Origin of the sequence: Pseudomonas sp. DR208 (genome assembly GCF_019823005.1) — a bacterium.
GTDB lineage: Bacteria > Pseudomonadota > Gammaproteobacteria > Pseudomonadales > Pseudomonadaceae > Aquipseudomonas > Aquipseudomonas extremorientalis.
Genome location: NZ_CP081944.1, coordinates 169663 through 227333, shown reverse-complemented (window position 1 = coordinate 227333; position 57671 = coordinate 169663). Strand labels below are relative to the sequence as shown.

General features: G+C 59.9%; 46 protein-coding genes (2 of these 46 only partly in view). 29 read left to right on the top strand and 17 right to left on the bottom strand.

What is annotated here, in order from left to right; translation table 11 throughout:
* From glyQ to K5K89_RS00975, 4 genes are all read left to right on the top strand, one after another.
* Positions 1 to 501: the 3' portion of a glycine--tRNA ligase subunit alpha gene (glyQ, locus tag K5K89_RS00990; RefSeq protein ID WP_003187265.1), read on the top strand. 453 nt of this gene lie to the left of the window's left edge; the window shows 501 of its 954 coding nt (coding positions 454-954); its start codon lies off the left edge, out of view; its stop codon occupies positions 499 to 501.
* The gene (gene glyS / locus K5K89_RS00985) at positions 498 to 2552 is read left to right on the top strand and encodes a glycine--tRNA ligase subunit beta (protein ID WP_071490895.1); all 2055 of its coding nucleotides are present in this window, start codon (positions 498 to 500) and stop codon (positions 2550 to 2552) included. The genes glyQ and glyS overlap by 4 nt, the downstream gene beginning before the upstream one ends.
* A 2-nt stretch (positions 2553 to 2554) precedes the next feature.
* A complete protein-coding gene (gene gmhB, locus K5K89_RS00980) occupies positions 2555 to 3091 on the top strand; it encodes a D-glycero-beta-D-manno-heptose 1,7-bisphosphate 7-phosphatase (RefSeq protein WP_162276392.1) in 537 nt (178 codons plus the stop codon).
* An 82-nt stretch (positions 3092 to 3173) separates the two neighbouring features.
* Positions 3174 to 3944, top strand: coding sequence for a lysophospholipid acyltransferase family protein (locus K5K89_RS00975; protein WP_222540696.1), 771 nt, complete (start codon positions 3174 to 3176; stop codon positions 3942 to 3944).
* 182 nt (positions 3945 to 4126) lie between these two features.
* On the opposite strand, the gene K5K89_RS00970 is transcribed toward K5K89_RS00975, so the two are convergent.
* Both K5K89_RS00970 and K5K89_RS00965 read right to left on the bottom strand, forming a co-directional pair.
* Positions 4127 to 6406, bottom strand: a complete 2280-nt coding sequence (locus tag K5K89_RS00970; RefSeq protein WP_071490893.1) for a CHASE2 domain-containing protein — start codon at positions 6404 to 6406, stop codon at positions 4127 to 4129.
* Between the two features lie 3 nt (positions 6407 to 6409).
* Entirely contained in the window at positions 6410 to 7342 is a 933-nt protein-coding gene (locus K5K89_RS00965) for a FecR domain-containing protein (protein ID WP_222540695.1), read from the bottom strand.
* A gap of 287 nt (positions 7343 to 7629) precedes the next feature.
* Here K5K89_RS00965 and K5K89_RS00960 point away from each other — a divergent pair, with 287 nt between their 5' ends.
* On the top strand, positions 7630 to 8355 hold the full coding sequence (locus K5K89_RS00960) for a response regulator transcription factor (protein ID WP_071490891.1): 726 nt from the start codon (positions 7630 to 7632) through the stop codon (positions 8353 to 8355).
* A 105-nt stretch (positions 8356 to 8460) separates the two neighbouring features.
* Here K5K89_RS00960 and gyrB read toward each other — a convergent pair whose 3' ends face one another.
* The 4 genes from gyrB to dnaA are packed head-to-tail and all read right to left on the bottom strand — an operon-like array spanning position 8461 to position 14666.
* A complete protein-coding gene (gyrB, locus tag K5K89_RS00955; RefSeq protein ID WP_025854386.1) occupies positions 8461 to 10878 on the bottom strand; it encodes a DNA topoisomerase (ATP-hydrolyzing) subunit B in 2418 nt (805 codons plus the stop codon).
* A gap of 4 nt (positions 10879 to 10882) precedes the next feature.
* Positions 10883 to 11986 (bottom strand): DNA replication/repair protein RecF, encoded by a 1104-nt coding sequence (gene recF, locus K5K89_RS00950; RefSeq protein ID WP_058424369.1) that lies wholly within the window; start codon positions 11984 to 11986, stop codon positions 10883 to 10885.
* A 20-nt stretch (positions 11987 to 12006) separates the two neighbouring features.
* Entirely contained in the window at positions 12007 to 13110 is a 1104-nt protein-coding gene (dnaN, locus tag K5K89_RS00945) for a DNA polymerase III subunit beta (protein ID WP_058424368.1), read from the bottom strand.
* A gap of 38 nt (positions 13111 to 13148) precedes the next feature.
* The gene (gene dnaA / locus K5K89_RS00940) at positions 13149 to 14666 is read right to left on the bottom strand and encodes a chromosomal replication initiator protein DnaA (protein ID WP_222540694.1); all 1518 of its coding nucleotides are present in this window, start codon (positions 14664 to 14666) and stop codon (positions 13149 to 13151) included.
* 585 nt (positions 14667 to 15251) lie between these two features.
* Between dnaA and rpmH the strand changes: the two genes are divergently transcribed.
* The 5 genes from rpmH to mnmE all read left to right on the top strand — a co-directional run bounded on the left by rpmH (position 15252) and on the right by mnmE (position 19180).
* Entirely contained in the window at positions 15252 to 15386 is a 135-nt protein-coding gene (rpmH, locus tag K5K89_RS00935; protein ID WP_003213577.1) for a 50S ribosomal protein L34, read from the top strand.
* Positions 15387 to 15399: 13 nt separating this feature from the next.
* Positions 15400 to 15807 carry a ribonuclease P protein component gene (gene rnpA, locus K5K89_RS00930; RefSeq protein ID WP_020302575.1) on the top strand — a complete coding sequence of 136 codons (408 nt, stop codon included), beginning with the start codon at positions 15400 to 15402 and terminating at the stop codon, positions 15805 to 15807.
* On the top strand, positions 15800 to 16045 hold the full coding sequence (yidD, locus tag K5K89_RS00925) for a membrane protein insertion efficiency factor YidD (RefSeq protein WP_003213574.1): 246 nt from the start codon (positions 15800 to 15802) through the stop codon (positions 16043 to 16045). Before rnpA ends, yidD begins: the two co-directional genes overlap by 8 nt.
* 2 nt (positions 16046 to 16047) lie before the next feature.
* Positions 16048 to 17730 (top strand): membrane protein insertase YidC, encoded by a 1683-nt coding sequence (yidC, locus tag K5K89_RS00920; RefSeq protein ID WP_071490889.1) that lies wholly within the window; start codon positions 16048 to 16050, stop codon positions 17728 to 17730.
* A gap of 79 nt (positions 17731 to 17809) precedes the next feature.
* A complete protein-coding gene (gene mnmE, locus K5K89_RS00915; RefSeq protein WP_222540693.1) occupies positions 17810 to 19180 on the top strand; it encodes a tRNA uridine-5-carboxymethylaminomethyl(34) synthesis GTPase MnmE in 1371 nt (456 codons plus the stop codon).
* 19 nt (positions 19181 to 19199) lie between these two features.
* Here the strand turns inward: mnmE and K5K89_RS00910 are convergent, their stop codons facing one another.
* From K5K89_RS00910 to K5K89_RS00900, 3 genes are all read right to left on the bottom strand, one after another.
* Complete coding sequence (locus K5K89_RS00910; protein WP_222540692.1) at positions 19200 to 21638, bottom strand: TonB-dependent siderophore receptor; 2439 nt, start codon at positions 21636 to 21638, stop codon at positions 19200 to 19202.
* A gap of 91 nt (positions 21639 to 21729) precedes the next feature.
* A complete protein-coding gene (locus K5K89_RS00905; protein ID WP_222540691.1) occupies positions 21730 to 22674 on the bottom strand; it encodes a FecR domain-containing protein in 945 nt (314 codons plus the stop codon).
* Positions 22674 to 23180: a sigma-70 family RNA polymerase sigma factor gene (locus tag K5K89_RS00900; RefSeq protein WP_071490885.1), complete on the bottom strand. Its 507-nt coding sequence runs from the start codon at positions 23178 to 23180 to the stop codon at positions 22674 to 22676. The genes K5K89_RS00905 and K5K89_RS00900 overlap by 1 nt, the downstream gene beginning before the upstream one ends.
* Positions 23181 to 23744: 564 nt before the next feature.
* On the opposite strand from K5K89_RS00900, the gene mnmG reads away from it, so the two are divergent.
* From mnmG to glmS, 16 genes are all read left to right on the top strand, one after another.
* The gene (mnmG, locus tag K5K89_RS00895; protein ID WP_025854394.1) at positions 23745 to 25637 is read left to right on the top strand and encodes a tRNA uridine-5-carboxymethylaminomethyl(34) synthesis enzyme MnmG; all 1893 of its coding nucleotides are present in this window, start codon (positions 23745 to 23747) and stop codon (positions 25635 to 25637) included.
* Positions 25634 to 26278: a 16S rRNA (guanine(527)-N(7))-methyltransferase RsmG gene (rsmG, locus tag K5K89_RS00890; protein ID WP_071490884.1), complete on the top strand. Its 645-nt coding sequence runs from the start codon at positions 25634 to 25636 to the stop codon at positions 26276 to 26278. Before mnmG ends, rsmG begins: the two co-directional genes overlap by 4 nt.
* A gap of 18 nt (positions 26279 to 26296) precedes the next feature.
* The gene (locus K5K89_RS00885; protein ID WP_010207696.1) at positions 26297 to 27094 is read left to right on the top strand and encodes a ParA family protein; all 798 of its coding nucleotides are present in this window, start codon (positions 26297 to 26299) and stop codon (positions 27092 to 27094) included.
* Positions 27095 to 27103: 9 nt separating this feature from the next.
* A complete protein-coding gene (locus K5K89_RS00880) occupies positions 27104 to 27976 on the top strand; it encodes a ParB/RepB/Spo0J family partition protein (protein WP_016970690.1) in 873 nt (290 codons plus the stop codon).
* A 148-nt stretch (positions 27977 to 28124) separates the two neighbouring features.
* Complete coding sequence (locus tag K5K89_RS00875; RefSeq protein ID WP_222540690.1) at positions 28125 to 28532, top strand: F0F1 ATP synthase subunit I; 408 nt, start codon at positions 28125 to 28127, stop codon at positions 28530 to 28532.
* Positions 28533 to 28548: 16 nt separating this feature from the next.
* Entirely contained in the window at positions 28549 to 29418 is an 870-nt protein-coding gene (gene atpB / locus K5K89_RS00870) for a F0F1 ATP synthase subunit A (RefSeq protein ID WP_016970691.1), read from the top strand.
* A gap of 134 nt (positions 29419 to 29552) precedes the next feature.
* Positions 29553 to 29810 carry a F0F1 ATP synthase subunit C gene (gene atpE / locus K5K89_RS00865; RefSeq protein WP_002555987.1) on the top strand — a complete coding sequence of 86 codons (258 nt, stop codon included), beginning with the start codon at positions 29553 to 29555 and terminating at the stop codon, positions 29808 to 29810.
* Positions 29811 to 29868: 58 nt separating this feature from the next.
* Complete coding sequence (locus tag K5K89_RS00860; protein ID WP_071490883.1) at positions 29869 to 30339, top strand: F0F1 ATP synthase subunit B; 471 nt, start codon at positions 29869 to 29871, stop codon at positions 30337 to 30339.
* 12 nt (positions 30340 to 30351) lie between these two features.
* Positions 30352 to 30888 carry a F0F1 ATP synthase subunit delta gene (locus tag K5K89_RS00855; RefSeq protein WP_003195833.1) on the top strand — a complete coding sequence of 179 codons (537 nt, stop codon included), beginning with the start codon at positions 30352 to 30354 and terminating at the stop codon, positions 30886 to 30888.
* A 21-nt stretch (positions 30889 to 30909) separates the two neighbouring features.
* A complete protein-coding gene (gene atpA / locus K5K89_RS00850) occupies positions 30910 to 32454 on the top strand; it encodes a F0F1 ATP synthase subunit alpha (RefSeq protein ID WP_003177064.1) in 1545 nt (514 codons plus the stop codon).
* A 50-nt stretch (positions 32455 to 32504) separates the two neighbouring features.
* Complete coding sequence (gene atpG / locus K5K89_RS00845) at positions 32505 to 33365, top strand: F0F1 ATP synthase subunit gamma (protein WP_003233565.1); 861 nt, start codon at positions 32505 to 32507, stop codon at positions 33363 to 33365.
* A gap of 27 nt (positions 33366 to 33392) precedes the next feature.
* Positions 33393 to 34769, top strand: a complete 1377-nt coding sequence (atpD, locus tag K5K89_RS00840) for a F0F1 ATP synthase subunit beta (RefSeq protein ID WP_015886645.1) — start codon at positions 33393 to 33395, stop codon at positions 34767 to 34769.
* Positions 34770 to 34813: 44 nt separating this feature from the next.
* Entirely contained in the window at positions 34814 to 35230 is a 417-nt protein-coding gene (locus K5K89_RS00835; protein WP_058424358.1) for a F0F1 ATP synthase subunit epsilon, read from the top strand.
* Positions 35231 to 35353: 123 nt separating this feature from the next.
* Positions 35354 to 36721 (top strand): bifunctional UDP-N-acetylglucosamine diphosphorylase/glucosamine-1-phosphate N-acetyltransferase GlmU, encoded by a 1368-nt coding sequence (glmU, locus tag K5K89_RS00830; RefSeq protein WP_222540689.1) that lies wholly within the window; start codon positions 35354 to 35356, stop codon positions 36719 to 36721.
* A 225-nt stretch (positions 36722 to 36946) separates the two neighbouring features.
* A complete protein-coding gene (locus K5K89_RS00825; protein ID WP_058424356.1) occupies positions 36947 to 37714 on the top strand; it encodes a DeoR/GlpR family DNA-binding transcription regulator in 768 nt (255 codons plus the stop codon).
* 10 nt (positions 37715 to 37724) lie between these two features.
* Positions 37725 to 39557, top strand: a complete 1833-nt coding sequence (gene glmS / locus K5K89_RS00820) for a glutamine--fructose-6-phosphate transaminase (isomerizing) (RefSeq protein ID WP_222540688.1) — start codon at positions 37725 to 37727, stop codon at positions 39555 to 39557.
* Between the two features lie 86 nt (positions 39558 to 39643).
* Here glmS and pbpC read toward each other — a convergent pair whose 3' ends face one another.
* The 8 genes from pbpC to K5K89_RS00780 all read right to left on the bottom strand — a co-directional run bounded on the left by pbpC (position 39644) and on the right by K5K89_RS00780 (position 53621).
* Complete coding sequence (pbpC, locus tag K5K89_RS00815) at positions 39644 to 41944, bottom strand: penicillin-binding protein 1C (RefSeq protein ID WP_222540687.1); 2301 nt, start codon at positions 41942 to 41944, stop codon at positions 39644 to 39646.
* Complete coding sequence (locus tag K5K89_RS00810) at positions 41925 to 47729, bottom strand: MG2 domain-containing protein (RefSeq protein WP_222540686.1); 5805 nt, start codon at positions 47727 to 47729, stop codon at positions 41925 to 41927. Before K5K89_RS00810 ends, pbpC begins: the two co-directional genes overlap by 20 nt.
* A 210-nt stretch (positions 47730 to 47939) precedes the next feature.
* A complete protein-coding gene (locus K5K89_RS00805) occupies positions 47940 to 48872 on the bottom strand; it encodes a phosphatidate cytidylyltransferase (RefSeq protein ID WP_222540685.1) in 933 nt (310 codons plus the stop codon).
* A gap of 1 nt (position 48873) precedes the next feature.
* The gene (locus K5K89_RS00800; protein WP_071490877.1) at positions 48874 to 49494 is read right to left on the bottom strand and encodes a lysophospholipid acyltransferase family protein; all 621 of its coding nucleotides are present in this window, start codon (positions 49492 to 49494) and stop codon (positions 48874 to 48876) included.
* 9 nt (positions 49495 to 49503) lie between these two features.
* A complete protein-coding gene (locus K5K89_RS00795) occupies positions 49504 to 49947 on the bottom strand; it encodes a hypothetical protein (RefSeq protein ID WP_092241525.1) in 444 nt (147 codons plus the stop codon).
* On the bottom strand, positions 49937 to 51235 hold the full coding sequence (locus K5K89_RS00790; protein ID WP_222540684.1) for a phosphatase PAP2/dual specificity phosphatase family protein: 1299 nt from the start codon (positions 51233 to 51235) through the stop codon (positions 49937 to 49939). The genes K5K89_RS00795 and K5K89_RS00790 overlap by 11 nt, the downstream gene beginning before the upstream one ends.
* Positions 51236 to 51237: 2 nt before the next feature.
* Complete coding sequence (locus K5K89_RS00785; RefSeq protein ID WP_222540683.1) at positions 51238 to 52986, bottom strand: bifunctional alpha/beta hydrolase/class I SAM-dependent methyltransferase; 1749 nt, start codon at positions 52984 to 52986, stop codon at positions 51238 to 51240.
* Positions 52987 to 52997: 11 nt separating this feature from the next.
* Positions 52998 to 53621: a CDP-alcohol phosphatidyltransferase family protein gene (locus tag K5K89_RS00780; RefSeq protein ID WP_071490873.1), complete on the bottom strand. Its 624-nt coding sequence runs from the start codon at positions 53619 to 53621 to the stop codon at positions 52998 to 53000.
* Between the two features lie 320 nt (positions 53622 to 53941).
* Between K5K89_RS00780 and hflK (K5K89_RS00775) the strand changes: the two genes are divergently transcribed.
* The 3 genes in view from hflK (K5K89_RS00775) to hflK (K5K89_RS00765) are tightly spaced (at most 12 nt apart) and all read left to right on the top strand, a layout consistent with a single transcriptional unit that may run on beyond the window.
* On the top strand, positions 53942 to 55846 hold the full coding sequence (gene hflK / locus K5K89_RS00775; protein ID WP_222541668.1) for a protease modulator HflK: 1905 nt from the start codon (positions 53942 to 53944) through the stop codon (positions 55844 to 55846).
* A 12-nt stretch (positions 55847 to 55858) separates the two neighbouring features.
* The gene (gene hflC, locus K5K89_RS00770; RefSeq protein WP_222540682.1) at positions 55859 to 56845 is read left to right on the top strand and encodes a protease modulator HflC; all 987 of its coding nucleotides are present in this window, start codon (positions 55859 to 55861) and stop codon (positions 56843 to 56845) included.
* A protein-coding gene (gene hflK / locus K5K89_RS00765) for a protease modulator HflK (RefSeq protein WP_071490870.1) crosses the window boundary here: on the top strand, positions 56842 to 57671 show its 5' portion. It continues 205 nt past the right edge of the window; the window shows 830 of its 1035 coding nt (coding positions 1-830); its start codon is at positions 56842 to 56844; its stop codon lies off the right edge, out of view. The genes hflC and hflK (K5K89_RS00765) overlap by 4 nt, the downstream gene beginning before the upstream one ends.

The window sequence follows — 57671 nt, the reverse complement described above, 5'->3', positions numbered from 1 at the left end:
CAGGCCGGTGGTATCGAGTGCTACCCGGTGACCGGCGAGATCACCTACGGTCTCGAGCGCCTGGCCATGTACCTGCAGGGCGTGGACTCGGTCTACGACCTGGTGTGGGCTGACGGCCCGTTCGGCAAGGTCACCTACGGCGACGTGTTCCACCAGAACGAAGTGGAGCAGTCCACCTACAACTTCGAACACGCCAACGTCGACAAGCTGTTCGAACTGTTCGATTTCTACGAAAGCGAAGCCAAGCGCCTGATCGAGCTCGACCAGCCGCTGCCGTTGCCAAGCTATGAAATGGTGTTGAAGGCCTCCCATACCTTCAACCTGCTGGATGCGCGCCGTGCCATCTCGGTAACCGCGCGCCAGCAATACATCCTGCGTGTACGCACCCTGGCGCGTTCCGTCGCCCAAGCCTACCTGCTGGCTCGCGCCAAGCTGGGCTTCCCGATGGCCACCCCGGACCTGCGTGATGAAGTGTTGGCTAAGCTGGAGGCTGCACAATGAGTGTTCAAGATTTCCTGGTTGAACTGGGCACCGAAGAGCTGCCACCCAAGGCACTGAACACCCTGGCCGATGCGTTCCTGGCCGGTATCGAAAAGGGCCTGCAAACCGCCGGCCTGAAGTTCGCCGCGAAAAAAGTCTACGCCGCGCCGCGCCGCCTGGCCGTGTTGCTGACCGCACTGGAAACCCAGCAGCCGGACCGCAGCATCAACCTCGACGGCCCACCGCGCCAGGCCGCTTTCGACGCCGAAGGCAACCCGACCCAGGCTGCCCTGGGTTTCGCCAAGAAGTGTGGCGTGGAACTGAGTGAGATCGACCAGAGCGGCCCGAAACTGCGGTTCAGCCAGGTCATCACGGGCAAGCCGACCGCCAGCCTGCTGCCAACCATCGTCGAAGATTCGTTGAACGACCTGCCGATCCCCAAGCGTATGCGCTGGGGTGCACGCAAGGAAGAGTTCGTACGCCCAACCCAATGGCTGGTGATGCTGCTCGGTGACCAGGTCATCGACTGCACCATCCTCGCCCAGAAGGCCGGCCGTGACTCCCGTGGCCACCGCTTCCATCATCCGCAAGCGGTACGTATCACTTCGCCGGCCAACTACCTCAATGACCTGCGCGCTGCCTATGTGCTGGCTGATGCCAACGAGCGTCGCGAGCTGATCAGCAAGCGCACCGAAGAACTGGCCCGCCTGCAGGAGGGCACCGCCATCGTGCCGCCAAGCCTGCTCGACGAAGTGACCGCGCTGGTTGAATGGCCGGTGCCGCTGGTGTGCTCGTTCGAGGAGCGTTTCCTCGACGTGCCGCAGGAAGCCCTGATCACCACCATGCAGGACAACCAGAAGTACTTCTGCCTGCTGGACGTGGACGGTAAATTGCTGCCGCGCTTTATCACCGTGGCCAACATCGAGAGCAAGGACCCGCAGCAGATCATCGCCGGTAACGAGAAAGTCGTGCGCCCGCGCCTGACCGACGCCGAGTTCTTCTTCAAGCAAGACAAGAAACAGAAGCTGGAAGACTTCAACCTGCGCCTGCAGAACGTGGTATTCCAGGAAAAACTCGGCAGCGTCTACGACAAAGCTGTGCGGGTTTCCAAGCTGGCCGCCTACATTGCGCCGCGCATTGGTGGTGACTCCGCCTGGGCTGCCCGCGCTGGCCTGCTGTCCAAGTGCGACCTGGCCACCGAGATGGTCGGCGAGTTCCCGGAGATGCAAGGCGTAGCCGGTTACTACTACGCCCTCAACGACGGCGAGCCGGACGACGTGGCACTGGCCCTGAACGAGCAGTACATGCCGCGCGGTGCCGGCGCTGAATTGCCAAGCACCCTGACCGGTGCAGCCGTGGCCATCGCCGACAAGCTGGACACCCTGGTGGGTATCTTCGGTATCGGCATGTTGCCAACCGGCAGCAAAGACCCGTATGCCCTGCGCCGTGCGGCCCTGGGCGTGCTGCGTATCCTGATCGACAAAAAGCTGGACCTCGACCTGACCCAGGCCGTGGTGTTCGCGGTCGGCCAGTTCGGTGCCAAGGTCAAGCAGGCCGGCCTGGCCGAGCAAGTGCTGGAGTTTGTGTTCGACCGCCTGCGTGCGCGGTACGAAGACGAAGGCGTGGACGTGTCGGTGTACCTGTCGGTACGTGCCCTGCAGCCGGGTTCGGCGCTGGACTTCGACCAGCGCGTACAAGCCGTGCAGGCGTTCCGCAAACTGCCGGAAGCCGACGCCCTGGCCGCCGTGAACAAGCGTGTGTCGAACCTGCTGAGCAAGGCCGAAGGCCTGGGCAACGCTGACGTCGACCCTGGCCTGTTTGCCGATGCCAAGGAGTTCTCGCTGAACTCGGCCATCGCCAAGGCGGAAAACGCGGTGAAACCGCTGATCGCTGAGCGCAACTACGCCGAAGCATTGGCGCGCCTGGCCACCTTGCGTGAGCCGGTGGATGCGTTCTTCGAAGCGGTGATGATCAATGCCGACGATGCCGGCGTGCGGAAAAACCGCTACGCCATGCTGGCGCGCCTGCGTGGCTTGTTCGTCAACATCGCTGACATTTCGACGCTGAGCTGACCATGTTGAAACTGCTGATTCTCGATCGGGACGGGGTGATCAACTACGACTCCGACGCTTACATCAAGTCGGTGGCGGAATGGATTCCACTGCCCGGCTCCATCGAGGCCATCGCGCAGTTGAGCAAAGCCGGCTGGACGGTGGCGATCGCCACCAACCAGTCCGGAATTGCTCGCGGGTACTACGACATCGCCACCCTGGACGCCATGCACGCACGCCTGCGTGCACTGGTGGCCGAGCAGGGCGGTGAGGTGGGGCTGGTGGTGTACTGCCCCCACGGGCCGGATGAGGGCTGCAATTGCCGCAAACCCAAGCCTGGCATGTTGAAAACCATTGCAGAACATTACAAGGTGCCCTTGGCTGGGCTATGGTTCGTCGGGGACAGCCTCGGTGACCTGGAGGCGGCCAAAGCCGTCGACTCTCAGCCAGTTTTGGTCAAGACCGGGAAAGGCGAAAAGACCCAGGCGAAAAACCTGCCGGTAGGCACCTTGATTTTTGACGATCTGGCGGCCGTTGCCGCAGAACTTATCAACAACTAGCCGCCCTCGACTTCCTGACCAAGGACTGTTCGGGAGTGCGCTTTTAACAGGCGGGCGTTGTCCCGCAACGGTAAATGCCGCCATGTCGATTTTGCAGGCCATCAGAACCTTTTTCTTTTACCTGCTGTTGGGCACCAGTTCGTTTCTCTGGTGCACCCTGAGCTTTTTTATTGCGCCCTTCTTGCCGTTCAAGGCGCGCTATCGCTTCATCAACGTTTACTGGTGCCGTTGCGCGCTGTGGCTGACCAAGGTGTTCCTGAACATCCGCTTCGAGATCGGGGGCGCGGAAAATGTCCCGGACCAGCCGTGCGTGATTCTGTCGAACCACCAGAGCACTTGGGAGACGTTCTTTCTCTCGGCGTACTTCTCGCCGTTGAGCCAGGTGCTCAAGCGTGAGTTGCTGTATGTGCCGTTCTTCGGCTGGGCCATGGCCATGTTGCGTCCGATCGCCATCGACCGCGACAACCCCAAGGCAGCGCTCAAGCACGTGGCCAAGAAGGGCGATGAACTGCTCAAGGATAACGTGTGGGTACTGATCTTCCCGGAAGGGACTCGCGTGCCCTACGGCACCGTAGGCAAGTTCTCACGCGGGGGTACGGCTTTGGCAGTCAACGCCAACTTGCCCGTGCTGCCGATTGCCCATAACGCCGGCAAGTTCTGGCCAAAGACCGGATGGGCCAAGCGCGAAGGCATCATCACCGTGGTGATTGGCGAACCGATGTACGCAGAAGGTGAAGGCCCACGTGCCATTGCAGCGCTGAATGACCGCGCTCAGGCGTGGAATGAAGCGCAGCAACGGGCAATGGGTTCGCTGCCGCCAGAGCCTGTTGTGGTCGACACGCCGGTGATCTGAGCATCTGTGGATAACCTGTGTACGGTTTGTTGGCGAATTGTGCTTTTTTAATCATAACAGCCTGATTTTATTGCATATTTCCCAAGCTCATAAAATCTCGGAAAAGGTGCATAAGTTTTTTCCGCATAAAAAAACCGGTCCTTGCGACCGGTTTTTTATGCACAGCAGAAAAGTACGTTTTTTCAGTCTTCCAGCAGGGGTAGTTGCAGGCTGAACGTGGTGCCTTTGCCTACCACGCTTTCGCAACGGATATGTCCACCGTGGCGCTCGACTACCGCCTTGACCATGGTCAACCCCAACCCCAATCCTTCACTACCCTGAGCGGACTCAAAGCGCCGGTATTGGCTGAATAGCTCCGGCAAATCCTCTGCCGCAATCCCCGGCCCCTGGTCGCTGATACGGCATTCCAACCAGCCCTGCGCACTGCTGTGCCGCAACCTGACGGTGGTACCGGAAGAGGAGTATTTGATCGCGTTCTCCAGCACATTGAACAACGCACGAGTGAGCAGCGACTGGTCAGCGGAGACCATGCCCTCGTCGGCCTCATCCAGATCATGAACCAGGTGGATCCCCTTGAGCTGGGCGATCAGCGCCACCTGATCAAAGGCGTCCATCACCAACATCGCAAACAGCGTCGGCTGGAACTGGTAACCGTCAGCTTCGGCCTTCGCCAGTTGCACGAAAGATTCGGTAAGGCCCAGGGCGCGGCGAACCTGTTGTTCTATCTGGGCGAAGACTGGGGACTCGCCGTTATGCACATCCAGCAGCGCGAGGATCGCCGAGTGCGGTGCACGCAAGTCATGAGAGAGGAAACGCAACATGGTTTCGCGGTGCTGTTGCGCATCACGCTCCTTGCTCAAATCCGTCAGGCTCAACAGCCAGCCCAGTGCAACATCACCTTCGGCCGGCAGCAAGGGTGCCAATTCCATGCGCAGGCTGCGTTGATGGATGTCGCGGAACTCGACCAGCTCCAGCGCCGAGAGGGCGGGGCGCACGCCATTGTGCAGCGGCGGGTAGCCCAGGTCGGCCAATTGTTCCAGCAGGTTTTCGGTGACCAGGTCATTGCCGAACACCTCGCGGGCAATGCGGTTGGCCAGCAGGATGTTACCCATGGGGTCGGTAATCAGCGTCGCTACCGGCAGGCACTCCAGGCCATCGGCCATGAAGCGCCGCGTATCCCGCGTGCGGCTTACGGCCTGCTCCAGGGCAAAGATACGCGCTTGCAGCACGTCGCCTTTGCTGGCGGGCGCACGGCGGCGTTCGGGCAGGACTTTGGGTTCGTTATCCAGGCGCGCCAACTCCCAGCCGAAGTAGGCGAGGATCACGCTCAGGCGACGCCAGTTCCAGATCAGGTAGCTGAGCAGCAACCCAATCAGGCACGCGGCGGGCGACCACCAGTGGCCCAGGCGCAACAAGGCCCAGGCGCCGAGCAACGCAGCGATCATGCAGCCCAGGGTCATCCACAGTGCATAGCGCGGGCGATAGAGCAGCAGGCCCAGCAACAACGCCACCAGGGAGGTCGCCATCAGCGCCGCGAGCCAGCCCGGCAGGTCGACAATGCTGCGACCTTGCAGCAAGCCGTTGAGCACGTTGGCCTGGATTTCCACGCCTGCCGTTGTACCGACCGTGGAGGAGAGGGGGGTGACGAACCGATCCCCCATACCGGAAGCCGTTGAACCCACCAGGATCAGGCGGCCTCGTAGCTGCTCGGGAGGAACCTCACCGCGCAATACGCTGACGTAGGACACGCTGGGGAAATGGGTATGGGGTGCGATAAACGGGATGCGGATGGCGTGTTCACGGTGCCAGTGTTGTGCGATCGCCTGCTGCGGCTCGCCCGGCATGTCCGATAGCTCGCCGCTCATCTCATAGGCCAGCCAGGCCAGTTGCGGTGCCGTCGTCTCGGGAGGGCCTTCACGTAGATACAGGCTGCGGACCACGCCGTCGCTGTCCGCTTCGACATTGATGTGGCCCACGCCCTTGGCGCACTTATGCAACGCCAGCATCTGACCACCGGGCTGGCTATAACTTGAAGTGCCCTCACGTACCAGAGGCAGCAAGACGTTGCCTGCATTGCATACCGCTTCGGCCAAGCGTATGTCATTGGCGGGATCGCCGGGCTCACTGAAGATCACATCGAAGAGGATACCCGCCGGTTGACTGGCGCTGAGGCGGTCGATCAGGTCGGCGTGCAAGCTGCGTGGCCAGGGCCACTGGCCAAGCTTCTTCAGGCTGGCGTCATCAATGGTCACCAGCAGGATGCGCGGGTCTACAGGAAGCGGGGTAAGGCGCCGAAGGCTGTCGTACAGCGGATTATTCAACGCCAGGCCTGGGCTCAACGACAGATAGACGGTAACAGGCAGCAACAGCAACCCGATCCACAACCACTCGCGAACCAGGCCATGAAACAGGCGCTGGGCATGGGTGGGCTGGCGTTTTTCGGTCTTGCCCCAGAGCTTCATAGGTCAATGTGCCTGGGTGGTGGGTGGGTAGTAAAAGATGTCATAGACCCCGGTTTCTCCCTCCAGCCCGTTTTCATCGTAGGCCGAAAGGCGCACGTGGTAGAACGAGGCTTTGAGCCCAGTGAAGCTCATTTTCGGCGCACTGGAAAAGTTTTCCTGCTTGATGTCCATGAAGGCTTTGTCGGTAGCGACCTGTGCCCGGTATCGCTGGGCTCCGGGCAAAGGCCGGAGGTACAGGCTCCAGACCGGCGCATCGCCTTTCTGGCCGTCCTGACCCACGAGCTTCGGTGCAGCAAGTAGCTCAACCGGTTTCAGGTCTCCCTGCTTCCTGAACAGCAGACCTTGCCGGGCATCGATTTTTACCTCCTGTTCCATCGGCTGGTTTTTTGCCTCGCGGCTGACGGCAACCTGCCCGTCCAACACTTCGAGCAGCGATTGCTCTGCGTCGTTACGCACCCGGAAATGCGTGCCGCGTACGCCCAACACCCCCACGGGGGTCACGATCTGAAAACGATCATGGTCGCTGGTACGTTTGATCACATACGCTTCCGCCTGACCTTGTTCGAGTACAACCTGGGGAATCGACAGCTTGCGCTCCAGATGCAATCGAACCTGTGAACTTGCGGGCAACACCACGCGGGATCCGTCACCGAGCAACAGGCTGACAAACGCCGACGCCGAGGTCTTCACGCCTTCCTGTTCATCAATGGTCATGCCTTCCAGCAAAACGCTCGCCTGGCCCTTGGTATCAATTTTCCAGGCTTCCCCGGTGAGATGCTGAACCACCGCCGGCAGGGGTTGGGGGCGACACAGCATGTGATCATCGATATAAGGCGTGCGCGTCTTGCCAACCGCCCCTGCAGAACCGACAGCCATGATCAACAATGAGGGGAGGGCGCGGCACAGGCGGTTCGAAGAAAGGATCATGGTGCTCATCAAGATTAGGTTCCAGAAGGTATCTGACACCAGCACGCAGGAGTGTACGGCAGCGCATGCGTCGGCTGATCCTTTTCCTTATGGGCGGGAGCCGGTATCTTTCCCACATCGGTATCAAGGACTTTCAATGGGTTAATCGCACATTGATGCCAGCGTACCGAGAGATCCAAGGGGTCGACGGATCTGAACACAATTCTTCAGATTCAGAGACCGGCATCTGCGCAGTACGTGCCCATCACTAACCCGGCTGACGGCTGCCGTATTTTTCAAGAAGAAAGGACCCACCCATGCGTGTCGCAATACTGGATGACGAACCCGCGGAACTGCGACGGGTGGAACAGACACTGCGACAAATCCCCAGCACCGCCGAACAACCCTGGACTCTGCACTGCTTCGAACGCGGTGAAGACCTGCTACGCCAATTGCGCCGGGAAACCTTCGACCTGTTGATACTCGATTGGCAATTGCCGGATATCAGCGGTATTGCTCTGTTGCGCTGGACCCGTGAACACATGGAGTCGCCGCCTGCGGTCATCATGCTGACCAGCCGCGATGCAGAGAGCGATATCGTCACTGCGCTGAACAGTGGTGCCGATGATTATGTCAGCAAGCCCTTCCGTCCCAATGAACTGAAGGCGAGGGTGACGGCGGTTCTACGTCGCCACGGCCTGCAGAAATCAGCCAACCATGAAGTGCAGAGCTTCAACGACCTGACCTTTGATGATGCGGAGTTGACCGTGACCCGGGCGGGCAAACCGATCAACCTCACCGAACGCGAGTACCGTCTGGCCAGTTGCTTGTTTGCCAACCTGGCCCGACCGCTTTCCCGAGAGTATCTCTATGAGCGGTTTTGGACCCACGAAGAAATGGTGTCGTCGCGGCCGCTCGATACGCATATCTATCGACTGCGTAATAAGTTGGGACTGACCGCGGATAGGGGGTGGCAGCTGTTGACGATCTATGGGTACGGTTACCGATTGGAAAGTGTAGCGGTGCCCTCGCAACAGGGCTGAAAACCAGAATGTTCCACGTGGAGCATTCAGCAGACAGCGGATATTCACCCAATAAAAAAGGCCAACGCATAGCGTTGGCCTTTTGGGTTCAGCAGACTATCAGAATCAGAAGTCCAGGTTGGAGACCGCCAGGGCATTACTTTCAATGAAGTCACGACGAGGCTCGACCGCATCACCCATCAGGGTGTTGAAGATCTGGTCCGCGCCAATGGCGTCCTCGATGGTCACGCGCAGCATGCGACGCTGAGCAGGGTCCATGGTGGTTTCCCACAGCTGATCCGGGTTCATTTCACCCAGACCTTTGTAGCGCTGGATGGTATGGCGCTTGGTGCTTTCGGCCATCAGCCAATCGAGGGCTTCCTTGAATTCCTTGACCTGCTTCTTGCGTTCGCCACGTTGAATATAAGCGCCGTCGTCCAACAGGGTGCTCAGTTGCGCGCCCAGCGTTACTACGGTCTTGTAGTCATTGCTGCCGAAGAAGTCGCGGTTGAAGGTGACGTAGTTCGACAGGCCGTGGGAGATCAGTTCGACCTCTGGCAGCCATACGTTACGTTCACGGTCTTCACGCAGGCTGGCTTTGTACACCAGGCCGGACTTCTCGACAGTGCGCAGACGCACTTCGTACTGGGCCAGCCAATCCTGCATGTGCGCGTGGTCGCCCAGTTGCTCCAGGCTGACGGCTGGCAGGTAGATGAAGTGCTCGGTCAACTCCTGAGGGTACAGGCGCGACAGACGCTTGAGGGTCTTCATCACCATGCGGAAGTCGTTAACCAGACGCTCCAACGCTTCACCGGAGATACCCGGAGCCTCATCGTTCAAGTGCAGGCTGGCATCTTCCAGGGCCGACTGCGTCATGTACTCTTCCATGGCGTCGTCGTCTTTGATGTATTGCTCTTGCTTGCCTTTTTTGACTTTGTACAACGGCGGCTGGGCGATGTAGATGTAGCCACGCTCGATCAGCTCCGGCAACTGACGGAAGAAGAAGGTCAGCAGCAGGGTCCGGATGTGCGAACCGTCGACGTCAGCATCGGTCATGATGATGATGTTGTGGTAGCGCAGCTTATCGATGTTGTACTCGTCGCGGCCGATACCGCAGCCCAACGCTGTGATCAAGGTGCCAACTTCCTGGGAAGAAATCATCTTGTCGAAGCGCGCCTTCTCGACGTTGAGGATCTTACCCTTCAACGGCAGGATGGCCTGGGTGCGACGGTTACGACCCTGCTTGGCGGAACCGCCAGCAGAGTCACCTTCCACCAGGTACAGTTCGGAGAGGGCAGGGTCCTTCTCCTGGCAGTCAGCCAGTTTGCCCGGCAGGCCAGCGATATCCAGCGCACCTTTACGACGGGTCATCTCACGTGCTTTACGCGCCGCTTCACGGGCACGTGCAGCGTCGATCATCTTGCCAACGACCAACTTGGCTTCGTTCGGGTTCTCCAGCAGGAAGTCGGAGAAATACTTGCCCATTTCCTGTTCAACGGCAGTCTTCACTTCGGAAGACACCAGCTTGTCTTTGGTCTGGGAGCTGAACTTGGGATCCGGCACTTTCACCGAAATAATCGCGGTCAGGCCTTCACGCGCATCATCACCGGTGGTGGCGACTTTGTGCTTCTTGGCCAGGCCTTCGGCCTCGATATAGGTATTCAGGTTACGCGTCAGTGCGGAACGGAAACCCACCAGGTGAGTACCGCCGTCGCGCTGAGGAATGTTGTTGGTGAAGCACAACAGGTTCTCGTTGAAACTGTCGTTCCACTGAAGGGCGATTTCCACGCCAATGCCGTCTTCACGCTGGATGTTGAAGTGGAACACCTGGTTGACCGCAGTCTTGTTGGTGTTCAGGTATTCAACGAACGCACGCAAGCCGCCTTCGTACTTGAACAGCTCTTCCTTGCCGCTGCGCTCGTCCTTGAGGACGATACCCACGCCGGAGTTAAGGAACGACAGTTCACGAATCCGCTTGGCCAGGATGTCCCAGCTGAAGTGGATATTCTTGAAGGTTTCAGCCGATGGCTTGAAGTGGATCTGGGTACCGGTGGTTTCACTGTCGCCGACGATTTTCATCGGTTCTTGTGGAACACCGTGGACGTACGTCTGTTCCCAGATCTTGCCGCTACGGCGCACGGTCAGGATCAGCTCTTCGGACAGTGCGTTCACTACCGAAACGCCAACACCGTGCAAACCACCGGAGACCTTATAGGAGTTGTCGTCGAACTTACCGCCGGCGTGGAGCACGGTCATGATGACCTCCGCCGCCGAGACGCCTTCTTCTTTGTGCACGTCTACTGGAATACCGCGACCGTTGTCACGCACGGTAATAGACTCATCCGGGTGGATGATGATGCTGATGTCGTCGCAGTGACCGGCCAAAGCTTCGTCGATGGAGTTGTCGACCACCTCGAACACCATGTGGTGCAGACCGCTACCGTCATCAGTGTCGCCAATGTACATACCGGGACGTTTGCGTACGGCATCCAAACCTTTCAGCACTTTAATGCTGGTCGAGTCGTACGTGTTTTCTTCGCTCATGCCTTCACTCCCGATGGTCGTGGGTCTGGGTGATACGGCCTTGTTCCACGTGGAACAAAGCGACTGGCGTTTCCGTCTGCCAGCCTTCCCTCAATAATTCGTGGTCTACACAAGTGATAAACACCTGGCAGCGTAATTCTTCCAACAAGCGGCATAGCGCGTGGCGGTGCTGCTCGTCGAGTTCCGACGGCAAGTCGTCCACCAGATAAATACACTGACCGCGCCGGGCTTGGCTCACTAAGTGGCCCTGGGCAATACGCAGTGCGCACACCACCAACTTCTGCTGGCCACGGGACAAAATGTCCGCAGCATTGTGAGCGCCTAATCTAAGGCGCAAATCAGCCCGTTGTGGTCCGGCCTGGGTATGGCCAATTTGCTGATCCCGCTGCAGGGACGTCGCGAGCACTGCACTCAGCTCACGCTCTTTATCCCAACCACGGTAGTAGCTCAGCGTCAGCCCTTCGAGGTCCAACAACTCACTCAAGGTCTGCTCAAAGACTGGTTTCAAGGCTTTGATATAGGCGCGGCGGTATTCATCTATTTCGTCGCTGGCCAGGCACAGTTCACGGTCCCAGGCCGCTTGCGAAGCGGCGTCAAGTGTACCATGCCGCAGCCATGAGTTCCGCTGCCGCAGGGCCTTCTGCAAGCGCTGCCACGTGGCCATGAAACGTGGTTCCACGTGGAACACTCCCCAATCGAGGAATTGCCTGCGGATTTTCGGGGCACCCTCCAACAAACGAAAGCTGTCGGGGTTGATCAATTGCAGCGGCAGAATTTCCGCCAGCTGCGCGGCACTGCGAGCATTTTGCCCGTCAATGCGGATTTGGAACTCTCCACCGCGATCTCGGGATATGCCCAGGCTGCTATGCCCACCTTCCGCCAGTTCGACCTGGCCAAACACCGTGCACGCCAATTGTTCGTACTGGATGACGGGTAACAGGCGAGCGCTGCGGAAGGAACGGGCAAGCCCCAACAGATGAATGGCTTCCAGCACGCTGGTTTTGCCACTGCCGTTAGCGCCGTGGAGGATATTGATGCGGGGAGAGGGGGAGAAGGTCACCGGGTGCAGATTGCGCACCGCGGTGACCGAGACGCGACTGAGGGACATCTAGCTTCTGCTGAGCATGGTTACAGGCGCATCGGCATGACTACGTAAGCCGAGTCATCGTTGTCGGATTCCTGCACCAGGGCGCTGCTATTGGAGTCCGACAGAATCAGACGAACCTGTTCGGTGGTCATCACACCCAGTACGTCCAACAGATAGCTCACGTTGAAGCCGATTTCCAGCGAACCGCCGTTGTAGTCAACGCCCACTTCTTCTTCCGCTTCTTCCTGCTCCGGGTTGTTCGCCTGGATTTTCAACTGACCGTTGGCCAGTTGCAGACGGATACCACGGTACTTCTCGTTGGACAGGATCGCGGTACGGCTGAACGCTTCACGCAGCGCTTGGCGATCGCCCAGCACCAGCTTGTCGCCACCTTTAGGCAACACGCGCTCGTAATCCGGGAACTTGCCGTCAACCAGCTTGGAAGTGAAAGTGAATTCGCCGGTAGTCGCGCGGATATGGTGCTGCCCCAGCACGATGCTGACGTTGCCTTCCGGTTCTGTAAGCAGACGCGCCAGCTCAAGGATACCCTTGCGCGGCACGATCACCTGGTGACGATCCGGTTGGCCGATATCGGCACGCATCGAACACATCGCCAGACGGTGACCGTCGGTGGCCACCGCGCGGATAATACCTTCCGACACTTCCAACAGCATGCCGTTGAGGTAGTAGCGTACATCCTGCTGAGCCATGGCGAAGCTGGTGCGCTCGATCAAGCGACGCAGCTTGCTCTGATCCAGGCTGCACGTCAGAGAACCCGGGCCTTCTTCAACCGTCGGGAAATCATTTGCCGGCAAGGTGGACAAGGTGAAGCGGCTGCGGCCGGCCTTGACGACCAACTTGGCTTCATCAACCTTGATGTCGATCAACGCATCGTTCGGCAGGCTTTTGCAGATGTCCATCAGCTTGCGCGCCGGCACGGTGATCTCGCCAGGCTCGGCGGGTTCTTCCAGCTGTACACGGCCGACCAGCTCGACTTCCAGGTCGGTACCGGTCAGGGACAATTGCTGGCCTTCGACGACCAGCAATACGTTAGAGAGCACCGGCAAGGTCTGTCGGCGCTCGACGACGCCTGCGACCAGTTGCAGGGGTTTCAACAGGGCTTCGCGTTGAATGGTGAAATGCATGGTCTAGTCCCTTGCCTTAATAAGCTGCGCTGGTGTCATCAAGTAGTCAGTGTACGCAGCAGGTTCTTGTAGTCCTCGCGAATATCCGCGTCGGATTCCTTAAGTTCGTTGATCTTGCGGCACGCGTGCAAGACCGTGGTGTGGTCGCGTCCGCCAAACACATCACCGATTTCCGGCAGGCTGTGGTTGGTCAACTCCTTGGAGAGCGCCATGGCCACCTGACGGGGACGTGCAACCGAGCGCGAACGGCGCTTGGACAACAGGTCGGAAATCTTGATCTTGTAGTACTCGGCCACGGTGCGCTGGATGTTATCCACACTCACCAGTTTGTCCTGCAGCGCCAACAAGTCTTTGAGGGATTCGCGAATCAGCTCGATGGTGATGTCGCGGCCCATGAAGTGTGAGTGCGCGATGACCCGCTTGAGTGCACCTTCGAGCTCACGCACGTTGGAGCGGATGCGTTGGGCGATAAAGAAGGCGGCATCGTGTGGCAGATCGACTTTGGCCTGATCGGCCTTTTTCATCAGGATCGCTACGCGGGTTTCAAGCTCCGGCGGCTCTACCGCAACAGTCAGGCCCCAGCCGAAGCGCGACTTCAGGCGTTCTTCCAGGCCTTCGATTTCCTTCGGATAACGGTCGCTGGTCAAGATGACCTGCTGACCACCTTCGAGCAGGGCGTTGAAGGTGTGGAAAAACTCTTCCTGGGAACGCTCTTTACGGGCAAAGAATTGAATGTCATCGATCAGCAACGCATCAACCGAGCGGTAGAACCGCTTGAACTCGTTGATCGCGTTGAGCTGCAAGGCCTTGACCATGTCTGCCACGAAACGCTCCGAGTGCAGGTACACGACCTTGGCATTCGGGTTCTTCTTTAATAGGTGGTTACCCACAGCGTGCATCAAGTGAGTCTTACCCAAGCCAACGCCACCATAAAGGAAGAGCGGGTTGTAACCATGCTTGGGGTTATCGGCGACCTGCCAGGCGGCTGCGCGAGCCAACTGGTTGGATTTACCTTCGACAAAGTTCTCGAAGGTGAACGTACGGTTCAGGTAGCTGGTGTGCTTGAGCGCGCCTTCGACCTGGACGGTGCGCTGTTCGGCGCGGACCGGGGCTTGCTGGGACGCGGCGCCTGCCATCGGGTCAAAGCTGTCGCGGGACGGCTCTTCATTTTCTGGCGCGCTTTTCCTCGCAGACGATTTGGATGACGCCGGTGCAGGAGCAGGCGCACTGACGGCCGGTGCGGCGGCTGCCTGGGCTTGCGACGCCGCAGCGGCCAATGGCGCATTCGGCGCAGCGCGAGGTGCAGAGCTGCGTTTGCTGCCTATTAATAAGGAGAGCACGGGCGCGAGGCCGTTGCCATGTTCATCGAGCAATTCCAGAACGCGGCTCAGGTACTTCTCGTTGACCCAATCGAGAACAAAACGATTGGGTGCGTAGACACGCAACTCGTCGCCTTCGGCTTCGACCTGTAGCGGACGGATCCAGGTGTTGAATTGCTGGGCAGGCAGCTCATCGCGCAAAAGCTCCACGCACTGCTGCCAAAGTTCCACTGACACGGATATCCCCTAAGTTGAAAGCCGGTGAGGCAAAAACAGCCGCCATTGTAGCGGCGAGCCGTCCACTTATCCACATGTAGCTTGATCACAGGCCAGCCAAAATCAACGTCTTAACAGCAATAAAGGCGACCAATGGTCTGTGCATAAGCTCTGTGGATAAGCGGCCCTGAGATCGTTGCACAAGTGGGGGCGAAAGTCTGTGGGTAACCAGCCTGTGGATAACAGCCCATTCCACACACAGCTTATCCGACAGCGCAGCACAGGCAGAGCACCGTTTCTCCCCCGTGTTGTCATTCTCTGTACATCACGTGGAATATGGCCTAAAGGCAGTTATCCACAGCTGAATGCGTGTCTAGCTTTTATAAGCTTTACAGAAAAGCTTTAAATAACTTCCTTCTTTATTTTTATATCTATCCCATGAGCACTGGAAGCCAAGCGAACAGAAAAGAGCCAATGGCCTGTGGAGATCTAATTAAAGGAAAAGCTGGTTGGAAATTGACCTAGAGGCTTGCTTTCACTAGAATCGCCGGTCTCTTAAAACGGGGGCCATTCCGGCCCGTTGTGGACGAACCAGGTAACAACGCCATGAAACGTACTTTCCAACCAAGCACCATCAAACGCGCCCGCACCCACGGCTTCCGTGCTCGCATGGCTACCAAGAACGGCCGTGCTGTCCTGTCGCGTCGTCGCGCCAAAGGTCGTGCGCGTCTGGCAGTTTGATAATCCGGTACTGGTGGTGAGTCAGGACTTCAGTCGGGAAAAGCGTCTGCTAACCCCCCGGCATTTCAAGGCAGTCTTTGACTCCCCCACCGGCAAGGTTCCGGGGAAAAATCTCCTGCTCCTTGCGCGTAACAACGATCTGGATCACCCCCGACTCGGGTTGGTGATCGGCAAGAAGAGCGTAAAGCTCTCCGTTGAGCGCAATCGCCTCAAGCGTCTGATGCGCGAATCGTTTCGCCTCCACCAGGACACTCTGGTTGGTTGGGATATTGTTATCGTCGCGCGCAAAGGCTTGGGGGATGTAGAAAACCCCGAATTGATTCAGCATTTCGGCAAGCTCTGGAAACGTTTGGCGCGTACCCACAAGCCAGCACCAGCAGTCAGCACCGAAACTGTAGGGGTAGACAGCCTTGATGCGTAAACTGGCCCTCGTTCCGATCCAGTTTTATCGCTATGCCATTAGTCCTCTGATGGCCAACCACTGTCGTTTCTACCCCAGTTGTTCCTGCTACGCGTTAGAGGCCATAGAAAACCATGGTCTTCTGCGCGGTGGCTGGCTGACCTTTCGTCGTTTAGGTCGCTGTCATCCGTGGAATCCCGGTGGTTATGACCCGGTTCCACCTATCCCTACCTCCCGTTCTTCTTCGATGGCCGAGTAATCATGGATATTAAACGCACGATCCTGATCGTCGCCCTGGCAATCGTGTCCTACGTCATGGTTCTTCAGTGGAACCAGGACTATGGCCAGGCTGCCCTGCCGACTCAGAATGTTGCTACCAACCAGGCTGCGCCGGCTATTCCGGACACCCCGCTGGGTAACAATGCGTCCGCGAGTGCCGATGTTCCCAGCGCGAATGGCGAGACAAGCGCCCCTTTAGAAACGCCAGTGGTCACCAACAAAGATCTCATCCACGTCAAAACGGATGTGCTCGACCTGGCTATCGACCCACAAGGTGGTGATATCGCGCAGTTGAAACTGCCGCTGTATCCACGTCGTCAAGACCATCCGGATGTTCCGTTCCAACTGTTCGATAACGGTGGTGAGCGTACTTATCTGGCGCAAAGCGGCCTGACCGGCACCAATGGTCCGGATGCACGTGCTACCGGTCGTCCGATTTACTCGACCGAGCAGAAGACTTATCAACTGGCTGATGGCCAGAACCAGTTGAACGTCGACCTGAAATTCAGCCTCGACGGCGTCAACTACATCAAGCGCTTCAGCTTCACCCGTGGTTTGTACGACTTGAAGGTCACTTACCTGATCGACAACGAAAGCGACAAACCATGGAGCGGCAACCTGTTTGCCCAGCTCAAGCGTGACGCCAGCTCCGATCCTTCTTCCAGCACTGCCACCGGCACCGCGACTTACCTGGGCGCCGCCCTGTGGACAAGTAGCGAACCGTACAAAAAAGTGTCGATGAAAGATATCGACAAGGGCTCGCTGAAAGAAACCGTGCAAGGCGGCTGGGTTGCCTGGCTGCAGCACTACTTCGTGACCGCCTGGATCCCGAACAAGGGTGAGGCCAACCTGGTTCAAACCCGCAAGGACAGCCAGGGTAACTACATCATTGGCTTCACTGGCCCGGCGTTGACCGTCGCACCCGGCGCCAAGGCTGAAACCAGCGCTATCCTGTACGCCGGCCCGAAAAGCCAGGCTGTGCTGAAAGAGTTGTCCCCAGGTCTTGAGCTGACTGTGGATTACGGCTTCCTGTGGTTCATCGCCCAGCCGATTTTCTGGTTGCTGCAACATATCCACAGCATTGTGGGTAACTGGGGCTTCTCGATCATCTTCCTGACCATGCTGATCAAGGGGATTTTCTTCCCGCTGTCGGCAGCCAGCTACAAGTCGATGGCGCGCATGCGTGCGGTGGCTCCGAAACTGGCGGCGCTGAAAGAACAACATGGCGATGACCGGCAGAAAATGTCGCAGGCCATGATGGAGCTGTACAAGAAAGAGAAGATCAACCCGCTGGGTGGATGCTTGCCGATTCTGGTGCAGATGCCGGTGTTCCTGTCGCTGTACTGGGTGCTCCTGGAAAGCGTGGAGATGCGCCAGGCGCCGTTCATCCTGTGGATAACCGACCTGTCGATCAAAGACCCGTTCTTTATCCTGCCGATCATCATGGGCGCGACCATGTTCATCCAGCAGCGCCTGAACCCGACTCCGCCGGATCCGATGCAGGCCAAGGTGATGAAAATGATGCCAATCATCTTCACCTTCTTCTTCCTGTGGTTCCCAGCTGGTCTGGTGCTGTACTGGGTGGTCAACAACGTGTTGTCGATCTCTCAACAGTGGTACATCACACGCAAGATCGAAGCGGCTACCGCAAAAGCCTCTGCGTAACTTACTCTGTGGATAACCACTCAAGACGCCCCCTAGTGGGGCGTTTTGCTTTCTGTCACTTTTGGTCTGGAACCTGTTGATGAGCGCTCCTCGTGAAACCATCGCTGCTGTCGCTACCGCTCAAGGTCGCGGCGGTGTCGGCATCGTTAGAATTTCGGGGCCGCTTGCGAGTGTGGCAGCCAAAGCCATGAGTGGCCGTGAGTTGAAGGCGCGTTATGCGCATTACGGCCCGTTCCTGGATGCTGACGGCAACGTGCTGGACGAGGGGTTGGCGCTTTATTTCCCTGGGCCGAATTCATTCACCGGGGAAGACGTCCTGGAGTTGCAGGGACACGGCGGTCCGGTTGTGTTGGATATGTTGCTGCAACGCTGCCTGCAATTGGGCTGCCGCCTGGCACGTCCAGGGGAATTCAGCGAGCGGGCATTTTTGAATGACAAGCTGGATCTGGCCCAGGCCGAAGCAATTGCCGACCTGATTGAAGCCAGTTCTGCACAAGCGGCACGTAATGCATTGCGCTCCCTGCAGGGGGCGTTCTCCCTGCGTGTGCATAACTTGACCGAGCAGTTGATCAGCCTGCGTATCTACGTCGAGGCGGCGATTGATTTTCCGGAAGAAGAAATCGACTTTCTCGCCGATGGCCACGTACTGGCGATGCTGGATAAAGTTCGCTATGAGTTATCCACAGTGCTGCGTGAAGCCGGGCAGGGGGCTTTGCTGCGAGACGGCATGACCGTTGTGATCGCGGGGCGGCCCAATGCGGGAAAATCCAGCTTGCTCAATGCTCTGGCGGGGCGTGAAGCCGCCATCGTCACTGAGATTGCCGGCACCACACGGGACATCCTGCGCGAACATATCCACATCGACGGCATGCCGTTGCACGTTGTAGACACCGCCGGTTTGCGCGACACCGACGACCAGGTGGAAAAGATCGGTGTGGAACGCGCGCTCAAAGCCATCGGCGAAGCGGATCGGGTGCTGTTGGTGGTGGACGCAACGGCGCCCGAGGCTGTGGATCCTTTCGCCCTGTGGCCGGAATTCCTCGAGCACCGGCCGGACCCGGCCAAGGTCACCTTGATTCGCAACAAGGCTGACTTGACGGGAGAGGCCATTGCGCTGGAAACCAGCGCGGATGGCCACGTCACGATCAGCCTGAGTGCGAAGTCGGCCGGTGAAGGCCTGGAACTGCTGCGCGAGCACCTCAAAGCCTGTATGGGCTACGAGCAGACCTCGGAAAGCAGCTTCAGTGCGCGCCGTCGGCATCTGGAGGCGTTGCGCCATGCGAGCGCAGCGTTGGAGCACGGTCGGGCGCAGTTGACCCTGGCGGGCGCCGGGGAGCTGCTGGCGGAAGATCTGCGTCAGGCGCAGCAGCTGTTAGGCGAAATCACCGGCGCGTTCAGCTCCGATGATTTGTTGGGGCGGATCTTTTCCAGCTTCTGCATCGGTAAATAACCGAGTTATCCACAGCGTCCTACCAATTGTAAGACACCGTACCGAGCAGGGTACGGCTGTCACCCCAATAGCAGCGGCCCGCATCGTTGCAACCAGATACATATTCCTTGTCGAACAGGTTCTTGGCGTTCACATCTACAGACCAGTGTTTGTCGATCTGATAGCCAACGGCTGCGTCCACCAAGGTGACGCTTCCTGCATCCAACTTTCCATACAGCGTGGGTGCGGTGTAGGAAAAGGTACTGTCGAAATAACGCACGCCACCGCCCAGGGACAAGCCCTTGAGTTGGCCATCGAAGAAGCGGTACTTGCCCCACACTGAGGCCTGGTTACGCGGAACCCCGGTCATCTGGTGGCCCTCGACCAACGACGTCGCCGAATCCTTGGTAATTCTCGCGTCAGTGTAGGTATAGGCTGCGGTGACATTCAGGTTAGGCGTGAGATTGCTGTTGACCTCTACCTCAGCGCCCTTGGCCCGGCTTTCGCCTACCTGGCGATAGCTATTGGTGGTGGCGTCAAGGTAAGTGTCGTCTTCCTTGCGCAAGTCATACACCGACACCGTCATTGCCGTATCCCAGCCGATCGGCTCGTACTTCACGCCCATTTCGTACTGGCTGCTGGTGATCGGTTTCAAGGGCGAGCCGGCGTTGGAGATCTGCTGCACGGGGACAAAGGCAGTGGAGTAGCTGACATACGGCGTCAGGCCGTTGTCGAACTGGTACATCACCCCGCCCTGATAGGTGAACTTGCGGTCTTCGGACCCGGTATTGCCAGCCTTGTTCACCTTGTCACGGAAATCGCTGTCGACCCAGTCCTGACGGCCGCCGAGCAGGAACAGCCAGTGATCGTATTTGCTCTGGATCTGTGCATAAACGCCTTTCATCTGCTGCTCGAGCAGGGTGTTTTGCACCGCCACCGGCGTCAACGGGTCACGCAGGTACACCGGGTTATACACATTGATGGTGCCGGCAAACCCCGCGTCCCAATCCTGATTGAACGAGGTGCGGTCATAACTGGCGCCAAACAGCACCGTGTTTTCCAGGCCACCGACCTGGAATTTGCCTTCCAACTGGTTATCCAGCGAATAGACCATCGACTTGTTGTAGCGGTCATAGGCGGTCATGTTCAGTTGAGTGCCAAAGCCGCGGTTATTCAGGGCACTGGGCCAGGTTTCATGGCGGTTGATGCGAGACTGCATGTAGCGCGAGTTCTGACGGAACTGCCAGTCATCGTTGAAGCTGTGGCTGAACTCGTAACCGGTACTCCAGGTTTCGCGTTCGAACGTATTCCAATCCGGGTCGCCGAGCATGGTGTGCTTGGAGAGCTTGCCAGTGGGGTTTGCAAGCAAGGTGCCAGCAGCCGGTAGGCCGAGTTCCAAATTAGTGTGGTCTCTCTGGTAATTGGCCAACAGGGTGAGGGTGTTGTAGTCGTCGAAATTCAGGGTCAGTGATGGCGCGATGTACAGGCGATCGTCTGGCACATGGTCGGTCTGCGTATCGGATTTGCGACCGAGCATCACAACCCGGCCGAGGATATTGCCGCTGTCATTGAGCGGCCCAGAGATATCCACACCCAACTGACGCCGATTATTGGAGCCATAACCCAGCTGCACTTCACCTTGTGGCGTAGCAGTAGGGTGTTTGCTTACCAGATTCACCAGACCGCCAGGCGCATTTTCACCGTAGAGCAGGGAAGAGGGGCCGCGGAAGATTTCGACCCGCTCCAGGCCATAGGGCTCACTGGTAGTGTCGTACCGATTACCTTGTACGCGCAGGCCATCTCGCAGCAGGCCGTAGCCGTAATCCGTGGCATTGAAACCGCGAATGAAGAACAGATCGCCCGCCAGCCCATCACCTGCGGCAAAGGGAGGCGCAAAGATACCGGGCACGTAACCCAACACTTCGGTCAGGGTTTGCGACTTCTGGTCCTTGATACGCTGGCCGGTGACGACCGATACCGAACGTGGTGTTTCCGACAGCGGCGTACTGGTCTTTGTACCGACCCTGCTGTTCTGCGCCTTGTAGCCCACATCCCCAGCAATCTCCTGATTGAAACCGCCCTGTTGATAAGTGCTGACTGTGGTGGGCGCGAGGGTGAGTTCGCCGGTGGAAGCGGCCTGCAGGACATAACTGCCAGGCGCCTGGACTACCGCCTGTAAACCGGAGTTTTGCAGCAGCAGCGCAAAACCCTGGTCCACGGAGTAGTCACCTTCCAAGCCTGCTGTGTTTAAACGTGTGGTTTGTTGAGGTGAAAAAGACAGGATCACATTCGCCTTGGCGGCAAATTGGCTCAAGGCGTTATCCAGGGGGCCGGCCGCAATAACGTAGTGTTGCACCGCGCTGGCGGCCAGGGCGCCCGTGGATAACAACACACCGACAGTGGTGGCCGTGCCGAGCAGCAGGCTGCATGTCATACCGTGGTAGGAAAGTCGCTGGCGGAGCTTGGTGGGAACGCGCATAGGTGAGTAAGCCCTGAAGGTGGCATCGTGATTACCTGTAGGGCCGTGTCAGGTAAAAAAAAGATAACCCCGCGTGCAGATATTTTTTCGATCAACCGATTCGCTTCACCGAAACCCAATAGCGAGTGAAGTATTTCACCTGAATCGGCAGGGTGGCCTGCAGATTGGCCAGCACTGCGTCGGTGGAATCCAGGCGAAAGGTCCCGGAAACACGCAGATGTGCCGAGGCCAGGTCGCATTGCAGGACACCTGGGCGATAGCGGGCGAGCTCTTCGATAACATCACCGAGGCGTGCATCCAATACGATCAGTTGGCCATCGACCCAGGCGGCCTGGGATGTGCGGTAAACGATGTTTGGCTGCACTTTTTGGCGATCGAAGTCTGCGCTTTCGCCGGCACTGAGCAGCCGGGCCTGGAGGGGCTGGTCACCAGGCGACACATTCACCCGATCCTCCAGAACGCTAACGCGGGTTGAGTCCTGCAACTGGCGTACGGTAAACCGAGTACCCAATGCCTGGACGCGGCCTTGGCGGGTTTCGACATAAAAGGGCGTCTGCACACCCAGCTTGCCGGTGTGAATAAGTACTTCACCTTCGCGCAAGCGGATCAAACGCTGGCGCTCATCAAATAGCACATCAATCGCCGTGCCGGTATTCAGGTCAATCCGCGTGCCGTCGGCCAATTCGATACGCCGGCGTTCACCTACGACCGTGCGGTAATCGGCCCACAGATTACCCAGGGGCGTGTGTTGCTGAACATTCCAACCCAGGTACCCGGTGCCGCCCAGCACCAACATCCACTTGAGTACCTGGCGACGTTGCTGTGGGGCCGACAATGCGCGGCGGGTGAAATCCGGAGGCAGGGCGCCGAGACTGCGCTGCAACTGTTCCATCTGATTCCATGCGGCCTGATGGGAGGGATCGCCGTTGAGCCATTGTTGCCAGGCTTGGCGCTCATCGGCGGTAGGCGTCTGGGATTGAAACTGTACGTACCAACTGGCAGCAGCCTCAAAGGTTTTGCGATCGGGCGCCGCCATTACAGGCTGGCCATGATCAGTGAGCATTCAGTCAATACACGGATCATGTGCTTCTTCACCGTGGTCAGTGAAACCTGAAGCTGATCGGCAATCTGTTGATAAGTCAGCCCCTCGACCTGGGACAGCATGAATATCCGCCGCGCTCGCTCGCCGAGTGCAGACAAGGCTTTATCCACAGCCACCAACGTCTCGATGATGATGGCTTTGTCTTCTTCACTGATGGTTATGGCTTCAGGCCGTTCGGCCAGGGTCTGTTTGTAGGCCTGTTCGATGGCGTTTCGACGGTAACGATCAATCACCAGGCCTCTGGCGATGGTCGCCAGGTAGTCACGTGGTTCAACGATCTGTGCCGCATGCCGCCCGCCCAGAATGCGCACGAACGTATCGTGCGCCACATCGGCCGCATCACAGGCGTTATGTAGCTTCCCTTTGAGCCACCCGCGCAGCCAGGAGTGGTGCTGCTCATAAATGTACTGGACCGCAGCCGTGTGTGAAGAAGAGGACATAGGGCATGACAAGGTAGGTTAATGATAATCGCTATTATTAACTGCCCCGCCGTTTTCTCACAACAGATCTCTTTTTGCTGTGCTCACCATCGAGTGAAAGGTTTCGGTTGGCGTTGTGGCGGACTGAAGACAGACAGATTTGCCGATTTCTGTGGATTAAGCTCTGTGAATAACCGTCCCTGTACCCAGTTGATAACAGGCCCTGAAACCTGAGTAAAAATGCCTCTGTGGATAACCACCTGTTTAATCCACAGGCTTAAAGGACTTATCCAAGGGCCTCGTTGGCACATGACCACAGACTTTTGAATCTCTGTACACGCCGTAAATAAAGGCCTGTGTAGATCTATCCACAAAAAGTGTGCTCAGTAGAAATAAACATAAAAACAAAGATTTAATAAATTTCTCTCTTTTAGTTTCTATTGTCTGTGATTCATCCACAGCTGGTTAAATTTTGTGCAAAGGGTTCTTTAGGAAGGGCTAAGTCCCTATACTTGCCGCCAAAGCTCTAAAACTCTTTCAACAATCAATTCCTGATTACCTACATAAGCAGGCACGAGGTGCGTGGTGGATTTCCCTTCCCGTTTTGAAGTGATCGTCATCGGCGGCGGTCATGCCGGTACCGAGGCAGCACTGGCGTCAGCACGAATGGGCGTAAAAACCCTGTTGTTGACGCATAACGTGGAAACCCTCGGCGCCATGAGTTGCAACCCCGCCATCGGTGGGATCGGTAAAAGCCATCTGGTCAAGGAAATCGACGCCCTTGGCGGCGTGATGGCCATGGCTACCGATAAAGGTGGCATCCAATTTCGCGTGCTCAACAGCCGCAAAGGCCCGGCCGTAAGGGCTACCCGGGCTCAGGCCGACCGCATCCTGTACAAGGCTGCAGTCCGCGAAACCCTGGAAAACCAACCGAACCTGTGGATATTTCAACAAGCAGCAGATGACCTGATCGTCGAACAGGACCAGGTGCGCGGAGTTGTCACCCAAATGGGTCTGCGTTTCTTCGCAGAATCCGTGGTGTTGACCACCGGTACATTCCTCGGCGGACTTATCCACATTGGTATGCAGAACTATTCCGGTGGCCGTGCCGGTGATCCGCCGTCCATTGCCCTGGCAAAGCGTCTGCGTGAACTGCCGCTGCGTGTCGGTCGGCTGAAAACCGGGACCCCGCCGCGTATTGACGGGCGTTCCGTAGATTTCTCGGTGATGACCGAGCAAGCAGGCGATACACCGATCCCGGTCATGTCGTTCATGGGCTCCAAGGAACAGCATCCGAAACAGGTGAGCTGCTGGATCACCCACACCAATGCGCGCACCCACGAAATCATTGCCGCGAACCTCGACCGTTCGCCGATGTACTCCGGGGTGATCGAAGGCATCGGCCCGCGTTATTGCCCGTCGATCGAAGACAAGATCCACCGCTTTGCCGACAAGGAAAGCCACCAGGTTTTTATCGAGCCCGAAGGCTTGACCACTCATGAGCTGTACCCGAACGGTATCTCCACTTCCCTGCCGTTTGACGTGCAAATCCAGATCGTGCAATCGATTCGCGGCATGGAAAACGCGCACATCGTGCGTCCGGGCTACGCCATCGAGTACGACTACTTCGACCCGCGTGACCTCAAGTACAGCCTGGAAACCAAAGTGATCGGCGGTTTGTTCTTTGCCGGGCAAATCAACGGCACCACCGGTTACGAAGAAGCAGGTGCCCAAGGTTTGCTGGCCGGAACCAATGCTGCACTGCGCGCGCAGGGCAAAGACAGCTGGTGCCCGCGTCGCGATGAGGCGTACATCGGTGTGTTGGTCGACGACCTGATTACCCTGGGTACCCAGGAACCGTACCGGATGTTCACATCCCGGGCGGAATACCGCTTGATCCTGCGCGAAGACAACGCCGACCTGCGTCTGACCGAGAAAGGTCGCGAACTGGGCCTGGTCGACGACGCACGGTGGGCTGCCTTCTGCAAAAAACGCGAAAGCATCGCGTTGGAAGAACAGCGGCTGAAAAGCACTTGGGTCCGCCCGGGCACCGAACAGGGCGATGCGATTGCCGAAAAATTCGGCACGCCGTTGACCCACGAATACAACTTGCTCAACCTGCTGTCGCGTCCGGAAATCGACTACGCTGGTCTGGTCGAAGTGACCGGGCAGGGTGCAGAAGACCCGCAGGTTGCCGAGCAGGTCGAAATCAAGACCAAATACGCCGGTTACATTGACCGCCAGCAGGATGAAATCGCCCGCCTGCGCGCCAGTGAAGACACCAAGCTGCCTGTGGATATCGACTACACCGGGATTTCCGGGTTGTCGAAAGAAATCCAGAGCAAGCTGGGGATAACTCGTCCGGAGACGCTGGGCCAGGCTTCCCGGATCCCCGGTGTCACCCCGGCAGCGATTTCGCTGCTGATGATTCATTTGAAAAAACGCGGCGCGGGCCGTCAGTTGGAGCAAAGCGCTTGAGTTCGTTGGTCACCTCGCAACACGCCGAAGAGTTATCCACAGGTGCGCGCCAGTTGGGCGTCGACCTGACCCCGGCCCAGCACGAATTGCTGTTGGGCTACCTGGCCCTGTTGATCAAATGGAACAAGGCTTACAACTTGACCGCGGTGCGTGATCCCAACGAAATGGTGTCCCGTCACTTGCTCGACAGCTTGAGCGTGATGCCATTCATCGAAAACGGTCGCTGGCTCGACGTCGGCAGTGGGGGCGGCATGCCAGGCATCCCACTGGCCATTCTGTTTCCCGAGTCGCAAGTGACCTGCCTGGACAGCAACGGCAAGAAGACCCGCTTCCTGACCCAGGTCAAACTCGAACTCAAGCTGGATAACCTGCAAGTTATCCACAGTCGCGTCGAAGCCTTCACGCCTGAACAGCCATTCAACGGAATCGTTTCCCGGGCGTTCAGCAGCATGGAGAACTTCAGCAACTGGACCCGCCATCTGGGCGACCGCGACACCCGCTGGCTGGCAATGAAGGGCGTCCATCCAAGCGATGAGCTGTTAGCATTGCCGGCAGACTTCCACCTCGATAGCGAACACGCCTTGGCCGTACCCGGTTGCCAAGGCCAACGCCATCTGCTGATACTGCGCCGCACGGCATGATTGGGAACACAAGCAAGAATGGCTAAGGTATTCGCGATAGCGAACCAGAAAGGTGGCGTGGGCAAAACCACCACCTGCATCAACCTCGCAGCATCCCTGGTCGCAACCAAGCGCCGGGTGCTGTTGATCGATCTCGATCCACAGGGCAACGCCACCATGGGGAGCGGTGTGGATAAACACGGCCTGGAAAACTCGGTCTACGACTTGCTGATTGGCGAGTGCGACCTGGCCCAGGCCATGCACTACTCCGAACATGGTGGTTATCAACTGCTGCCGGCCAATCGCGATTTGACTGCGGCGGAAGTGGTGCTGCTGGAAATGCAGATGAAAGAAAGCCGCCTGCGCAGCGCCCTGGCGCCAATCCGCGAGAATTACGACTACATCCTGATCGACTGCCCACCGTCGCTGTCGATGCTGACGCTGAACGCGCTGGTGGCCGCCGATGGGGTGATTATCCCCATGCAGTGCGAGTACTACGCGTTGGAAGGGTTGAGCGACCTTGTGGATAACATCAAGCGCATCGCCGAATTGCTCAACCCGAACCTGCAGATCGAAGGCTTGCTGCGGACCATGTTCGATCCGCGCCTGAGCCTGATGAACGATGTATCGGCGCAGCTCAAGGAACACTTCGGTGACCAGCTGTACGACACGGTGATCCCGCGCAACATCCGTTTGGCCGAAGCCCCGAGCTACGGCATGCCGGCTTTGGCCTATGACAAACAATCCCGTGGTGCCATTGCCTACCTGGCGCTGGCCGGCGAGATGGTTCGCCGTCAGCGCCGCAATTCACGCACCGCTGCAGCCCAGCCAACTTAAGGAATCCCCATGGCCGTCAAGAAACGAGGTCTCGGACGTGGACTGGATGCACTGTTGAGTGGTCCGACCGTCACATCGCTTGAAGAACAGGCGGTGCAGGCCGACGAGCGCGAGCTGCAACACCTGCCGCTGGACCTGATCCAGCGCGGCAAATACCAGCCACGCCGGGACATGGACCCCCAGGCGCTGGAAGAACTGGCCAATTCGATCAAGGCCCAAGGTGTGATGCAACCGATCGTGGTGCGTCCGATTGGCGGCGGCCGTTTTGAAATCATCGCTGGTGAACGCCGCTGGCGCGCGAGCCAGCAGGCCGGCAAGGAAACCATCCCGGCGATGGTGCGCGATGTACCGGATGAAACCGCCATCGCCATGGCGTTGATCGAGAATATCCAGCGCGAAGACCTCAACCCGATCGAAGAAGCCATTGCCCTGCAGCGCTTGCAGCAGGAATTCCAGTTGACCCAGCAACAAGTGGCCGAGGCGGTGGGTAAATCCCGTGTGACCGTGTCCAACTTGCTGCGTCTGATCGCGTTGCCGGAAGTCATCAAGACCATGTTGTCCCACGGCGACCTGGAAATGGGTCACGCCCGTGCATTGCTCGGTTTGCCGGAAAATCAACAGGTTGAAGGGGCGCGACACGTTGTCGCACGGGGGCTCACCGTTCGTCAGACCGAGGCCCTGGTTCGCCAATGGCTCAGCGGCAAACCTGCACCGGTCGAAACGGCCAAACCTGATCCGGATATCGCCCGCCTCGAGCAGCGCCTGGCCGAGCGCCTGGGCTCTGCGGTGCAAATTCGCCACGGGAAGAAAGGCAAAGGCCAATTGGTTATCGGATATAACTCCCTCGATGAGCTTCAGGGCGTCCTTGCCCACATCCGCTGAAACATTTGCTTATGTAGCGCGTGATCGGAAATCACTACCCGGCAGTTGAATAGGGGCAGAACCGCCCCTATACTCTGCGCGCATTTTGTCGGCACAAATTATGCCAAGTTATTGATTTCCGGCAGCCGACCATTGAGGAGCAAGAGTGATGGAAACCCGCACGCCAAACACGTTGCCGTTCCATCGCTTGGCCGTTTTCCCGGTTTTATTGGCTCAATGTGTCATCTTGCTGATCGCCGCATTGGCGCTTTGGTACTGGCATGGAGTCGTAGCCGGATATTCAGGACTCTGCGGAGGCCTGATAGCCTTGCTGCCCAATATGTATTTCGCTCACAGGGCCTTTCGGTTTTCCGGCGCCCGAGCAGCCCAGGCTATCGTCCGGTCATTTTATGCCGGCGAGGCAGGGAAACTGATTTTGACGGCAGTGCTGTTTGCACTGACCTTTGCAGGTGTGAAGCCATTGGCGCCGCTGGCTGTATTCGGCGTCTTCGTGTTGACCCAACTGGTCAGCTGGTTCGCTCCCCTGCTAATGAAAACAAGACTTTCGAAACCTTAGGGCGTTTGAGGCAACCATGGCAGAAACAACCGCTTCGGGCTATATCCAGCACCACTTGCAGAACCTGACCTTCGGTCAGCTTCCTAATGGCGGCTGGGGCTTTGCCCACTCCGCAGCAGAGGCCAAAGAAATGGGCTTCTGGGCTTTCCACCTGGATACTCTGGGCTGGTCGGTCGCATTGGGTCTGATCTTCGTCCTGATTTTCCGCATGGCGGCAAAGAAGGCGACTTCCGGTCAGCCAGGTGCTTTGCAGAACTTCGTTGAAGTACTGGTCGAATTCGTCGATGGCAGCGTGAAAGACAGCTTCCATGGTCGCAGCCCGGTGATCGCACCGCTGGCACTGACTATCTTCGTCTGGGTGTTCCTGATGAACGCCGTCGACCTGATCCCGGTCGACTGGATTCCTCAGTTGGCCATCCTGATCTCCGGCGATCACCACATTCCATTCCGTGCGGTTTCCACCACGGACCCTAACGCCACCCTGGGCATGGCCCTGTCGGTGTTCGCGTTGATCATTTTCTACAGCATCAAGGTCAAGGGCATCGGCGGTTTCATCGGCGAACTGACCCTGCACCCGTTCGGCAGCAAGAACATCTTCGTTCAAGCCCTGCTGATCCCGGTGAACTTCCTGCTGGAGTTCGTGACCCTGGTCGCCAAGCCTATCTCCCTGGCCCTGCGACTGTTCGGCAACATGTATGCCGGCGAGCTGGTGTTCATTCTGATCGCTGTGATGTTCGGCAGTGGTCTGCTCTGGCTTAGCGGCCTGGGCGTGGTTCTGCAGTGGGCGTGGGCTGTGTTCCACATCCTGATCATCACCCTGCAGGCCTTCATCTTCATGATGCTGACCATCGTCTACCTGTCGATGGCGCACGAAGAGAACCATTAAGACCAGTCTCGACTAGTCTGATGTCCTTCCCGGTGAAACGGGAAGGTAGGCCCTACCGGGCTATGAAACGATTTGTTTTACCGCTTTAAAATCTAAAAAACCTAAACCATACGACGTAAAAGTCGGGAGGAAAGATGGAAACTGTAGTTGGTCTAACCGCTATCGCTGTTGCACTGTTGATCGGCCTGGGCGCCCTGGGTACTGCCATTGGTTTCGGCCTGCTGGGCGGCAAATTCCTGGAAGGCGCAGCGCGTCAGCCAGAAATGGTCCCAATGCTGCAAGTTAAAATGTTCATCGTCGCCGGCCTGCTCGACGCCGTGACCATGATCGGCGTTGGTATCGCTCTGTTCTTCACCTTCGCGAACCCCTTCGTTGGTCAACTCGCTGGCTAATCACTCGAATTTTTCGAGTTGATTGGAGTGATGGACAACGAATGAGCGAGGTGTTGGCGTGAACATTAATGCAACCCTGATTGGCCAATCCGTTGCGTTCTTCATTTTTGTAGTGTTTTGCATGAAGTTCGTGTGGCCTCCGGTCATCGCGGCTTTGCACGAACGTCAGAAGAAGATCGCTGATGGCTTGGACGCTGCCAACCGTGCAGCTCGCGACCTGGAGTTGGCCCAAGAGAAAGCGGGTCATCAACTGCGCGATGCTAAGGCACAGGCAGCTGAAATCATTGAGCAAGCCAAGAAACGCGGTAACCAGATCGTCGAAGAGGCTGTTGAAAAAGCCCGCGTCGAAGCTGACCGTGTGAAGGCTTCGGCTCATGCCGAGATCGAACAGGAACTGAACGGCGTCAAAGACGCGCTGCGTGCCCAACTGGGTGCTCTGGCGGTCGGCGGTGCTGAGAAGATCCTCGGTGCCACAATCGATCAAAACGCGCACGCGGAGCTGGTTAACAAACTGGCTGCTGAAATTTAAGCGAGGGCGATCATGGCAGAACTGACCACGTTGGCCCGACCTTACGCTAAGGCAGCCTTCGAGCACGCCCAGGCCCACCAGCAGCTGGCCTCTTGGTCAGCCATGCTCGGCCTGGCTGCAGCAGTGTCGCAAGACGACACCATGCAGCGCGTGCTCAAGGCCCCGCGCCTGACGAGCGCAGACAAGGCCGCCACTTTTATTGAAGTGTGCGGCGACAAGTTTGATGTGAAAGTGCAGAACTTCATTCACGTCATTGCCGAAAACGACCGTCTCCCGCTGTTGCCGGAGATCGCCGCTCTGTTCGACCTGTACAAGGCCGAAGCAGAGAAGTCGGTAGACGTTGAAGTGACCAGTGCTTTTGCATTGAACCAAGAACAGCAAGACAAACTCGCCAAGGTTCTCAGTGCACGACTCAATCGGGAAGTGCGCCTGCAAGCTTCGGAGGACGCATCCCTGATTGGTGGTGTTGTTATCCGTGCCGGCGACCTGGTTATCGATGGCTCGATTCGCGGAAAAATCGCGAAACTTGCCGAAGCATTGAAATCTTGAGTTTGAAGGGGCAGCAGAGCAATGCAGCAACTCAATCCTTCCGAAATAAGTGAAATTATCAAGGGCCGCATCGACAAGCTCGATGTGACCTCCCAAGCCCGTAACGAAGGCACTGTCGTCAGCGTATCTGACGGCATCGTGCGGATTCACGGTCTGGCCGACGTCATGTACGGCGAGATGATCGAGTTTCCGGGCGGCGTCTACGGTATGGCCCTCAACCTGGAGCAAGACTCCGTAGGTGCCGTTGTATTGGGCGCTTACACCAGTCTGGCTGAAGGCATGAGCGCCAAGTGCACAGGCCGCATCCTGGAAGTTCCGGTTGGTAAGGAACTGCTGGGTCGCGTAGTCGACGCACTGGGTAACCCTGTTGACGGTAAAGGTCCACTGGGCAACACCGAGACCGACGCGGTCGAGAAAGTTGCTCCAGGCGTGATCTGGCGTAAGTCGGTAGACCAGCCTGTACAGACTGGCTACAAGGCTGTCGATGCCATGATCCCAGTCGGCCGTGGCCAGCGTGAGCTGATCATCGGTGACCGTCAGATCGGTAAGACCGCTCTGGCGATCGACGCGATCATCAACCAGAAGAACAGCGGCATTTTCTGCGTCTACGTAGCTATCGGTCAGAAACAATCGACCATTGCCAACGTGGTTCGCAAGCTGGAAGAAAACGGCGCCCTGGCCAACACGATCATCGTGGCTGCCAGTGCTTCGGAATCTCCTGCGCTGCAATTCCTGGCACCGTACTCCGGTTGCACCATGGGTGAATTCTTCCGCGACCGCGGTGAAGACGCGCTGATCGTTTATGACGATCTGTCCAAGCAAGCAGTGGCTTACCGCCAGATTTCCCTGCTGCTGCGCCGTCCACCAGGCCGTGAAGCCTACCCAGGCGACGTGTTCTATCTCCACTCCCGTCTGCTGGAGCGCGCATCCCGCGTTTCGGAAGAGTACGTAGAGAAGTTCACCAACGGCGCAGTGACCGGCAAAACCGGTTCCCTGACCGCACTGCCGATCATCGAAACCCAGGCTGGCGACGTTTCCGCGTTCGTTCCGACCAACGTGATTTCCATCACCGACGGTCAGATCTTCCTGGAATCGGCCATGTTCAACTCGGGCATCCGCCCTGCAGTGAACGCCGGTGTTTCGGTATCCCGTGTGGGTGGTGCCGCTCAGACCAAGATCATCAAGAAGCTGTCCGGTGGTATCCGTACCGCTCTGGCTCAGTACCGTGAACTGGCGGCATTCGCCCAGTTCGCTTCTGACCTGGACGAAGCGACCCGTAAGCAACTTGAGCATGGTCAGCGCGTTACCGAGCTGATGAAGCAGAAGCAATACGCCCCTATGTCGATCGCTGACATGGCGTTGTCGCTGTATGCCGCTGAGCGTGGGTTCCTGACCGACGTTGAAATCGCCAAGGTCGGCAGCTTTGAACAAGCGCTGATTGCTTACTTCAACCGCGATCACGCCGAATTGATGGCGAAGATCAACGTGAAGGGTGACTTCAATGACGATATCGACGCTGGCATGAAAGCCGGTATCGAGAAGTTCAAGGCCACCCAAACCTGGTAAGCCGCAGCGGGAGCCGCAAGGCTCCCGCTTGCTAACCTGATAGGTGTTACATGGCAGGCGCAAAAGAGATTCGCAGTAAGATTGCGAGCATCAAAAGCACGCAAAAAATTACCAGCGCCATGGAAAAAGTGGCGGTCAGCAAAATGCGCAAGGCACAAATGCGCATGGCTGCTAGCCGTCCTTATGCGGAGCGTATCCGCCAGGTAATTGGGCATCTGGCCAACGCCAACCCGGAATACCGCCACCCGTTCATGATCGACCGCGCAGTCAAGCGTGTGGGTTATGTGGTTGTGAGCAGTGACCGTGGTTTGTGCGGTGGTCTGAATACCAACCTGTTCAAGGCCCTGGTCAAGGACATGGCGGTAAACCGCGAAAACGGCGTCGAGATCGATCTGTGTGTCGTTGGTAGCAAGGGTGCGGCCTTTTTCCGCAACTTCGGCGGTAACGTCGTTGCAGCTATCAGCCACCTGGGTGAAGAGCCGTCGATCAATGATTTGATCGGCAGTGTGAAGGTGATGCTGGATGCGTACCTGGAAGGCCGGATTGACCGCCTGTCCGTGGTATCCAACAAGTTCATCAACACCATGACCCAGCAGCCAACCGTGGAGCAATTGATTCCACTGGTGGCGACTCCGGATCAGGAACTCAAGCACCACTGGGACTACCTCTACGAACCGGACGCCAAAGAGCTGCTTGACGGCTTGATGGTGCGCTACGTGGAGTCGCAGGTGTACCAGGCTGTGGTCGAGAACAACGCAGCTGAACAAGCGGCGCGGATGATCGCGATGAAAAACGCTACCGATAACGCCGGTGATCTGATCAGCGATTTGCAGCTGATCTACAACAAGGCGCGTCAGGCTGCGATCACCCAAGAGATCTCGGAAATCGTCGGCGGCGCTGCCGCGGTTTAACGGTTCAAATATTCAGAGGATCCAGCTATGAGTAGCGGACGTATCGTTCAAATCATCGGCGCCGTTATCGACGTGGAATTTCCACGCGACAGCGTACCGAGCATCTACAACGCGCTGAAAGTACAAGGCGCGGAAACTACTCTGGAAGTTCAGCAGCAGCTGGGCGACGGCGTAGTTCGTACCATTGCGATGGGTTCCACCGAAGGCTTGAAGCGCGGTCTGGACGTTGTCGACACTGGCGCTGCCATCTCCGTACCGGTCGGTAAAGCGACCCTGGGCCGGATCATGGACGTACTGGGCAACCCGATTGACGAAGCTGGCCCGATCGACACCGAAGAGCGCTGGGGCATTCACCGTCCAGCACCTTCGTTCGCCGAACAAGCTGGCGGCAACGACCTGCTGGAAACCGGCATCAAGGTTATCGACCTGGTTTGCCCGTTCGCCAAGGGCGGTAAAGTGGGTCTGTTCGGTGGTGCCGGTGTAGGCAAGACCGTAAACATGATGGAACTGATCCGTAACATCGCCATCGAGCACAGCGGTTATTCCGTGTTCGCCGGTGTGGGTGAGCGTACTCGTGAGGGTAACGACTTCTACCACGAGATGAAGGACTCCAACGTTCTGGACAAAGTGGCACTGGTTTACGGTCAGATGAACGAGCCGCCGGGAAACCGTCTGCGCGTAGCACTGACTGGCCTGACCATGGCCGAGAAGTTCCGTGACGAAGGTAACGACGTTCTGCTGTTCGTCGACAACATCTACCGTTACACCCTGGCCGGTACTGAAGTATCCGCACTGCTGGGCCGTATGCCTTCGGCAGTAGGTTACCAGCCGACCCTGGCTGAAGAGATGGGCGTTCTGCAAGAACGTATCACTTCGACCAAGGAAGGTTCGATCACTTCGATCCAAGCGGTATACGTACCTGCGGATGACTTGACCGACCCGTCGCCAGCGACCACCTTTGCCCACTTGGACGCCACCGTCGTACTGTCCCGTGACATCGCTTCCCTGGGTATCTACCCAGCGGTCGATCCACTCGACTCGACTTCGCGCCAGCTGGACCCGAACGTGATCGGCCAGGAGCATTACGACACCGCTCGCGGCGTTCAGTACGTGCTGCAGCGTTACAAAGAACTGAAGGACATCATTGCGATCCTGGGTATGGACGAGCTGTCGGAAACCGATAAGCAGTTGGTATCCCGCGCTCGTAAGATCCAGCGCTTCTTGTCGCAGCCGTTCTTCGTGGCTGAAGTCTTCACCGGTGCATCGGGTAAATACGTTTCCCTGAAAGACACCATTGCTGGCTTCAAAGGCATCCTCAACGGTGACTACGACCACCTGCCAGAACAAGCGTTCTACATGGTCGGCGGCATCGAAGAAGCGATCGAGAAAGCCAAGAAACTGTAATCCAGGCGCCCGGAAACGGGCGCTCATCAGGTTGAGGCAATCAGATGGCTATGACAGTCCATTGCGATATCGTCAGCGCGGAAGGGGAAATCTTCTCCGGTCTGGTAGAGATGGTGATTGCACACGGCGAACTCGGTGACCTTGGTATTGCCATGGGCCACGCGCCGTTGATCACCAGCTTGAAGCCAGGTCCGATCACTCTGACCAAGCAGGGCGGGGAAAAGGAGGTGTTTTACATCTCTGGTGGTTTCCTCGAGGTTCAGCCAAACATGGTCAAGGTACTTGCCGACACCGTGCAACGTGCTGGCGACCTGGATGAAGCCTCCGCTCAGGAAGCCGTCAAGGCTGCCGAGAAGGCCCTGAACGAAAAGGGTGCGGACTTCGACTACAGCGCTGCTGCTGTACGTCTGGCCGAGGCTGCAGCCCAGCTGCGCACGCTCCAGCAGTTGCGCAAGAAGTAAGCGGCCTAGCCGTCGTACATCATGCGCGATTGATTAAAAAGGGTAGCCTCGGCTACCCTTTTTCTTTTTCAGCAAAACACTTCTCTGGTCTGAAGCCGGACCGCCCAGGATTGGTAGCCACTCATGTCTCTTGAAATCGTTATTCTCGCCGCAGGCCAGGGCACCCGCATGCGTTCGGCCCTGCCCAAGGTGCTGCACCCGGTTGCCGGCAATTCCATGCTGGGCCATGTTATCCACAGCGCCCGGCAACTGGACCCCCAGCGCATTCACGTAGTGATCGGTCACGGTGCCGATGTGGTGCGTGAGCGTCTCGCCGCAGACGACTTGAATTTCGTTCTACAAGACAAGCAACTCGGTACCGGCCACGCCACCGCGCAGGCCGTGCCCTTCATCACGGCGGACACCGTGCTGATCCTGTATGGCGACGTGCCGCTGATCGAAGTCGAAACGCTGCAACGCCTGCTCAAGCATGTAGTCCCAGGCCAGATGGGCCTGTTGACCGTTGAACTGGAAGACCCCACTGGCTACGGACGCATTGTGCGCAACGCCGATGGCAAGGTTGCCGCTATCGTTGAACACAAGGATGCCAGCGAAGCCCAGCGCGCTATTACCGAAGGCAATACAGGGATCCTGGCAGTGCCTGCCAACAAGCTCGCCGACTGGATGAGCCGCCTGTCCAACAACAACGCCCAGGGCGAGTACTACCTCACTGACGTCATTGAAATGGCCGTGAGCGATGGCCTGCTGGTCGCCACCGAGCAGCCCCACGACCCGATGGAAGTGCAGGGCGCCAACGATCGCAAGCAACTGGCCGAGCTGGAGCGTCATTACCAACTGCGCGAAGGCCGCCGCCTGATGGCCCAGGGCGTGACCCTGCGCGACCCGGCACGCTTCGATGTACGCGGTGAGGTCACCGTCGGCCGCGACGTGCTGATCGATATCAACGTGATCCTCGAAGGCCGTGTGGTCATCGAAGATGACGTGGTGATCGGCCCGAACTGCGTGATCAAGGACAGCACCCTGCGCAAGGGCGTGGTGGTCAAGGCCAACACTCATATCGACGGTGCCGTGATGGGCGAGGGCAGTGACGCTGGCCCGTTTGCGCGGTTGCGTCCAGGTAGCGTGCTGGGCGCCAAGGCCCATGTGGGCAACTTTGTCGAATTGAAGAACGCCAAGTTGGACGCCGAAGCCAAAGTCGGCCACTTGACCTACTTGGGTGACGCCACCGTAGGCGCGCGAACCAACATCGGCGCGGGCACCATCACGTGTAACTATGACGGCGCCAATAAGCACCAGACCACCATTGGGGCGGACGTGTTTATCGGTTCCAATAATTCGTTGGTGGCCCCGGTTACCCTCGACGATGGCGCCAGCACAGCCGCCGGCTCAACCATCAACCAGGATGTGGATAAGTCTCAACTGGCGGTAGCCCGCGCCCGCCAACGCAACATCGACGGCTGGAAGCGCCCGGTAAAAATCAAAAAGACCTGAGTTATCCACAGCTCTTCAGCGACAAGTATTCAATGTGGGAGGGGGCTTGCCCCCGATTGCAGACTCTCAGCCAACATCCTTGTAGCTGATAGACATCAATCGGGGCAAGCCCCCTCCCACATTTGCTCTGTGTCGTATGAAAATTTGCTGCTTTCCGCTTGACGATGTTTCGCCAATAGGTTTTGATTGCCTTCGTTATCTTTCGAAACGAAACTTATCATCACCATGTCGAAACGAAATACACCCCAACGACGCCACAACATCCTGACCTTGCTCAATGAACAGGGCGAAGTCAGCGTGGACGAGTTGGCCAAGCGTTTCGAAACGTCGGAAGTTACGATTCGTAAAGATCTGGCTGCCCTGGAAAGCAACGGCCTGCTGCTGCGTCGCTACGGCGGCGCGATCACCATGCCCCAGGAACTGGTGGGCGACGCCACCCAACCTATCTCGGTGTACAAGCGCGCCATCGCCCGTGCGGCTGTGATGCGCCTGCGCGAACACGCCCGCATCATTATCGACAGCGGCAGCACCACCGCCGCGATGATCCCCGAGCTGGGCCACCAGCCCGGCCTGGTGGTGATGACCAACTCCCTGCACGTAGCCAGCGCCTTGAGCGAACTGGAACACGAGCCGGTGCTGCTGATGACCGGCGGCACCTGGGACCCGCATTCGGACTCGTTCCAAGGCCAGGTCGCCGAGCAAGTGCTGCGTTCCTACGACTTCGACCAGCTTTTCATTGGGGCTGATGGGATCGACCTGGAGCGCGGCACCACCACCTTCAACGAATTGCTGGGCTTGAGCCGCGTCATGGCCGAGGTCGCCCGTGAAGTGGTGGTGATGGTCGAGTCCGACAAGATTGGCCGCAAGATTCCCAACCTGGAACTGCCCTGGAGCAGCGTCCATACCCTTATTACCGATGATCGCCTGCCGCTCGAGGCCCGCGACCAGATCCAAGCCCGCGGCATTACGCTGATATGCGCGGCAATCATCTAGGAGAAACACCATGTGTGGCATCGTAGGCGCAGTCGCTGAACGCAACATCACTCCCATCCTGCTCGAAGGCCTCAAGCGCCTGGAATACCGTGGCTACGACAGCGCCGGTGTGGCCGTCTTCACCAACGCCGGCAAGCTGGAGCGCATGCGCCGCCCGGGTAAGGTCAGCGAGTTGGAACAGGCCCTGGCCGGCGAGCCACTGGTGGGGCGTCTGGGTATCGCCCACACCCGTTGGGCCACCCACGGTGCGCCGTGCGAGCGCAACGCCCACCCACACTTCTCCGGCGATCTGGCGGTGGTGCATAACGGCATCATCGAAAACCACGAAGTGCTGCGCGAACAACTCAAAGGCCTGGGCTACGTGTTCACTTCAGACACTGACACCGAAGTCATCGCCCACCTGCTCAACCACAAACTCAAGGACCTGGGCGACCTGACTGTCGCCCTCAAGGCCACGGTCAAGGAACTGGACGGCGCCTACGGCCTGGCCGTGGTCAGCGCCAGCCAGCCCGACCGTGTGGTCGCCGCACGCAGTGGCAGCCCATTGGTGATCGGCCTGGGCCTGGGGGAAAACTTCCTCGCCTCCGACCAGTTGGCCCTGCGCCAAGTCACCGACCGCTTCATGTACCTGGAAGAAGGCGATATTGCTGATATCCGCCGTGAAAGCGTGCAGATCTGGGACGTCAACGGTCAGTCCGTCGAGCGCGAAGCCGTGCAATACCGCGACGGTGCCGAAGCGGCCGACAAGGGCGAGTACCGCCACTTCATGCTCAAGGAAATCCACGAGCAACCCGCAGTGGTGCAACGCACCCTCGAAGGTCGCCTGAGCCAGCACCAGGTATTGGTCAATGCCTTCGGCCCACAAGCTGCCGAGCTGTTCGCCAAAGTGCGCAACGTGCAAATCGTCGCCTGCGGCACCAGCTACCACGCCGGCATGGTTGCCCGTTACTGGCTCGAAGAACTGGCCGGCATCCCGTGCCAAGTGGAAGTTGCCAGCGAGTTCCGCTACCGCAAAGTGGTGGTGCAGCCTGACACCCTGTTCGTGACCATCTCCCAGTCCGGTGAAACCGCCGACACCCTGGCCGCGCTGCGCAATGCCAAGGAGCTGGGCTTCCTCGCCAGCCTGGCCATCTGCAACGTCAGCATCAGCTCGCTGGTGCGTGAATCCGACCTGACCCTGCTGACCCAGGCCGGTCGTGAGATCGGCGTGGCGTCCACCAAAGCCTTCACCACCCAGCTGGTTGGCCTGCTGTTGCTGACCCTGTCCCTGGGCCAGGTTCGCGGCACCCTCGCCGAAGGCGTCGAATCCACGCTGGTCGAAGAACTGCGCCGCCTGCCAACCCGCCTGGGTGAAGCCCTGGCCATGGACAGCACCGTGGAAAAAGTCGCCGAGCTGTTCGCCGACAAGAACCACACTCTGTTCCTCGGCCGTGGCGCGCAATACCCGGTGGCGATGGAAGGCTCGCTCAAGCTCAAGGAAATCTCGTACATCCACGCCGAAGCCTACCCGGCCGGAGAACTCAAACACGGCCCATTGGCCCTGGTGGATGACGACATGCCGGTGGTTACCGTGGCGCCGAACAACGAACTGCTGGAGAAGCTCAAGTCCAACCTGCAGGAAGTCCGCGCCCGTGGCGGCCAACTGGTGGTGTTCGCCGACGAAAAAGCCGGCATGACCAACGGTGAAGGCACCCATGTCATCAACATGCCGCACATCCACGACACCCTGTCGCCGATTCTCTACACCATCCCGCTGCAATTGCTGTCGTACTACGTGGCCGTGCTTAAAGGCACCGATGTGGACCAGCCGCGTAACCTGGCGAAGTCGGTGACGGTGGAGTAACCCGCCACACCCTGGAGGCCCGACAGGGTCTCCAGCATCAACTCGGGGAGGTGAGGAATCAAACTACGTTAAGTGCGGCAGCCCGCCTAAGGTACAAACTCCACCTTCAACCCCCGGCTCGCACTGCGCCCCTGATCATCACTGACCCGCAACCGATACTCCCCCGACTTGCCCGGCCGCCAGTTCAGCGTGGTCTGCGGCGAACCCTGGCCGATCAAGGTTTGATCAGCAAACCAATACAGCGTCGCCGCATCGCTGGCCGCATTGGCATTCAGCGGGATGCTTTCCTGGGGTTGAGACAAGCGCAACTGGTAGCTCACCTGGGTCAGCGGCGAGCGGATCTGCGGCGCTTCACTCTGGTCACTCAGGCGGTTGGGCTGGCAGTTCTTCATCACACTGGGCGGCGTGCGCCGAGGCAGGCCGGCCGCGCGGTACAGGCGTTGCACGTCACTCGGCCAGAATTCGAAGACTTCTTCGCGGGTGTACTGCGGATCGAACGGCGGGCAGGCGGCCTTGCCGGTGCGGGTGTCGATCAGCACCGGGCGGTGCAGGTTGGACACGCGAATCGGCGAGACGCCGGGGATGTACCAGGTCTTGCGGGTTTGCGGGCACCAACGGTTGGGCAGTTCGCCGGACGCGGCGCAGACGTCGATGCGCACCAGCCCGGCGGGCGGTTTGTCAGGCTTGATGACGGTGTTGGGCAAGGCCAGGGGCAGGGCGTCGGCGATGCGGAAGAACAGTGGCGCAGCGGTCTTGGCACCGATAAACGCCGGGTTCGGGCGGCCATCGAAGTTACCCACCCACACCACCAGCACGTAAGGGCCGACCAGCCCCGCGCTCCAGGCATCGTGAAAGCCCCAGGACGTGCCGGTTTTCCAGGCAGTGCGCCAATGTCGACCGGGCAGGCCATCCGGGCGTGGGTTACGGCGCAGCATGTCGCGCACCATGAACGCGGCCTGGGGCGTGAGCAACGGCGCGCCGGTGGATTGCGGCTGTTCCTGCAAATAGCGCAACGGGCGCAGGTGCCCGTCACCGGCCAGCATCACATACAGCCGCGCCAGTTCTTCCGGGGTCATCTCGCCGCCACCGAGGGCCAGGGCCAGGCCGTAGTGGCTCTCGTCGCGCAGGCCTTTGATGCCGGCGCGTTGCAGCAATCCGTATAGAGACGGGGACTTCACTTGGCTGGCGAGCCACACCGCCGGGATGTTGCGACTGCGGATCAACGCATCTCGCGCTGTCAGCGGGCCGACAAAACTGCCGTCGAAGTTTTCCGGTTGGAAGTAGCCGAAGTTACTGGGCAAGTCTTTAAGGATGCTCATGGGGTGGATAACCCCCTGGTCCAGCGCCAGCCCATATAGAAAGGGTTTGAGCGTCGACCCCGGCGAGCGTCGCGACAGCACGCCATTCACCTGACCGTGCAGGTTTGTGGATAAGTAATCCGCCGAGCCCACCAGTGCCTTGACGCTCTGGTCGCGGCTGTCGATCAGGATCGCCGTGGCGTTTTCCACCCCTGTGCTGCGCCGCTCGGCGATAAACCCGGTGATCAGGCGTTCGAGCAATTGCTGCAACGGCAGGTTGAGGGTGCTGTTCAATTCATTGCCGGCTTGGGAAGCCAGCAGCTGTTCACTCAGGTGCGGGGCGAGGAACGGGATCTGCTGGCGGTTGCGCGCTTCCAAAGGCAAATCGAGCAGGCTGTCGTTGCGCGGGTCCTGTGGATAAGTCTGGCGCCAGTCCGCCATCAAGCGCAGTCGCGCATCTTGCAGTGAGGGCCCGAAGCGCGCCCGCCGCCCCGGCTGTTGCGGAATCACCGCCAGCGCCAGCGCTTCGGACAGCGACAGCTGCGCCGCCGACTTGCCGAAGTAGATACGGCTTGCGGCTTCAGCCCCTTCGATATTGCCGCCCATGGGCGCCAGGTTCAGGTAGGCCTCGAGGATATCGTGCTTGCTGTAGCGCGCCTCCAGCCACAGCGCCAGCGCCATCTGCTGCAACTTGCCCGGCACCTGGCGGGTGTTCAGGTCCCACAGGCGCCGGGCCAGTTGCATGCTCAAGGTCGAGCCGCCCTGGCGCTGGCCACCGCTGTAGGTGGCCATGGCCGCCCGCAGCAACGCCGGGGGATTGATCCCCGGATGCCAGTAGAAATTGCGGTCTTCCTTGAGCAGCAAGGTTTCGACCAGTGACGGCGATATCCGCTCCAGAGGTAGCCACAGGCGGTATTGACCGTCACCCGCCAGCGTCATGCGCAATAGCGAACCGTCGTCGGCCAACACCACCCGCGATGAGGTGACCGCGTGTTCCAGCGGGGCATGGGGCCAGAGCCGCAGGCCCACCAGCACTGCCGCCGCTATGAGCAGCGGCGGCGCCAGGCGCTTAAGGCTTGGTAATTTCAAGCTGGCCTACTTTGCCGCGCCCTTGCAGGGTGGTCTCGTACATGCCTTCGGCGTAGGCCGGTGGCGTGTTGAAGGTGCCGGCGTTGGTGGCGCGTACACGGTAGACGAACGTGCCGACATCACGCAGCGCGGTACCGTACAACACCACGCGATCATCACGCACATCCACGTAGTCCGGCTGCCAGTTGCTCAGCTCGGTTTCGCCGATGGGGGCTTGCCAGCTCTGCTCTTCCTGGCTGTCTGCTTCCACGTACTCGGATTCTTCACCCTCACTTTCCTCCGTGCTGGCGGCTTCCGGCTCCGGCGGCAGGTTATACACAGGCTCGACACCGCCGGGCAGCAGGTCGACCACGGCCACTTGTTGCACCTGATCACGGTCGGTAGCACGCAGGCGCAGGCGCACCAGGAACTCATCACCCACCGCAACCTTGCTCACGGGCTCGCCTTTGAGGTCGAGGTATTCGTGGATGATGTCCAGGCCATTGTTGATCGGCTTGAGCTTGGCGCCCTTGTCGAAACCGGCTTCGCTGAGCATGTAGAACGCGGTCGGGCCGTCGGATTTTTCCATCACCAGCTTTTGCGTGTTGCCCGGCACGGCGGCGCGCGGCGGCTGGCCGGCCATCTCCAGCAATTGCTGTTGCTTGTCACCCAGCCAGGCGGTGGCCTTGAGGGTCATGTCGCTTTGCGCACGCTGGCCGTAGTTGTCCAGGGCACGCAGCAACAGGGCCGCCGACAGCGAGTTATAGCGCTGTTCGTTGAGACGTTTGCCGAGTTTATCCAACAGCGCTGCAGGCACATCGTCCATCAGCTCCGGGAAGTGTCGTGCCAATAGATGCAGGTGTTCGGCGTCGTGCACCAGCGGGTCGTAATACAGGCCGTCGCTGTCCCACTTATCCACAAGGGCGCGCCATGGCACCTTGCGGAACAGGGTATCGGCCTGGCGATCCTGCTTGAGCAGCTTGTAGCTGGCTGCCAGGTAAGCGGCGCCCAGGTCGTTCTGCCAGGTGTCCTTGAAGTAGCTTTCGTAGCGCTCGCGGATATCGCTCAGTGCACCACTCACCAGAATCCCCTGACGGCTCAGCAGGTAACTGGCGTAGGCGCGGTTGCGCAATTCCGACAGGCCTTCGCTGGGACCATTGGCCAGATCTGTCAGGTACGCATTCGAGCGCACCAGCAGGTCTTCCGGCACTGGCAGCCCGCGCTCCTTGGCTTCGATCAGAAAGTCGGTGGCGTAGAGGCTGGCGTAGGGCGCCACATCCGGGTTGGCAGCCCACAAGCCAAAGCCACCGGCCTGGTTCTGACGCTGGCGCAGCATGCGTACTGCACTGCCGAACGCTTGCTCGGCTTCCGGGGCGTTGCCGCCCCAGATCAATGCCGGCATGGCCTTGGACACCAGTTGCTCGGTGCAGGCGTAGCCGTAGTCGTCCAGGTAATGCTTGAGGCCGTTGGCCCACACCAGCGGCGAGGCGGCCACGCCCAGTTGCACATCGCGCAGTTGGCTGAACAGTTCGCGGGTCGGTTTCAGCTCTTTGCTGGCGCTGTCGAAGCGACCCAGGCTCAGGGCGACGCGATGTTCACTCAGCGGGCGGATCGAGGTGGTTTCGGCGACCTGGATGCGCTTGCCATCCGGCAACACCGCGACAAAGCGCAAATCCGCCGAACCAAGGGTCTCGCCGACCTTGATCTTGAACTCGGCCGTGCCTTCCTTGCGCGGTTGCAGGGACAGTGTGCTGCCCTTATCGCCTTGCACCACCAGACCGTCGCTGGTCTGCACTTCAAACTTCACGTTCGCCGCCGCGTCGAGGTTGCTGAACACCCCGGCGCTGACGTTGAACACATCCCCCGGCGCCACAAAGGCCGGCACGTTCGGTGTGATCACGATCGGCCCGCGTACGTCGGTGCTGGCTTCGCTCACACCCACGCTGTCGCTGTCCACGGCCACCGCAAACAGGTGCAGCTTGCCGTTGAAGCTGTCCGGCACCTGGTAATGCAGCACGGTTTCGCCGGCCGGCAAGTCCACCAGCCCGGACCACCAGGCCACCGGCGGCTGGTGTTTACGCTTGAACGGGTTGAGGTGATTGGCCAGGGCGCCCTCCGTATCGCCACCGGGCGCCGCCCCACTGAGCAGGCGGCTGAATTCCGGCAGGATCAGGTCAAGGATCTGGCTGGTGCCGACTTCCAGCGCACGCTTCTGGAAGAAGAAGCCCAGCGGATCCGGTGTCTGATAGCGCGCTACTTGCAGGATGCCTTCATCGACGGCGTATACCACGGCGCGGCCCGGGCGATCAGCGTTGACCTTGATATCCAGCGTCTGCCCCGGCTCGATCCTCGCCGGACCCTCCACCTTCAAGGCCATGCGCCGCGCATCCAGGTTGATGCTGAACGGCACCACGCCGTAGGACAGCGGGCTCATGTACACCTCGGCCGAGCCCATGTCGCGCACAAACTGCACGTTCACGTAGGCATTGCCCTCAAGCCCTGCGGGAACACGGATATGTTGCACGCTGTTGGTGCTGTCGGCCTTGAACCACTGCTGGGTGTAGACCTTGTCCCGTTCGATAGTGATCAAGCCGGCGCCGGTGTACGGGGCACGGATGCTGATGGCGATTTCATCACCGGTGGCATAGCTGCGTTTATCCAGGCGCAGTTGCAGCTCGGCATTGCGTTCCAGGGAGCGCGAGGTGTTGCCACGCCCGGCCACGCTGTAGTCGATCTGGTTGAGCAGGTTGCCGTTGGCGTCCTTCAACTGCAGGGTGAAATCGCCCGGTGTCGACGTGTTAATCGTCTGCTTGGCGCCTTCTTTCGTCATCACCAACGGTGACGCCGGCTGGCTGATGTTCTTGATGCGTGACTCGTACTTGTAGGTGCCGTTGGACTGTTTCACCAGCACCGACACGTAACGGTGCTCGACCACTTCGCTGGTCAGGCCGTCCACCGCCAGTGGTGTCAGGTCCGGCGCGACGGCCAGCCATTGCACCTGGCGCGGTGCATCCTTGGCGACGTAAGACAGCGAATCCTGACTTTTCACACCCACCAGGTAGGGCGCGGACGACACCAGCAAGGCACTTTGCGCCGCCACGTTGCGACCGCCTTCGGCCTCGAACACTTGGGTCATCACCTGCAAGCGATAGGTGCTGTTGGCAAAGCGTTGCAGGTTGAGGTCGAGCACGGCCTGGCCGTTGTCGTCGACGGTGGTTTCGGCCAGATCTTCGGTCGTGGCGTCTTCCAGGGAATCGTTAAGGCGGAAACGGTAGTCCGGGTAGCGATCAAACGCCGCGAGCGTCGGGCTCAGGGACATCTTCGCGGTGACACGACGGCCCGCAGCCGGAGCGCCGAACAGGTGCATGGCGGTGACCTTGGCCACCACTTGGTCCGGTGCAATCCAGCCCTGCACCGGCGTGTCATGCAGGTTCAGGCTGACTTTCATGCGGTCCGGCTCGAAGTCGCGGACCTTGAAGTTCACGCTGCCCAGGTCGGTGCGCGTCTGCTTCTGGCCGATCAACTGCAAGGTCGCGGTGTACTCCCCGGCGGGGGCGACTTCGCTGCTGGGGAAATCAAAGGTTTCAAAGCCGCTGGCGGACAGTTTCAACGGCTGGCGAATCACCTCCAGCCCACGCGGGTCGGTGATTTGCAGCTCCACCGGCAGGCCTTGCAGCATGCCCTTCCAGTTGCCACTGCGCACGATCATGCCCAGGTGCGCGGTTTCACCGGGCCGGTACAGGCCGCGGTCAGTAAACAGGTAGGCGCTGAGACGATCAATCGCACCGTCTTCTTCCAGGCCGCCTACGTCGAAACGCGACAAATCCAACTGCTGGGACTGGCGGGCGATCGGCAGGAACGACTGGTCATTGCCGCGCGTGACCACATACATCAATGGCGTTTTCTCACGACGCAGTTCATCCAGCTTGGCGAAGTGCGCGTGGCCTTCGGCGTCGGTGCGGCCACTGCTCACCGGCAAACCGTTACGCCCGATGATGTCGACTTGCGCGTCGGACACTGGTGAACCATTGCCGATGGATTGCACGTACACGTCATGGCTGCCATCACTGGAACGCTTGGCGATGATGCCCAGGTCTGTCACCACGATGAAACGCAGGTCGCTGGTGCTGCTGCGCTCGTACTCGAATGTGCGCGTGGCCGGGTCGTCCTGGGGGCTGAGCTTGAGCACGAAAATGCCGCGCCGACCGCCGTTGGCGGTGAGGTAGTGGCTGAGGTCGACATTGTCGTAGACGGTTTTCGCCGGGTCATTGGAGGACAGCGGGATATCCAACGCCTGACGCTCGACCATGCGATCAAAATACTCATTGCCGAAATTCGGCCGGGCAAAGCTGCCGCTGCTCTGGTCCACCAGGTGTTGCAATTGGTTGGGCAGCAGGCGGGCGATTTCCACATGGGCGCCGGGCACGCCACGGGCCATGAAGCCCAGGCGTTTTTCGCCGTTGAGGCTGAGCAAGGCGCCGTCGGACAGGAACTGCAAGGTACGCGGATACGCCGGCATGCTGATCAGCGACGCCGTAGGATTTTTTGCCAGGTAGCCGCCGATGGCTTCCAGGTTGGCGGGCACTCGCACATACAGGGCGCGACCGGCCGGAGCCTTGAATTTGAAGGCGTGCAGGGTGTTCAGCGGCTCGACGCTGGGCACGTGGGTCAGGTTGACCTTGGTGCTGCGGGCGAGCAGGGCGTCATCGATGTCGTTGCTGCTATAGGGGCGCGTGTCGTCCTGGGCTTTTTCCGGCAGGAGCCAGGCCTGTACCTTGCCAGCGATGGTCTCATCGGCCACGGCGCTGGAACTGCTGAACATCAGCACGGGCTCCGGCTCACCACGTTGGTTGTCGACAAAGCTGACTTCGGCCCCGGTGAAGGTCAGGCGATAGCGACCGGGCACGGTGACTTCCGCCACCAGCGGCGCAGTGCTGGCGTTGCCGCCGTCGCGGGCCTTGATGCCTTCGTCGAGCCGGGCGCTGACTGGCGTGCTTTCCAGTGGCGTGGCCAGGGCGGCGGAGCGTACGTAGGCGTTGAGTTTCTTCTCGTCGAAGGTAATTTCCGGGCGGTTGGGCAACTGGGCGTCGCGGTAGGCCAGGCCTTTGCCGAGGGTCACGCTCACCCGCTTGCGTAGGGTGTCTTCATCCACCGGGTGGGAAAAATGGAAGGTCGCCACCAGCTGTTTCAGCGTCGGGTTGGACGGGTCCTGATACAGCTCGTTTTGCGCCAGGGTGGCGCGGAACGGTTGGGTGGAAAACTGCGTGCTGTATTGGTCCAGCAACACGCCGTCGGCCAGCAGGTTTTTCTTCGCCAGGTCGAGGGTGTAATGGGCGTCGATGGGCCAGTCTTTTTCCGGGACGAACAACAGGCTGCGGTCGTCCGCCCAGCGCCAGGTGCCTGCGACCGCAGGTTTTAGGGTGATACCCTCAGTGACCGGCTTGCCGATGGCCGCCAGCGGGGCCACGGATTCGCCGAAGCGCACCTGCAAGTTATCCACAACTGGCGTGGGCTGGGTGTAGTCGGTGAGGTTCGGTTTGTGCAGCGAATAGCTCGCGGTATGTGGTTGCGGCAGGTTGGAATACCAGTGCCAGCCATAGAAACCAGCGGCCGCCAGCAACGCCAGGCCTACTACGCCGGCACCGGTTTGACGTGGATAAGCGCGGGCTTGGCTGCCCAGGTTAGCCAGCCCACGGCCAACGGCACGCAGCCAGACCGGCGGATGCCACTGGCCAAAGACGGCCCCCACCACAGTCAATAACGCGCCGAGAATACGGCGGCTGATCGCTTTGAACGAATCGAACATGGTGAGCATCCCTGGCTAAGTGCGGCGTATCTTACACGCGTCTTTGATACAAAAGATGACGTCGATACACCGTCCCGCCAGGCGTGTTGCACAAAAGTGAGGCGCACCTCACAACTGATACGCCGCGCCGCCGAGGCGCGGTGTGTCATGGGGCTGCTGCGCAGCCCAACTCACCACCTGCCAGATCGTTATCTGGCTTTAGAGCGGACCTCAGGTCCACCAGTAGCGCACAAGATGAAAGAAGATCGGCGCCGCAAAGCACACCGAATCCAACCGATCCAGCATCCCGCCGTGCCCTTCGATCATATGCCCCCAGTCCTTCACGCCCCGGTCGCGCTTGATCGCCGACATCACGATGCCGCCGGCAAAGCCGAGCAGGTTGATCAGCAGCGCAATCAGGAACGACTGCCACGGGTTGAACGGCGTGGTCCACCACAGGGCTGCGCCGATCAGGGATGACAGGAGAATCCCGCCGATGAAGCCTTCGACGGTTTTGGAGGGCGACAGGTTGGGGGCGATCTTGTGCTTCCCGAACAACTTCCCACACACGTACTGCAGCACGTCCGACAGTTGCACCACGATCACCAGGTAGGCAATCAGCAACAGGTTGCGGCCTTCGTAGCCAGGGATGTCGAGGGTGAGCAGGGCGGGCACGAAGGATACGCAGAACACTGCGATCATCAGGCCCCATTGCACTTTCGAGGCACGTTCGAGGAAGTGCGTGCTGTCGCCACCCAGGGAGGCGAGGATCGGCAGCAGCAGGAACACGTACACCGGGATGAAAATCGAGAACAGCCCGTACCAGTCCGAATAGATCAGCAGGTATTGCAGCGGCAGCGCCAGGTAGAACGCGGCGACCAGCGCGGGATAGTCGCTGCGGCGGGTGGGGGTGAGCGTGAGGAATTCGCGCAGGGCGTAGAACGAGACGGCGTAGAACAGCAAGATCACCGCGCCGGTGCCGAGCCAGAAGGCGATGCCGATGACCACCACCATCACCCACCAGGCGTTGATGCGGGCGTTGAGGTTGTCGATCACCGCGTTGGGCGTACCACGGGTGCGCAGTTTGAGGATCAGGCCGATCAGCGAGGCCAGCACCAGAATCGCGCCGATACCGCCGAACAACATCAGGGTTTGGCTATCCATGTCAGACGTGCTCCGGAGCAAGGGCGAGCAGAGCATCGCGGGTACGGGCCAGGAAGGCGGCTTTGTCTTCGCCGTCTTCCAATTGCAGCGGGGCGCCGAAGCTGGTAGTGCACAACAAAGGCAGCGGCAGCACGCGGCCCTTGGGCATGACGCGGTTGAGGTTAGCGATCCACACGGGGATCAACTCGGCCTGTGGGTAACTTTTCGCCAGGTGATAAAGGCCGCTTTTGAACGGCAGCAGGCCGTCTTCGAGGTTGCGCGTGCCTTCCGGGAAGATGATCAGCGAGTCGCCGCCTTCCAGGGCGTCGAGCATCGGCTGTAGAGGGTTATCCACAGGGTCCTTGCGTTCGCGGTCGATCAACACGCCGTTGAACACCCGGTTGATGATGTAGCGGCGCAGGGCGCTTTTGTTCCAGTAATCACTGCCGGCCACCGGGCGCGTGAATTTGCGCAGGTTTTGCGGCAATGACGCCCAGAGCAACACAAAGTCGCCGTGGCTGCTGTGGTTGGCGAAGTAGATGCGTTGCACCGGCACCGGCGCGCACCCAAGCCACAGGCTGCGGGCGCCGGTGACGGTGCGGGCCATGGAGGTAATCAGCGTGGCGACCACGGGTTCGAACATGGGGATTCCTTATCCGGCGAAAGGCAGCCAGGGGCTGGCGAGGATCACGCCCAGGGTCAGCAGCGCTTGCGCGCCGAGCAGCCAGGCTTGTTTGCGCAACAGTTTGAGTGCGCCGCGACGGCGTTCAGCCCAGGGCCGGCCAATGCGCTTGGCCGATTGCAGGCCGAGCGTCACCAGGGCCTGGTCGAGGTCCGGCGTGCGCTCGATGTCGCGAGCCAGCAGGGCGAACAGGTCGGCGTCGAACGCCACGCGCAGCGCCCAGTACTTTTGCAGCAGCCCGAGGATAATCATCCACAGGCTGAGCAGCAGGCAGATGATCGAAATACTCGCCATCAACAACTGGGCCAGGCCGAACAGCACACCGGCCAGGGTCAGGCCTGTGGATAACTGATCCAGCGAACGGCCACGACGCAGCAGGCTGGCGACCACCTGCAGTTCCATATCAGCGGGCATGGGGCAAACCCTCCAACGCTTCTCGGTGTGCGGGGCGCAGGACCACATCGGTCCGTGCTGTACGAATGATAGACAGCGCTTGCTCTACCGTCGCAGCGCGCCGGGTGTGCAGCAACCAGGCGGCGACGGCGGTAGCGCTGCGCGAGTAGCCGAGGGCGCAGCACACCAGCATGGGGCCGCTGGCGCGCAGACGCTCGATGGCTTGGGCGGCTTGCAGGCATTCGGCAGGCGTGGGCGCGATCAGGTCGAGTACCGGGATGGATTGATAGGCCCGCCCCTGTGGATTAATCGGTAATTCGGCACACAGATCGACGATGGCCTTGAAGGGCACTTGCTCGCTTGTGGCAGGAATACGCCCGAGCCAGACGTTATCCACAATCAGGTCGGGCTGTGGATGCTTGCGTGTCCACAGGCGCGAGTTGATCCAGGCGGCAGCCAGATAGGGTGCATATAGCCAGCGTGCGGCGGGCGTCTGTTGGCCGTCAGTGCGTTTCTGGAAGCCCGAAGCCCCCAGCACCAAGTAATTGGCCTTGATCAAGGCGAGGGAAACCGCCGGCCACAGTAGCCACAGCCACCAACCGCCCAGTACAAACGCTGGAATCGCCAACAGTACCGCGCCAAGCCCATAGCGCACGCCCAACCGCCAGCGCTTGGGATCTCGCGTCAGCCGTGCACTCAACAACGGGCTCGGATGTTCCACCGGCCACAGCCACACACAAATCCACCCGGCGAGGGCGCCTGTGGGTAAGTCGATAAAGTGGTGTTGATAAGTGGTCAGCACCGAAATGCCGATCAACGCGAACCAGCCATGCACCAGCCAACGCCATACGCCTTGGGTGTGGCGCTGGTACATGACCCACAGGATCACCAGCAGTGCGATGTGCAGCGAGGGCGCCTGGTTGAACGGTTTGTCGAACCCGGCCAACACCGCAAACAGCCAGCCGAACACACCATCCAGTTCCGGCCGTTCGAAGGTAAAGCGCAACGGCCAAAGCAGGAAGCAGCTCACGGCAATCACCTGGGCACTCAGCAAGCGCAGTGCATGTTGCTTCAACTCATGCCGGGTGTTGGGCAACAACAACGAAAAACCATAAAGCAGGTCGATGGACCAGTAAGGCACGATCGTCCATGCCCAGAACGGCATATGGGTTTCCCAGCCGAACACCAGCGTGCCGACGTCGCTGCGCTGGCTGGTGACCCAGGTGGCAAAGCCGTAGGTGCTGAAGAACAGCGGCGCCAATAGCAGCAGCCACAGCACCGCGGGTTTCAATAAACCGGGTTCGCGCATGTTCAGATCTTCTGTGCCAGGGACACGGTGAAGATGCCCCACTCATCCACACGCTGGGTGATTTTGCGGAAACCGGCCGCCTCCACCAGTTGATCCATTTCCGCCTGGCTGCGCCGGCGCATCACCCAGGCCTGGCCCTGGCGGTGGCTGGTCAGGGCTCGGGCGATCAATTCCAACTGCGGGTGCCACGGTTGGCCGGTGTAGACCAGGTAACCGCCGGGCTCCACCGCTTCGGCCAGCCCGGCCAGCGAACCGCCGACCATGCTGTTATCGGCAAACAATTCATACAGCCCGGACACCACCGCCAGGGTCGGCTTGGGGTCGAGTGCCGCCAGGTCCAGGCGATCAAACGCATCACCTTTGACGAACTGCGCGATATCCCCCAAACCCTTCTCGCGAATCAACGCGCCACCGTCGCGCACGTTGATGTCGCTGTAGTCGCGCAGCAGGATCGATTCCGGCAGCGGCGACACGCCCTGCAAGGCTTCCAGGATGTAGCGACCGTGGCCGGCGGCGATATCCACGATGCGCACTTCACGATCTTCACCGCGCAACTTGGCCATGGCCAGGCGCAGCAGTTCCTCCACATTCAGCTTGCGCTGGCGAATACCACGCCAGCCGATGGAGTTGAGGTAATTGGTGTCGATCATCCGCCCCAGCCCGCCTTTGCCGGTAGGCGTGTTGCGGTATACGTAGTCCAGGGTGCTGCCGGAGTCGAAACCGGTATCGAAGCCCAGTTTCACCCCGTCCGACAGGTTCTTGCCCAGGCCCATGCTGGCGCGGGTCATGCGCCAGTACAGGTCGCGCAGGGAGTTGCGCGGCAGCGGTGCGGCTAGGGCTTCGGATTCGGCGCAGGTGGCGCCGAGTTTGTCGGCGTCCAGCAGCGAAGCGCGATCCAGCGGGTGTTCGAAGTTCTGCAGGATGAAGCGCCTGGCGCTGCTCACAGCGGTGGCGCGATCACGTTCGCCGAGGGTGTCGTGGAAGAAACCGGGGAGAATGTGCAGCTCTTTTTTCAGGCTGCCCAGGCGGTCGAAGAACTGTTGCTGGGGCTTGCGGTGCACCACAAAGTCGGAGCCGGAGACCAGCAACTGGGTCGGCACCTGGATCGCCTGGGCATCGGCTACGACCCGGTCGGCGGCTTCGTACAGGCCCAGCAGCACATTGACCGAAATGGCCTTGGTGATCAGTGGGTCGCTGTCGTAGGACGCCACGCGTTCCGGGTCATGGCTGAGGAACCTGGCCTTCACGTAGCTGTTGACGAAAAAGTTGCCGCGAAACTTGCGCATCAACGCCAGGCCTGGCCGGGCGAAGGGCACGTAGAGCTTGACCTTGAACGCCGGGGAGGCAAGCACCAGCGCGCGGATTTTCGGTGCGTAATCATGCACCCAGGTCGCGGCAATCACCGCGCCGACGCTTTGCGCGACGACGGCAAAATTTTCTTCCTCGATGGCGTAAGTGGCGCCGATGTGGTCGCAGAAGGTCTGCACATCACGGGCGCTGGTGGCGAAGCTGGGGCTGTCGCCGCGCTCGCCGGGGGATTGGCCGTGGCCGCGGGCGTCCCAGGCGAAGAAGTCGAATTGCGGCAGGTTCAGCTCATCCACCAGGTGGGCGATACGCCCGGAATGCTCGTGGCCGCGATGGAACAGCACGATGGCCTGGCGCTGACCGGTGGTTTCCGTGGCCGGCCAGTGCCGATAAAAAAGCTCGACGCCATCATGGGTACTGAAGGTGTGCTCTTGCTGTTCGCGCATCGCAAAAATCCTTATGCAATCGGTGAGGTTTCTTGTTGTTCTTTAAGGCCCTGGCGCACCCGGTTGACCAGGGTGTAGGCGAGCAGGGCGGCCACCAGCCACATCACCGCGTCGACCCAGCCGACGCCCAGCCAGCCCAGCGCCACGCCGGTGGCCAGTACGCCGAGCACAAAGGCACGATCACTCTTGCCCATCGGTCCGTCATAGCGGCGCGAAGCACCGACCATCGGACCGAGCACACCGGCGTACTCGCTGAACACCGCCAGCAGCGCCACCAGCAGCACCGGCACCAGGCTCACACCTGGGATCAGCGCGAATGGCAGGATCAGCGCGCTGTCGGCGATTACATCGCACAGCTCATTCAGGTAGGCGCCCAGGCGCGATTGCTGGCCGAATTCCCGGGCGAGCATGCCGTCGATGGCGTTGAGCGCCATGCGCAGGATCATCCACAGCGGGATCAGCGCGAACAGCCACAGGTGGGTGGCGAAGCTGGCGATCAGCAGGCCGACCAGCAGCGAAATCACGCCGGCCAAAACGGTGATCTGATTGGCGGTGGTGCCGTTGTCGTAGAGGCGCTGCACCAGTGGACGCAGCAGGTTTTGAAAACGCGGCTTGAGCTGATAGATCGAAATCATGGGGGGTGACGCTTCCTTGTCCGTGAGCCCGCGAAAAACTGTTCTGGAGTGTGACGATAATTCGTTGCCGGCACTAGTGATGGCTCGCGTTTATGGGGGGTTAATCACGATCTTGACGGTGCGGTAGATCAAATGTGGGAGGGGGCTTGCCCCCGATGGCGGTGGGCCAGTTGATACCGGTGTTGGATGACACACCGCTGTCGGGGACAAGCCCCCTCCCACACGGGAACGGTGTACCGCTTAAAGCAATGTTTTTCGAACAAAAATTTCACGCTCCGTGTTATATCGTAACGAATTATGTACACGTGAGCGTTGAGTGGATGCAAGTGGATCTGGAAGCTGACGGCGCTTCGGTGGAAGGCCTTCCGCGTTTTCAACAAGGGTCGTTTCATGCCCGTCGATTGCGCCAGGCTGGTATCAGCCTGACGGTGCTGGCCGTTGCCGGTTGGGTGCTGGCGCTGTTTGTCGCGCTGTTTGCGCCGCTGTCGATCTGGCCGGTGGTGTTGATCAACTGTGCGTCGGCGTTGCTGCTGCTGGTGGCCGGGTTGCAATCGGCGTGGTGGGTGGCGGACTGGCGCGCCCAGGCGATGGAGCAACCCGCGGCTGAAGTGCCGCTTGAAGACCCCGGCCGCTATGCACGGCTGATGCAGCGTTTTGGCACGCAGATCGGCACACCCGTGTTGTGGCTTGGCGGCTGGGCGTTGCTGGCGTTGATCAGCATTGTCGAGTTCTGGAACCTGGGGTTGCCCGCTGCACCGGTCGGCCAGTCGGCCAGCATCGGCTCCGCGCTGGCGTTGGCCCTGGCGTTTGGCTTGCTGGTGTTCGAACGTCGCCTGGCCCAGGAAACCGTCGCGCAATGGCCGGAAGCCGGGCAGCTCGCGCAGTTGAGTCGGGTGGTGATTGTGTGCCTGGTAGTCAGCGCGATTTGCCTGCTGTTCGCTGGTGCCGAGTCCATCTGGCCATTGCGCCTGGCGGTGTTGATCGGCCTGCTGCCGGCACTGGTCTCGCTGGAGTTTGTACTGAGGGCCGTGTTGTCGCTGTTCAGCCCACGCCAGCCCCGCCTTGAGCCCCGCCTGATGGCGCACAGTTTCATCGCCGGGCTGCTGCGCTGGCCGCCTCAACCCTTGCTCGCCTTGCAGCACGAATTGCACAACCGCTTCGGCATCGACCTGCGCCAGATCTGGGCGTTCACCTACATGCGCCGGGCGTTTCTACCAGTGCTGCTGGTGGTGCTGGCGGTAGGTTGGGCACTGACCGGCGTGCATGAAGTGCCGCTGCAAGGCCGTGGGATTTATGAACGCTTCGGTAAACCCATCCAGGTATTCGGCCCCGGTTTGCATGCCGGCCTGCCCTGGCCGTTGGGCCGCGTGATCAGCGTCGAAAACGGCGTGGTGCACGAGCTGGCCACCAGTGTCAGCGACGCCGCCGCGCCGGAGTTGACGCCCGCCGAAGGCCCGGCGCCGCTGATCGCCAACCGCTTGTGGGACGCCAGCCATGTGAACGACAAGTCCCAGGTGATCGCCAGCAGCAGCGGCGACAAGCAGGGCTTCCAGATCGTCAACATGGACGTGCGTTTCGTCTACCGCATCGGCCTCAGCGACCAGGCCGCGCTCGCCGCCACCTATAACAGCGCGGACGTGCCGACCCTGATCCGCAGCACCGCCAGCCGCATCCTCGTACATGACTTCGCATCGCGCACTCTCGACGAATTGCTCGGCGAACAACGCACCAGCCTGGCCGACGAAATCGGCCGCGCCGTGCAGGCCGACCTGCAAAAGCTCGACAGTGGCGTGGAAATCCTCGCCACGGTGGTCGAGGCGATCCACCCGCCGGCCGGTGCCGCCAACGCCTACCACGGCGTGCAAGCCGCGCAGATCGGCGCCCAGGCGCTGATCTCCCGCGAGCGCGGCGCGGCCAGCGAGCAAACCAACCAGGCCTTGTTGCAAGCCAGCACCGCCCGCGACCAGGCCACGGCCAGCGCCCGCGAAGTGAACGCTGGCGCCCAGGCGGCCGACCTGCGTTTTGCCGCTGAACAAAAGGCCTATGCCACCGCCGGGCAGGCGTTCGTGCTGGAACAGTACCTCGGCCTACTCAGCCAGGGCCTGGCCCACGCCAAGCTGCTTATCCTGGATCACCGCCTGGGCGCCGATGGCGCGCCGACGATCGATCTGCGTTCTTTTACCTTGCCGGCCGATCCTTCGCTGCCGCGTAAAGCCGTTCAATAAGGAGTCGGTCCGTTGAGCGCTCATTCCCACGATCACGGTCATCATCATGGCCATCACCACCATCATCACGGTGACGAGCACGCTGCCGGCCCATTCCCCTGGCGGCGCATGGCCTGGGCGGCGTTGCTGGTGCTGTTTGCAGTTGCAGCCGCCAGCCTGGTGCAGGTGCGGTCCGGCGAGGCCACGGTGATTACCCGGTTCGGCAACCCGGCGCGGGTGCTGCTGGAGCCCGGCCTGGGCTGGCGTTGGCCGGCTCCGTTCGAAGCGGCGATCCCGGTGGATTTGCGCCTGCGCACCACCTCCAGCGGTCTGCAGGATGTGGGCACCCGCGATGGCCTGCGCATCATCGTGCAGGCCTACGTGGCGTGGCAGGTACAGGGCGATGCGGACAATGTGCAGCGCTTCATGCGTGCGGTGCAGAACCAGCCTGATGAAGCGGCGCGGCAGATCCGCACCTTCGTCGGCTCGGCGCTGGAAACCACGGCGGCCAGCTTCGACCTGTCGAGCCTGATCAACACCGACGCCAGCCAGGTGCGCATCGCTGATTTCGAAGCACAACTGCGTCAGCAGATTGATCAACAATTGCTCAATACTTACGGGGTGCGTGTGGTACAGGTCGGTATCGAACGGCTGACGCTGCCGTCGGTCACCCTGACGGCCACCGTCGACCGCATGCGTGCCGAGCGTGAAACCATCGCCACCGAACGCACCGCCGTGGGCAAGCGCGAGGCGGCGCAGATCCGCTCTGCCGCCGAGCGTGATGCGCGCATCATGCAGGCCGATGCCACGGTGAAAGCCGCCGATATCGAAGCGCAATCCCGGGTCGAAGCCGCGCAGATCTACGGCCGTGCCTACGCCGGCAATCCACAGCTGTATAACCTGCTGCGCTCGCTGGATACCCTGGGCACCGTGGTCACGCCGGGCACCAAGATCATCCTGCGCACCGACGCTGCGCCGTTCCGTGCCTTGGTAGACGGGCCGAAGGACATCCAGCCATGACCGAGCGTGAGAGCCCGGACAGCCCATGGATCCAGGCCGGGCGCCTGACGTTCCTGGCGCTGTACGCAGTGACGGTGCTGGCGGCACTGGCCTGGGCGTTTTCCAATGTGCGCCAGATCGACCCGCAGAACCGCGCCGTGGTGCTGCACTTCGGCGCCCTCGATCGCATCCAGAATGCCGGGCTGTTGCTGGCGTGGCCGCAGCCGTTCGAGCAGGTGGTGCTGTTGCCGGCGGCTGACCGGGTGATCGAGCGTCGGGTGGAGAACCTGTTGCGCTCCGATGCGGCGACCCAGGCCGACCGCGTAGCCAGTTTCGCCACGCCGCTGAGTGATGCACTGGCCGGCTCCGGGTACCTGCTGACCGGCGATGCCGGCGTGGTGCAACTGGATGTGCGGGTGTTCTACAAAGTCACCGAGCCTTACGCCTTTGTGTTGCAGGGTGAGCATGTGCTGCCGGCCCTGGATCGACTGGTGACTCGCAGCGCCGTGGCCCTGGCCGCCGCACGTGACCTGGACACGATCCTGGTGGCTCGCCCCGAACTGATCGGCACCGACAACGGCGCCGCCGAACGTCGCGAACGGCTGCGCGGCGACCTGGTGCAAGGCATCAACAAGCGCCTCGTGGAGCTAGCGTCCACAGGCTTGGGGTTGGGCATCGAAGTGACTCGCGTCGACGTGCAGTCGAGCCTGCCGGGCCCGGCGGTGAATGCCTTCAATGCGGTACTCACCGCCAGCCAGCAGGCCGACAAGGCGGTGGCCAATGCGCGCACCGACGCCGAGAAACTCACCCAGACCGCGACCCAGCAGGCCGACCGCCTGGTGCAAGT

Coding starts and splice junctions, on each gene's coding strand:
- K5K89_RS00905 (WP_222540691.1), bottom strand. CDS start 22,674: ATGGCGGCGCCCGATCGCAAAACCTTTGAGGCTGCTGCCAGTTGGTAC.
- atpG (WP_003233565.1), top strand. CDS start 32,505: ATGGCAGGCGCAAAAGAGATTCGCAGTAAGATTGCGAGCATCAAAAGC.
- rpmH (WP_003213577.1), top strand. CDS start 15,252: ATGAAACGTACTTTCCAACCAAGCACCATCAAACGCGCCCGCACCCAC.
- K5K89_RS00790 (WP_222540684.1), bottom strand. CDS start 51,235: ATGCGCGAACCCGGTTTATTGAAACCCGCGGTGCTGTGGCTGCTGCTA.
- atpE (WP_002555987.1), top strand. CDS start 29,553: ATGGAAACTGTAGTTGGTCTAACCGCTATCGCTGTTGCACTGTTGATC.
- K5K89_RS00800 (WP_071490877.1), bottom strand. CDS start 49,494: ATGTTCGAACCCGTGGTCGCCACGCTGATTACCTCCATGGCCCGCACC.
- K5K89_RS00835 (WP_058424358.1), top strand. CDS start 34,814: ATGGCTATGACAGTCCATTGCGATATCGTCAGCGCGGAAGGGGAAATC.
- dnaN (WP_058424368.1), bottom strand. CDS start 13,110: ATGCATTTCACCATTCAACGCGAAGCCCTGTTGAAACCCCTGCAACTG.
- K5K89_RS00910 (WP_222540692.1), bottom strand. CDS start 21,638: ATGCGCGTTCCCACCAAGCTCCGCCAGCGACTTTCCTACCACGGTATG.
- K5K89_RS00900 (WP_071490885.1), bottom strand. CDS start 23,180: ATGTCCTCTTCTTCACACACGGCTGCGGTCCAGTACATTTATGAGCAG.
- K5K89_RS00970 (WP_071490893.1), bottom strand. CDS start 6,406: ATGAAGCTCTGGGGCAAGACCGAAAAACGCCAGCCCACCCATGCCCAG.
- yidC (WP_071490889.1), top strand. CDS start 16,048: ATGGATATTAAACGCACGATCCTGATCGTCGCCCTGGCAATCGTGTCC.
- glmU (WP_222540689.1), top strand. CDS start 35,354: ATGTCTCTTGAAATCGTTATTCTCGCCGCAGGCCAGGGCACCCGCATG.
- yidD (WP_003213574.1), top strand. CDS start 15,800: ATGCGTAAACTGGCCCTCGTTCCGATCCAGTTTTATCGCTATGCCATT.
- K5K89_RS00960 (WP_071490891.1), top strand. CDS start 7,630: ATGCGTGTCGCAATACTGGATGACGAACCCGCGGAACTGCGACGGGTG.
- hflK (WP_222541668.1), top strand. CDS start 53,942: ATGCAAGTGGATCTGGAAGCTGACGGCGCTTCGGTGGAAGGCCTTCCG.
- K5K89_RS00810 (WP_222540686.1), bottom strand. CDS start 47,729: ATGTTCGATTCGTTCAAAGCGATCAGCCGCCGTATTCTCGGCGCGTTA.
- mnmE (WP_222540693.1), top strand. CDS start 17,810: ATGAGCGCTCCTCGTGAAACCATCGCTGCTGTCGCTACCGCTCAAGGT.
- glyS (WP_071490895.1), top strand. CDS start 498: ATGAGTGTTCAAGATTTCCTGGTTGAACTGGGCACCGAAGAGCTGCCA.
- atpA (WP_003177064.1), top strand. CDS start 30,910: ATGCAGCAACTCAATCCTTCCGAAATAAGTGAAATTATCAAGGGCCGC.
- K5K89_RS00855 (WP_003195833.1), top strand. CDS start 30,352: ATGGCAGAACTGACCACGTTGGCCCGACCTTACGCTAAGGCAGCCTTC.
- K5K89_RS00880 (WP_016970690.1), top strand. CDS start 27,104: ATGGCCGTCAAGAAACGAGGTCTCGGACGTGGACTGGATGCACTGTTG.
- atpD (WP_015886645.1), top strand. CDS start 33,393: ATGAGTAGCGGACGTATCGTTCAAATCATCGGCGCCGTTATCGACGTG.
- glmS (WP_222540688.1), top strand. CDS start 37,725: ATGTGTGGCATCGTAGGCGCAGTCGCTGAACGCAACATCACTCCCATC.
- K5K89_RS00885 (WP_010207696.1), top strand. CDS start 26,297: ATGGCTAAGGTATTCGCGATAGCGAACCAGAAAGGTGGCGTGGGCAAA.
- K5K89_RS00805 (WP_222540685.1), bottom strand. CDS start 48,872: ATGGATAGCCAAACCCTGATGTTGTTCGGCGGTATCGGCGCGATTCTG.
- K5K89_RS00875 (WP_222540690.1), top strand. CDS start 28,125: ATGGAAACCCGCACGCCAAACACGTTGCCGTTCCATCGCTTGGCCGTT.
- recF (WP_058424369.1), bottom strand. CDS start 11,986: ATGTCCCTCAGTCGCGTCTCGGTCACCGCGGTGCGCAATCTGCACCCG.
- K5K89_RS00780 (WP_071490873.1), bottom strand. CDS start 53,621: ATGATTTCGATCTATCAGCTCAAGCCGCGTTTTCAAAACCTGCTGCGT.
- atpB (WP_016970691.1), top strand. CDS start 28,549: ATGGCAGAAACAACCGCTTCGGGCTATATCCAGCACCACTTGCAGAAC.
- K5K89_RS00795 (WP_092241525.1), bottom strand. CDS start 49,947: ATGCCCGCTGATATGGAACTGCAGGTGGTCGCCAGCCTGCTGCGTCGT.
- K5K89_RS00825 (WP_058424356.1), top strand. CDS start 36,947: ATGTCGAAACGAAATACACCCCAACGACGCCACAACATCCTGACCTTG.
- K5K89_RS00965 (WP_222540695.1), bottom strand. CDS start 7,342: ATGAGCACCATGATCCTTTCTTCGAACCGCCTGTGCCGCGCCCTCCCC.
- gyrB (WP_025854386.1), bottom strand. CDS start 10,878: ATGAGCGAAGAAAACACGTACGACTCGACCAGCATTAAAGTGCTGAAA.
- K5K89_RS00785 (WP_222540683.1), bottom strand. CDS start 52,986: ATGCGCGAACAGCAAGAGCACACCTTCAGTACCCATGATGGCGTCGAG.
- K5K89_RS00975 (WP_222540696.1), top strand. CDS start 3,174: ATGTCGATTTTGCAGGCCATCAGAACCTTTTTCTTTTACCTGCTGTTG.
- gmhB (WP_162276392.1), top strand. CDS start 2,555: ATGTTGAAACTGCTGATTCTCGATCGGGACGGGGTGATCAACTACGAC.